The organism is Streptomyces sp. NRRL WC-3605 (assembly GCF_001509795.1).
GTDB classification, from domain to species: domain Bacteria; phylum Actinomycetota; class Actinomycetes; order Streptomycetales; family Streptomycetaceae; genus Streptomyces; species Streptomyces viridochromogenes.
In genome coordinates this window covers 1-56,023 of record NZ_LLZN01000060.1, presented here as the reverse complement: position 1 = coordinate 56,023, position 56,023 = coordinate 1, and the positions used below count along the sequence as shown (strand labels likewise).

Below are 56,023 nucleotides of genomic sequence, written 5' to 3'. Positions count from 1 at the left end.
GCGGTGAGCCCGCACACGACGGCCAGCAGTGCCAGCAGGCGGGCGGCGAGGTGCCGCCAGGGGACGGTACGGGGACGTCCGGGCCTGGTCGGTCGGGACATGTCTGCTCCTCCTGCCGCCGGGGCGGCGCGAGTCGGGGAGTGGGGGAGAGGCGGGGCGGGCCGCACGGTCAGCCGGTGTACTGGGAGAAGACTCGGGTGAACTCCCAGGGCTGCTGGGCCACCCCGGAGCAGCTGTCCGCGCTGCCGCCCGTGCAGGGCCGGTCCCGGTTGACGGACCAGAACGTCAGCCGGGCCAGGTGCCGCTGCTGCGCGTAGGCGAGGATCGTGCGGAAGTCGGCGACGGTCACCGTCTCGGAGTTGTCCGTCACGCCGTTCATGGAGGAGATGCCGGTGTGCCGGTACGCCTGGTCGTCGCTGTAACCGTACGCGTTCTTCACGGCGGTCTTCAGGCCCTCGGCCGCGCGGACGGTGAGCTGGCCCATGTTCTGGCCGGCGCCGCCGAAGTTGAACGGCATGATGGTCCAGCTGTCCACGGTCAGCCCGGACGCGGCGGCCTTGCCGATCAGGCTGCTGTCGGGCCCGTTCTGGCCGGTGCCGAAGGTGACGTACACCTTGATCCCGGGGTTCTTGGCCTTGACGGTCTTCAGCGCGTCCACCGTGCGCTGCTGCACGGTCGGGCTGTCGTACGCGGCGGCCTCGATGTCGATGTCGATGGCCTTCAGCCGGTATGCGTCGATCACCTTCTGGTAGGCGGCGGCGAGTTCACCCGCGCTGCCGCAGGAGCTCTCCAGCTTGTTGCCGCTCCAGCCGCCGAAGGACGGGATGACGTCGCCGCCGGCGCCGCGCACGGCGTCGATCGTCCGCTGGTCGACGCCGCCCGTCAGCGGACGGCCGCCGTCCCACTGGGGGTTGCAGTAGCCGTTGCTGAGGACGAACGCGAGGGTGAACCACTTGACGCCGGTCGCGTTCATCACGGTCGTCGGGCTCGGCGGGTCGCCCCAGCCGTTGTAGAGGTACGGGGCGACCGCCATCGCGCCGGGTCCGGGCGCCGGGGCGTCGGCTCCGGGGGCGGTCCACTTCTGCTGGGCGGCGCCGGTGCAGCTCCAGATCTGCACGGGGGTCCCGTTGGCGGAGTTCGCGCCCTTCACGTCGAGGCACTTGTCGGCCTGCGGATTGACGATGTCGCGCGCGGCGGTCACGGTCCAGCGCTGGGCGGCGCTGCCGTTGCAGTCCCACAGCTGGACGCGGGTGCCGTCGGCGGTGCCGGCGGATGCCACGTCGAGGCACTTGCCGAGGGCGCGGATGGTGCCGTCGGAGCCGACGTTCCACTGCTGGGCGCCGGTGCCGTTGCAGTCGTAGACCTGTACGGCGGTGCCGTTGGCGGTGGCCGCGCCGGCCACGTCGAGACACTTGCCGCCGAGGCCTGTGATCTGCCCGGTGGCCTGGGCGGCGGCGTGGGCGGGGAGGGAGGTGAGCGGGGCGAGGAGGAGGGCGGCGAGGGCTGTGCCGACCGCGCCGCGCAGCGCGGGGACGGGGAGGGAGGGAGAGGTCATGCGGCGTCCTGTTCTGTCGTCGGCGGCCGTGGCCTCATGGCTCGTCCACGACCGCGTCGGGCGGGCAGGCGGGCGCGCTCGCGGGCGCGCGGGCATGCTCATGACAGACAGGAAGTGGGGGGCGGTGAAGGCGTGGACCGCTGATGAAGGGTGGGGGAAAACAGGGGTGCTCCAGTTACTTCACACCGTGAATTTAAGGAGCAGCGGAAAACCCCTGTCAAGGCATCGGACCGGTTTTGGTCCAGTCCAATGCGACAGGGGTGCTCCGAGGCGCTCCGGGCTGGGCGCTCCGGACTGGGCGGGCCGGGGCCGGGCGGGGCCCGGCGGAGGGAGCCCGCAGGGTCCTCCGCGATCATCCGTCCGAACCGGCGGTGGTGACGGGCGTGCCGTCGTCGGCGGTGAACGCCCGCAGGATGCGGGCCAGGTCGCCCGGGGCGGCGGCGAGCCGGACCAGCCTGCCCTCGTCGTCCAGTTCGGCGATGTCCCAGCTGCTCGGCACGGTGTCGCCGTCGCCGCCGCGTGGCCGCCGCACGGTCCTGACGGTGAGCCGCTCCACCGGGATGGGCCGCGCCGCGAACCGGCCCGGACCGGAGTGGGGGAGCACGGCGGGCCCACCGGCGCCGAGGACGATGTGGGTGCCGAAGCCGTGCGGGTTGTACTCGGTGGACTCCAGGAACCGGGCGGACAGGAAGACGTCCTCGTCACCGGCATCCGCCACCGGCACCGGCGTGGCCGCCCCTGGTGTGTGGAGGCGGGTCGCACGCCAGGCCCAGACGAACAGGCCGACCGAGACCGCCGCCCCGAGGCCCGCCCACACCACGCCCCCGGGCGAGCCCGGCACCAGGGTCGGGTGCGTGTAGCAGTACGGCAGCGACCACACGGCCGTACCGGCCAAGGCACCGGCGAACGGGAGCGGCGACGGCAGCAGTTCGTCGGCGGGCCGGCGGCGTGCGCGCCGGCGCTGCGCGATCAGGGCGGCCGGGTAGCCGGCGATGAGCACGCACACCGCCGCGGTCACGGCGACCTCTCCGGCGGCGGGGAAGTGCTCGCGCCACACGTGGTGTCCACCGGCGATCTCCCGCACCCCGTGGCGCCAGACGGTGAGCCGGACGCGGTCACCGGCCCGGAAACCACCGGCCCCCTCCTTCGACACCGAGACGCGGTCCACCGGCCGCCCGCCGTCGAAGTACACCCAGCTCTGCCCCCTGCCCTGAGCCACCTCCGTGCGCGCGACCACGGCCGACAGGGTGGTCAGGCAGTCCTCGTCACGTCCCGCCTCCTGCCCGGCGCACGGGACGGCCGACGTCCACGCCAGCTTCTCCGCCGCCACCACCGGGACGAACCACGCGGCCAGCGCGGCACCCGCGAGGAACACGGCGCACAGGAGGACGGGCAGTCCTGGGCCACGCCCGGCCGTGCCCTTGGAGAGCACGGCCAGATGGTCCGACTCCGGCGTGCCGTACCGCTGGTGCAGCGCCCGCAGTGCCTCCACGGTCGCGTCGAAGTCCGTCCGCTCCTCGGCGGACGAGCTGACCGGCAGGGGGAGCCGCCAGGTGCGCCCGCCCCGCATGACGACATGCACGCGATGGATCTCGCCGTGACGCGCGTACTGCACGCGCACCCGCACATCGGCGACGTCGTCCCAGCGCGCGCTGCGGCGGTGCAGCAGGGTCCGGTACGACAGCCTGCTCGCGTCCGCGTGGACGCGGATGACGAGGCCGTACGCGCCCGCGACACCCAGCGACGCCAGCACGCACCCCGCGAGGACGCACGCGTCGGGGATCCCGCCCGCACCCGCCGCACGGGCCAAGGCCAGGACCAGTCCTACCGCGCCGAGACCGACGAGGAACCACGGGAACCGCCTCGACCGAGGACGGCACGTCACTTCAGGCACGCTGCTCATGCCCGGAGCGTGCCACTTCCCGACCCGGACAGGCTTGTCCGCTCCACGGCAGCGTCAGGGGGTTCGACATTGCCGGATCAGCGCACCTGAGGCACCCGGACCAGCTCCTTCTCGGGCCACCAGCCGGACACGTCACCGAGATCGGTGGACGCCGTCACGAGGTAGCGCCCACCCCGCTTCTCGCTCACGATCTCCCGGACGCGGACCTTGGTCCCGAACACGTCCGCGGCCGCTTCGGTCAACTGTGTGACCCTTTGAGGAAAAGGAGGGGTCGACTCAGGCCAGGCCCAGGGTCATCGTGCGGGTGCCCGGGGTGAAGGTGGCGAAGGACTGGGGCCAGGAGCCGTCCGGCCAGAAGTAGGTCACCTTGCCCTCGGCGGGGTGGTAGTGGGCGGTGTACACCGTGCCCAGGCCCTCGTCGTAGGCGAGTTGGTACAGCGGGGACCTCAGCATCGCCGCCACGTCCGGGCCGGTCGCGCGCACGGCGGCCAGGCGCTCCTGGGTCCGCGAGGAGCGCTCCTGGTCGTCGGGGACCGGCAGGTGCTGGTGGTTGGCCGCGCAGGCGTCCGGCGCCTCGGTCAGGGGGATGTCCGGCCCCACGTACACCGTGCGTGCCTGCTCGGCGTCGACCAGTGTGACGTTCTGCGGGATGGCGATCGGTATCGAGCGCAGTCTGCCGACCGCCTCGTCGACCGTCGTGCATGTCTCCAGCAGGTAGCGCAGGACGATCGGGATCGCGAAGCCCGGGCCGTGGACGAAGCGTCCGCCGAAGGTGAGGGAGACCGCGAGTCCCGCGTCGTTCATGCCGTCCAGCAGGCCCCACGCCGCGTCCTGCATGCCGATCACCGGGCGCAGGAAGTCGGAGGACACGATCGTCCCCTCGCAGTCGTCGGGGTCGAAGTCGTAGTTGCGCAGCAGTGTGCCGCCGGCGCCGATCTGGGTGCAGGCGGAGAAGAACGGCCGTATGGCCGCGAGGGTGAGGAAGGTCCTCGCCTCCGGCCGGTCGAGCTGAGCGGCGAGCCGGTCGAGCACGGGGACCAGTTCCGGCATGTGCTCCTCGAACAGCCTCCGCGCCCGGTCCGCTCCCACGTCCGTGCGGCCCTCCTCGGCCAGCCACTGCTCCGCGAGCGGCCAGAGCGGCTGTGCGTAGGCGGCCCACTGTCCGTCGCTCCCGTCGCCGATCGCGAGGGCGCGGAAGGTCTTCTGGCGTCGGCTCATGGCGGCCGCTCCTTTGCCGAGGTCCGGGGGTGGAGTCGAGTTCTCGGCAACGTATGCAATTTCGGCGGGTGTTGGCCAGGACGGACCATTCCCGACGACGTGAGGGCGGTTCGGGGTCGGCTCCCGGGCTCAGGCCGGCAGCGTGCTGACTTCGCCGCCCTCGGGGCGAACGCAGGCCAGGCCCCCGAGACCGGCGCGTACCTCAGGTCGTCCTCACCGACACCGACACCGACACCGACACCGGAACCGGCACCGGGCGAGCCCCGCCTCGCCGAGGTGCGGCAGAGCCGCGCCGTCGCCGAGGCGCCTCCTGGCCGACCTCGCCGGCGAGGCGCCGAGCAGCTGCGCGGTCTGCTCGTCCGGGTCGCCCAGACCGCCCAGACCGCCCAGCGGGAAGCCGGTGGCGCCGGACGAGACGCAGTGCTGATCCCCGCCGGCCCCGTCGCGTCCCCGCCCGGTCACCCTGGCGCCCCTGAGGGCCGGTCCCCGCCCGATCACCGCGGCGCCCCTGAGGGCCGGTCGGGCCATGCGGGCTCCGGCCGTGCGTGCGACGTTGGATACAGCGACACCGCGCACCACCGCGAGGAAGGGCGACGGCCATGCGAGCGCACGTCGGAGATCAACTCGTCATCGAGAGCCCGTCCACAGGCGCCGCACGGCGCGACGGCGAGATCGTCGGGCTGCACCATGAGGACGGGACGCCCCCGTACGACGTGCGCTGGTCGGACACGGACGAGGTGACCCTCGTCTTCCCCGGCCCCGACGCGCACGTCCACCACCTCGAACACGAGGCGTCCGGCACCCCCGCCGGCCCGGAGCCCGCCGTGAGCGAGCCCGCACCACGGGGGAGGACCCCCAACCCCGGCGACATGGGCCGGCGTCTGGTCGCCGAGCGCCGCCGGCACGGGCTCAGCCGCGAGGAGACCGCCGCACGGGCCCGTATGTCCCCGGACTACCTCGCCTACCTGGAGGAACACCCGGCCGATCCGACCGCGGCCACCCTGACCCGCCTCGCCGACGTCCTCGGTACCACGGCGACCGCGCTGCGCGGCGGAGGCATGGACCTGCCGCCCGGGCAGGGCCACGCCCTGCTCCACCCCGAGGTGCGCGACCTGGACCCGGACGAGTGCCGCACCCTGCTGTCCACGCACGGAGTGGGCCGCGTCGGGGTGACGGAGTCCGACGGCCGCCCCGCGATCGTCCCGGTCAACTACGAGATCGTGGAGGACATGATCGCCTTCCGGACGGAACCCGGCTCCGTCGCGGCGTCCGCCGTCGGCACCGAGGCCGCCTTCGAGGTGGACCACGTGGACGAGACCATGAGCCAGGGCTGGAGCGTGCTGGCGGTCGGCCCCGCGAACGCGGTCACCGACCCGGACGCCGCCCGCCGCCTCACCGAACGCGCCCACTCCACGCCCTGGGTGGGCGGCGAGAGGGAGTTGTGGGTGATGCTCCGCCCGGCACGGCTCACGGGCCGCCGTATCACGCCTGCCGACCGCTGACCGGCGGAGTCGTCCGCCGACGGGCCGTCATGAACCGCCCGCACAGGGCGGGTACGCCACCCCCTGGTCCCAACAGGCCGCATCAATAGGGCCGTTCAGCCCCTCGGATACCCCCTTCGGCACCGCGCCACGCCCTGTCTCCGCCACGACAGTGGAGGACGTCAACGGCGCATCCGTCCCGAGGGGGATGAAGATCATGGCAGTGCACGATCCGACACACCGGCGCCCCGGTTTCCGCTTCCCGGCCGCACGCCGGGCCGCCACCGCCGAGGAGGCCGCACCCACCACGGCCGCGAGCGCGTACGTCCTCGCCGGACTGCGGCTGCTCACGGGCTTCGTCTTCCTGTGGGCGTTCCTCGACAAGACCTTCGGCCTCGGCTACGCCACCCCGTCCGGCAAGGGCTGGATCGACGGGGGTTCGCCGACGCGGGGCTTCCTCGGTTCGGTCGCCGTCGGCCCGCTGGAGTCGGTCTTCCACTCGTGGGCCGGTGACGCCTGGGCGGACTGGCTGTTCATGCTGGGACTCCTCGGCGTCGGCGCGGCCCTCGTCCTGGGCGTCGGAGTGCGGCTCGCCGCCGTCGCGGGCACCGTGATGATGGCCCTGATGTGGGTGGCCGAATGGCCGCCCGCCCGGCACCTGTCCGACGGGTCGCCGAGCATGTCGACCAACCCCTTCGCCGACTACCACGTCGTGTACGCCATCGTCCTGATCGCGCTCGCCGCCGCCGGCTCCGGCGCCGTCTGGGGGCTCGGCGAGGCCTGGGCGCGGCTGCCGTTCGTCGGCCGTCACCCCTGGCTGCGCTGACCGGCGGGGACCGTTGGGCCGGTCGGTCCCGGCCGGGGACCAGCGGCCCCTGCCCCCGCGGCCCCGCACGTCCGACGCTGGAATCAGAGAATCCGATCAGGAGGCAGCATCATGCTCCGCACTGTTGTCGCAGGTCTGGACGGCTCGCCCGAGAGCCGGTCCGCGACCGAGTGGGCGGCCCGCGAGGCGCGGCTGCGCGGACTGCCGTTGAAGATCGTCCATGTCTGGGAGCCCGTCCCCGAGCCCATGGCCCAGGCCCCGCTCCTCGGCGCCGAGACCCAGCAGCACTGGACCGAGCGGGTCCCCCGCGAGGCCGCCGACGCGATCCGGCTGCGCCACCCCGGCATGGAGCTGACGGTCGAGCAACGCACGGGCGACGCCGCCGGCACCCTGCTGGACGCGGCGGAGGACGCCGACCTGCTGGTGCTCGGCTCGCGCGGGCTGAGCGGGCTCGGCGGGTTCATGGTCGGTTCCGTCGGACTCGCGGTGGTCGCCCGCGCGGAACACCCCGTCGTCCTCGTCCGGGCCGATGAGCAGGCCGCCGACGAGCACGAACCGGACGCCGAGCGACTGCCGTCGACGGAGACCGCCTACCGGCCCGTCGTCCTCGGGCTCGACGCGACGAGCCCCGACGCAACGCTGATCCAGTTCGCGTTCGAGGAGGCCGCCCGCCGCGGGAGCCGGCTGCGCGTGCTCCACGGCTGGAACCTCCCGCCCTACTACGTCTACGGCCTGTCCGTCGACATCGAACTGCACGACGAGATCGTCCGGCAGCAGGCCGTCCTGCTCGCCGACGTCCTCAAGCCCTGGCGTCAGAAGTACCCCGACGTCGAGGTGATCGAGGAAGTCCCCGCCGGCAGCCCGGGAGCCCGGCTCGTGGAGGTCTCCCGCGAGGCGTCCCTCGTGGTCGTCGGCCGCCGTATCCGCCGCCGCCCGTTCGGCGCGCACATCGGCCCGGTGACCCACGCCGTGCTCCACCACGCCGTGGCACCCGTCGCCGTGGTCCCGCACCACTGACGGACGGACACGGGCCACCGCCCGCCGGCCGCTCCCGGACAAGGGAGCGGCGCGGCCGAACAGCAGGGGGAGCGATGAACGACCACATGCTCGGCCGGCCCACCACCCACGCCCTCCTGGCGGACGGCACCACCGTGTGCGTCCGCCCGGTGGAGCCGGCCGACCACGACCGGATCCGCGCCCTGTACGACGCCATGTCCCCGGAGAACCTGCGCCTCCGCTTCTTCACCGCCGCCCGCAGCTCCGCCGGGGCCGCCGCCGACCGGGCCTGCGGCACACCCCGCCCCGGACATCTGGCCCTGCTGGCCGAGACCGGGGGACGCGTCGTCGGCCTCGCCGAGTACGACACGCCCGGCGCCCCGGACGCGGACACCGCCGAGGTCTCCCTCGCGGTCGCCGACCACCTGCACCACCGGGGCATCGGCACCCTCCTCGTCGAACACCTCGTCTCCGCGGCCCGCGCCACCGGCATCACCACGTTCACCGCCGAGGCGCTCAGCGAGAACCACGAGGTGCTGCGGCTCTTCGCCGGCCTCGGCCTGCGCACCGCCCGGCACTTCGACGGACCCGAGGTGCGCTGCGCCATAGCCCTCGACCAGAGCGACACCTATCTGACCGCCGTCGAGGAACGCGCCCGCACCGCCGACCTCGTCAGCCTCGACCCGCTGCTGCGCCCCCGGACCGTCGCCGTGGTCGGCGCCGGACGGCGGCCCGGCTCGGTCGGCCGGGCGATCCTGCACCAGCTGCGCTCCGGCGGCTACACAGGCCGCCTGTTCGCCGTGAACCCCGCCGCCCGCTCGATCCTCGGCGTGCCCTGTCACCCCTCCGTCGACGCGCTGCCCGTGACACCCGACCTCGCGGTGCTCGCCGTCCCGGCCGCCGCGGTCCCCGGGGCCGCCGAGGAGTGCGGCAAGGCGGGCGTAGGGGGCCTCGTCGTCGTCACGGGCGGGCTGGACGCCGAGCAGGGCCGCGACCTGCTGGACACCTGCCGGTCCCACGGGATGCGACTGGTCGGCCCCGACTGCCTCGGCCTCGCGAACACCGCACACCGGCTGTACGCCACGTTCGCCGCGCGTCCCCCGAGCGGCGGCACGGCCGGGGTCGCCGTGCAGTCCGGCGGGGTGGGCATCGCCCTGCTCGACGGGCTGTCCCGGCTCGGCATCGGCGTCTCCTCGTTCGCCTCCCTCGGCGCCAAGTACGACGTCAGCGGCAACGACATGCTCCAGTGGTGGGAGAGCGACGGCCGCACCGATCTCGCCGTGCTGCACCTGGAGTCCTTCGGCAGCCCCCGCGCGTTCTCCCGCACCGCCCGGCGCGTGACCCGCCGGATGCCGGTCCTGACCGTCGACGCCGGCCGCACCGAGGCCGGCCGGCGCGCCGCCGCCTCCCACACCGCGGCCGCGGCGACCCGCACCATGACACGCGCCGCCCTGTTCACGCAGGCCGGCGTCACGGCGACCCGCTCCTGCGGGGAACTCCTCGAAACCGCCGCCCTGCTGCACGCCCAGCCCCTGCCCGCCGGCGCCCGCGTCGCGATCGTCACCAACGCGGGCGGCGTCGGTGTCCTCACGGCCGACGCCTGCGTGGAAGCCGGACTCCAGCTCCCCGAACCCACCCCGGACCTGGCGGCCGGCCTGCTCGCCGCCCTGCCCGGCGACGCCGTCGCCGGCAACCCCGTCGACACCGGCGACGCCGTCACCGAGGACCAGCTCGCCGCCTGCGTGGACCGGCTGCTGCGCCACCGTGCCGTGGACGCCGTCGTCGTCGCCCTCGTCCCCACGGCGCTCGCCGCCGCCACCGGGGACGACCTCGTGCGGGCCCTCACCCGGCCCGGACGGCGGCCCAAGCCCGTTGTCGCCGTCCGCCTCGAACAGGCCCTGCCCGTCGAGCTGCTGCCCGCCGCCGACGGCACCACGGTCCCGTCCTACGCCGAACCCCGGGCGGCCGCCCGCGCCCTGGCCCACGCCGCCCGCCGCGCCGCCTGGCTCGCCCGCCCCGTCGGCACGATCCCCGACCTCGACGGCGTCGAGACCGACCGGGCCCGTACCGTCGCCGACACCTTCCTCACCCGCCACCCAGACGGCGGATGGCTGCACCCGCGCGAGTGCGCCGAACTCCTCGGCTGCTACGGCATCCCGCAGGCACCCTGGGCCTGGGCCGAGACCGAGGACGACGCCGTGCTCGCCGCCGGGCGGCTGCGCGGCTTCGACGGACGCGTCGTGATGAAGGGGTACTGGCCCGGTCTCGTGCACAAGAGCGCAGCGCACGCCGTCCACCTCGACCTGCGCGGCGACTCCCAGGTCCGGGCCGCCTTCCGCGACCTGGAGACCCGCTTCGCCGGGCTGCTGGAGGGCGTCCTCGTCCAGCCGCTCGCGGACCGGGGCACCGAACTGTGCGCAGGTGTCGTCCAGGACGAGGTCTTCGGCCCGCTCGTCCTGTTCGGGCTCGGCGGCGCCGCCACCGACGTCCTCGCGGACCACGCGGCCCGGCTCGCCCCGCTCACCGACCACGACGTGCACGACCTGATCACGTCGCCCCGCTGCGCGCCCCTCCTGCTCGGTGCGGACGGCGCCCGGCCCGTCGACCTCCCCGGGCTCGAACAGCTGCTGCTGCGCCTGTCCCGGATGGCGGCCGACCTGCCGCAGCTGGCCGAGGCCGACTTCAACCCCGTACTCGCGGCACCGGGCGGTGTCACCGTGCTCGACGCACGCGTACGCCTGGTGCCCCGCGCACCCCACGACCCGTATCTGCGCCGGCTCCGCTGAGGAGGCCCCCATGAAACACGACAAGGTCGGCTCGGTCATGACGACGGACGTCGTCCGCGCCGAGTACGGCACCCCGTTCAAAGAGGTGGCCCGGCTGCTCGACGGGCACCGCGTCAGCGGGCTCCCGGTGGTCGACGACGACGAGATGGTCCTCGGTGTGATCTCCGAGACCGACCTGCTGGCCCGTCAGGCCACCCCGCCGGACCCGCCCGGCAGCCGGTTCGGCCTCGGCCGGCTCACCCGCGCCGGACGCCGGCGCGCCGCGAAGACCCGGGCCCGCACCGCCGGGCAGCTGATGACCGAACCCCCGGTCACCGTGCACGCCGAGGACACCATCGTCGAGGCGGCCAGGACCATGGCACGGCACCGGGTGGAACGACTGCCCGTCCTGGACGAGGAGGACCGCCTCGTCGGCATCGTCACCCGCCGGGACCTGCTCCAGGTCTTCCTGCGGCCGGACGCCGACATCCGCGCCGAGGTCGTCGACGAGGTGCTGGCGCGCGCCCTCTGGCTGCCGCCGGGCAGCGTCACGGTCATCGTCGTGGAGGGAGTGGTCACACTCGCCGGCCCCATGGAGCGCCGGAGCGAGACGGAGATCGCAGTGTCGATGACCCGTCAGATCGACGGCGTGGTGGGCGTCGTGAACAAGCTGTCCTACCGGCTGGACGACGCGCACACCCGCCCCGAGGAACTGTCATGGCCTCGCCGGCTGTGACCTGGGAGGACGAAGGAGGGCCGCGTGCCATGACCGCCAAGGTGCTCGTCGCCTACGGGACGACGAACGGGTCGACGGCCGAGATCGCCGAGACCGTCGCCGAGGTGCTGCGGACGGAGGGCCTCACCGCCGAGGCGCTGCCCGCCCGCACCGTCAGGAGCGTGTGGAGCTACGACGCCGTCGTGGTCGGCGGCGCCCTGTACACCGGACGCTGGCACAAGGACGCCCGCCGGTTCGTCCGGCGGCACCGCGAGGATCTGGCCGCCCGCCCGGTGTGGCTGTTCAGCAGCGGCCCGCTGGACCCGTCGGCCTCCGAGCGCGACATCCCCCCGGTGCCCGGGGTGGAACGGGCCATGTCCCGGCTGCACGCCCTCGGGCACATCACCTTCGGGGGCTGCCTGCGGGAGGGCGCCCGGGGCCGCGTCGCCCGGATGATCCTGCGCAGCGGGAAGGGAGGCGACTTCCGCGACTTCGCCGGGATCGAGGACTGGGCCCGCGAGGTCGCCGCGGACCTGACGTCCGACGTCCGGGCCGGACGTCGGTGAGCGTCAGGCGGTGTGCGCGTCGTACGTCTCGCGGTGGGACAGCACGTCGTCCATGTGCGCCTCGGCCCACGCCTTGAGGCCGCGCGTCATCTCGTACAGCGACAGCCCGAGGTCCGTCAGCTCGTACGACACCGTCACGGGCACGGTCGGCACCACGGTGCGGGACACCAGTCCGTCACGCTCCAGGGAGCGCAGCGTCTGCGTGAGCATCTTCTGGCTGACCCCGGCCAGCAGGCGCTGCAGCTCCGAGTAGCGCATCGCCCGAGGCTCGCCCCCGCAGGCCCCCGGTCCGGACGCGCCGCCGGTGCCGAGCGCGGCCAGGACCAGCGTGACCCACTTGCCGGAGATCCGGTCGAGCAGTTGGCGGCTGGGGCACACCGCCAGGAAGGCGTCGTACGCCACCTTGGCCTGAACCCGCTGCTGCTCCGCCGTCGTCGTCGCCATCGGCCGTCTTCCTCCCACCGTCGGGTGCCCTACGCACTTCGAAGTGCCTGCTTCCCTCAGGGAAGCTGCCCACCAATAGTGGTGCAAGGCGCCGTCAGGCACCAGCGGATGATCCGACTCGAAAGGCACACCATGAGCACCTCCTCCGTCTCACTCCCCGGCGGCACCTGGCCCCTGGGCGACCTGACCGTCACGCGGTTCGGCTACGGCGCGATGCAGCTGGCCGGCCCCGGGGTCATGGGCCCGCCGGCCGACCGCGAGGGCGCTCTCGCCGTCCTGCGCGAGGCCGTTCGCCTCGGCGTCACCCACATCGACACGGCCGACGCGTACGGCCCGCACGTCACCAACGAGCTGATCCGCGAGGCCCTGCACCCGTACGTCGATCCACTGCACATCGTGACCAAGGTCGGCGCGACCCGGGACGCGGACGGCGGCTGGCCTCCGGCGCGCCGGCCCGAGGACGTGCGCCGCGCCGTCGAGGACAACCTGGAGCGCCTGGGCCTCGACACGCTGGACGTGGTCAACCTGCGGCTCGGCGACGCCCGGGGCCCCGTACCCGGTTCGCTCGCGGAGCCGTTCGCAACACTCGTGGACCTCCGGAGGCAGGGCCTGGTCCGGCATCTCGGCGTGAGCAACGCGACGCCGGAACAGGTCGCCGAGGCCCGCGCGATCGCCCCGGTCGTGTGCGTGCAGAACATGTACAACCTGGCCCACCGTCAGGACGACGAGCTCATCGACGAACTCGCCGAAGCGGGCATCGCCTACGTGCCGTTCTTCCCCCTCGGCGGCTTCACCCCGCTGCAGGCCTCCGCGCTCACGGCCGTGGCCGCCCGGCTGGACGCGACACCGATGTCCGTGGCCCTCGCCTGGCTGCTGCGGCGGTCGCCGAACATCCTGCTGATCCCCGGCACCTCGTCGGTGACGCATCTGCGGGAGAACATCGCCGGAGCGGGCCTGACGCTCTCCGACGACGACCTCGCCGAGCTGGACAAGATCGGGCGCTGACGCCCCGCACCCTCACCCCCGGGCCGCGCTCACCGGGCCTGACGCGAGCGTCAGCGCGCGGAACGAGGCGACCACGGGTCGCAGGTCCACCCGGTGCCAGGCCGCCCACAGCTGAACGGACCGGTCGTGCCAGGGGAGTTCGCGGACCGCGACCGCCTCCGACATGCCGCGCACCATGCTCCGCTGCACCAGGGCGAGCCCCAGCCCGGACGCGACCAGGCCGAGCGCGGTGAGCGGTTCGGCGGCGTCCATGCGGATGTCCGGGGTGAAGCCGGACGCGGCGCACGACGCGACGAACGTGTCCCGCCAGGACGGGTCCTGCGGATTCTCCACGGCGATCCACGGCTGCCCGTCCAGGTCCCCGGGCGTCACCTCGGGCCGCTCCGCCAGCGGATGCCCGGCGGGTACGGCGAGCAGCAGCGGGTCCTCCAGCAGGGGAGCGGCCGTCAGGTCGGGGTCCTCGGCGGGCGGCGGCTCATGGACGAGCGCGATGTCGAGGCTGCGCTGCCGCAGGCCCTCGAACTGCTCGGCGGGGGTCAGGCTGTACAGGGCCACGTGGATGCCGGGGCGCTCGTCGTGCAGGGAGCGCAGCGCCGCGGGCAGCACGCCCGTGTGCATGGCGTCGGCGATGTAGCCGACGCACAGGCCGCCCTCCTCACCGCGGCCCAGCCGGCGCCCCAGGTTCTCCAGCCGGTCGGCGTGCCGCAGCAGCGCACGGGCCTCCGACAGGAAGACCTGGCCGTCGCGGGTGAGCCGGATCCGCTGCTGCCCCCGCTCGAAGAGGGTCAGGCCCAGGCTCTTCTCCAGCTGGGCGATCTGCCGGCTGAGCGGGGACTGCGAGATGTGCAGGCGCTCGGCGGCCTGGCCGACGTGCTCGGTCTCGGCGACCGCCACGAAGTACCGGATCTGGCGCAGGTCCAGCATCGAGACCTCCAGGGACTCAAGTGTGTCCAAGCAAGTCTTGGACAGTCTCAAGTCCCGATCCTACGGTCGAAGAGGTCAGGCCGTCGAAGGCCGGTCCGGCGCTCCGGACCCCCACCGACGGGTTCCCTTTTCCCGCACCACCACGAGGTAGCACCATGTCGATCACGTCCCTCCTGCCCGGCCGCCTGGGCTTCGGCACCGCCCCGCTGGGCAACATGTTCCGGGCCATCCCCGACGACGAGGCCGCCGCCACCGTCGCCGCCGCCTGGGACCAGGGCATCCGCTACTACGACACGGCCCCCTTCTACGGCGCCGGACTGTCCGAGATCCGCCTGGGCGACGCCCTGGCGGGACGCCCCCGCGACGCCTACGTGCTCAGCACCAAGGTCGGGCGCGTCATCCTCGACGAGACCGAGGACCCCGGCGCCCGTGACCTGGGCGAGAAGGGCGGCCTCTTCGAGCACGGCCGCCCGAACAAGATGGTCAACGACTACTCGGCGGACGCCACCCTGCGCTCCATCGAGGACAGCCTCCGTCGCCTCGGGACCGACCGCCTCGACATCGTCTGGGTCCACGACGTCGCCCAGGACTTCTACGGCGACGCCTGGCTCGCCGCCTACGAGTCCGCCCGCACCGGCGCCTTCCGCGTCCTGCAGCGCCTGCGCGAGGAGGGCGTCATCCAGGCGTGGGGCCTGGGCGTCAACCGGGTCGAGCCGCTGGAGCTGACCCTCGACCTGGACGAGCCCAAGCCGGACGCCTTCCTCCTCGCCGGCCGCTACACCCTCCTCGACCACGACCGCGCCCTGCAGCGCCTGCTGCCCGCCGCCGCGGCACAGGACGTCGACATCGTCGTCGGCGGTCCCTACAGCTCCGGCGTCCTCGCCGGCGGACAGCACTTCGAGTACCAGAAGGCGCCCGCGGCGGTCCTCGCCAGGGTCGACCGCATCAAGGCGCTCGCCGCACGGCACGACGTGCCCGTCAAGGCCGCCGCGCTCCAGTTCTCCCTGGCCCACCCCGCCACGGTCGCCGCCGTCCCCGGAGCCACCCGGCCCAGCCGCATCGCGGAGGACGTCAGCGCCCTCGACGCGAAGATCCCGGCCGAATTCTGGACCGCGCTGCGCGAGGAGGGCCTGATCGCGGACAACGCCCCCGTGCCGGGCGCCTGACATCCCCTTCCACCACCGGAGCAGGACCATGACCACGAACACGAACACCAGCACGACCGCGACCATCGACCTCCCCGTGCCGGGCGACACCGTCTGGCAGCTGATCGGCGGCTTCGACGCCCTGCCGGACTGGCTGCCGTACATCCCCGTCAGCGAACTCCGGGAGGGCGGGCGCGTCCGCGTCCTGACGAACGAGGAGGGCGGCGTCATCGTCGAACGGCTGGAGCGGTTCGACGACGCCGCGCGCAGCTACACCTACTCGATCGTGGACGCGCCCTTCCCCGTGACCGGCTACCGCTCCACGCTCACCGTGCACGACGTGGACGGCACCGGCTCACGCGTCGAGTGGTCGGGGACCTTCACCCCGGCCGGGGTGAGCGAGGAGGAGGCGGTCGCCCTGTTCCAGGGCATCTACCGCGACGGCCTCGCCGCTCTGAAGCAGACGCTCGGAGCGACGCCCGGCGCGTGACGGGAACGCCGGAGCCTCAGCCGCGGAAGTCCGGCTGCCGCTCCGGCGAGGCCGCCGCCAGGGCGTCCTCCACCTCCTTGACGCCGCCCCGCAGGCCGTAGACCGGGGTGCCGGGCTGCTGGCGCCAGGAGTCGTCCAGACCGCCCGCGTCGACGGCGTCGAAGCCCAGCTCCTCGATCAGCGCCAGCACCTTGCGCTTCGCCGCCTCGTCGTCGCCCGCCACGGGCAGCGCCATCCGGTCGGGGGCGCCCTCGGGCCGGGCGCGGTCGAGGAGGTCCTGGGCGTAGGTGCCGTTGAACGCCTTGATCACGGGGTGCCCGAGGTGACGCTCGGTCCAGCGGCTCTCCGTGAGGCCGTCGTCCTCGATCCCGGCGATCCGCCCGTCACGCTGCTGCGGGTAGTAGTTGCCGGTGTCGATGACCGCCGCGTCCTCGGCCGCCCCGTCCAGCAGGCCGGAGGGCAGCTCCGGGACCGACCTGAGCGGGACGGTGACGACGACGATGTCGGCGCCCTGAGCCGCCTCCGTCGCCGGCACGGGAGTGGCCCCGGTCTCCTTGGCAAGGTCCTTCAAGGTCTCGGGGCCACGGGAGTTGGCGACCGCGACGTCATGCCCGAGCGCGGTGAGGCGACGCGTGAGGTTGCCGCCGATGTTGCCGGCGCCGATGATGCCGATCTTCATGACATGCCTTCCATCGCACGTTGTTCCCTTACTCACGGCACCAACCCGCCCTCCCGGAGGCCTATTCCGGAGCATCGGGGGCCGGCAGCCGTCGCTCACCTCTGAGCACCGGCGGACGCCCGGTTCCGGCCACGGGCCGAACCGTCACCCGCTCGACGGTGCGCCGTCGAGGGTGAACCCGCACCCCGAAACGCCGCCCGCCCCGGACGCCTCACCCGTCCGGTCGCCCGCGCAACGGCGGGCGGCGACGGCCCGGAGGCGGTCGGGGTGCCGTCGACCGTCCGTGGGCGTACTGTCCGCATATGGGTGACGTGCTGGGCCGCGGTCGGTGCGGTGGGTGGCCCTCCGCAGTGGACGGTCCGCGTACAGGCGGGCGCCGGCGGCCGGTGGGCCGTCGGGCGGTGACCCGTGCCCGGCGGGTGCGGCGCGGCGCGCGGACCGGGTGAGGCCGTGCGGGACGTGACGGACGGCGGTTCCGGTCCCGAGGCCGAACTGCCCGACTCCCTGCTGGCCGACCTGGTCCGGAACACCGGGGCGTCGGTGGGAATGGCGTACGTGCTGACGCCGGGGGACCGGCTGCTGCGCCTGGCCCTGGTCTCCGGGGTGTCGCACCGCATCGCGGCGCCCTGGGCGAGGATCCCGATGGACACGGCGATCCCCGTGGTCGACGCCATCCGCGACCGCCGGCTGATCTGGCTGGGCAGCCAGGAGGAGACCGCCCGCCGCTACCCGCGGCTCGGGATCGTCCTGCCCTACGACTTCATGCTCGCCGCCGCCCCGATCACCGACGGCGGCCCCGTCTGGGGTGGTGTGGTGCTGCTGTGGCCCGTGTGGCACCCGCCGCAGCTCAGTGCCGCCGAGCGCGAGGCGATCACCACCGGATGCGCCCGTGCGGCCGGGTTCCTGCGCCGCGCCGCCGACAGCGGCCATCTCCCCGAGATCCCCGACGAACCACACCTGGTGGTCGCGCCCCACGGGCAGGACGCCGACCCCCGGCACGCGATGGCGGCCCTCGCCTTCGCCGAACGCCTGCCCCTCGGCTGCTGCGCGCTCGACCTCGACGGGCGGCTCACGTACATCAACGCGGCCGGCGCCGACATGGTCGGGGCCGGTGCCGCCGCGCTCCTGGGCAAACGGCCCTGGGAGGTGCTGCTCTGGCTGCACGACCCGCTCTTCGAGGACCGCTACCGGGCGGCGGTGGTCACCCGCCGGTCCACCACGTTCACGGCGACGCGCCCGCCCGACACCCGGCTGGAGTTCAGGCTCCACCCCGACGAGACCGGCATCAGCGTCCACATCGCCCCCGCCGACGAGGCGGCCGACAGCCCCCACGCCACGGTGGCGGCCCCCCATCCCGCCGAGCCCGTCGGTGCCGCGGCGCTCTACCACCTCACCCATGTCGCCGCCGCCCTCGGGGAGGCCGCCGGAGTCAAGGACGTGGTCGAACTGGCCGCCGACCAGATCGTGCCGGCGTTCGGCCCGAGGGCGCTGGCCCTGCAGACCCTGCAGGGGGGCCGACTGCGAATGGCGGGTCACCGGGGGTTCGGACGTGAGCTGATCTCCCGTTTCGAGACGATGTCCCTCACCTCCGACACCCCCGCCGTGCGCGCCGTCAGCACCGGAACGGCCGCTTTCTTCCCGAGCTTCGACGACCTCCGGCGCGCCTATCCGCCGGCGCGGCACCAGGACGACATGGTCTCCTGGGCCTTCCTGCCACTGATCGTCTCGGGCCGCCCCGTCGGCTCCCTCGTCCTGGCCTACGACGCGCCCCGCGCCTTCCCGCCCGCCGAGCGGGCGCTGCTCACCTCGCTCGCCGGGCTGATCGCCCAGGCCCTCGACCGCGCCCGGCTCTACGACGCCAAGCACAGCGTCGCCCACACCCTGCAGAACGCCCTGCTGCCCCGCAGCCTGGGCGACGTCCCCGGGCTCGACGCCGCCGCCCGCTACCGTCCCGCGAGCCACGGCATGGACATCGGCGGCGACTTCTACGACCTGATCCGGCGCACCCCGACGAGCGCCATCGCCGCCATCGGTGACGTCCAGGGGCACAACACGACGGCCGCCGCACTCATGGGCCAGGTCCGCACCGCCGTCCACGCGCACGCCACGTCCGGGGTCTCACCCGGCGACATCCTCGCCCGCACCAACCGGCTCCTGGCCGACCTGAACCCGGGCCTGTTCGTCAGCTGCCTCATCGTCCACCTCGACCTGGCCCGGCACACCGCACAGCTCGCCACCGCCGGACACCCGCCGGCCCTCCTGCGCCACCCGGACGGCCGGGCCGAACCGGTGTCCGCCCCCGCCGGACTGCTGCTGGGCATCACCCCGGAGGCCGACTACGCCACCGTGGACGTCCCCCTTCCGCCCGGTGCCGTCCTCGCCCTCTACACCGACGGACTCGTCGAGCGGCCCGGCGTCGACATCGACGACGCCATCTCCGCCGTCACCGGCCGTCTGGCCGCCTTTGCCCCCGACGACCTCGACGCCCTGGCCGACGCCCTGCTCGAACACGCCGGACAGGCGGCGGCGAACCCGGACGACATCGCGCTGCTCCTGGTACGACCCGACCGCTGACGGCCCCTCAAAGTCCGTGCCGGAGCTTGCTGTTGAGAAGTCCCCCGAACGAGTGACTCTAGGCCGGTGTGCACCGGGTACAGGGAGGCATGGACTGCAGACCAGCGCTCTCCCCCTTCGACGACAGCCACCCCGTCCCCGAGCCCGTGCGCACCCTGATCAGCGGGATCGTCACGGCCGTACGGGCCGGGGACGACGCCGCCATCCGCACCCTGCTGGAACGCCTGGCCCCGGTCGCCGACACCACCGCCCTGCTCCTGCTGCGGTACCGGCTGGGGCTGGAGGAGGAGTCGGACGATCCCGTGACACCCGCGCCCGGCGCGGAGGTTCGCGGGCACACCGAAGGCGGAGTGCCGGCGCCGTCGGCCACGCCGTCCTGTCTGTGACGGACCGGACCGGGCCGGGCCGCGTGAAGCGCCGGGCGGTCACCTCCGCCCGGCGCTTCACATCCCGTCACCGCTCAGCGCGCGGCGAGCAGTTCCAGCGTGTCGATCACGCGGTGGGAGAAGCCCCACTCGTTGTCGTACCAGGCGACCACCTTGATGTGGCGGCCGTCGACGCGGGTCAGGGCCGAGTCGAAGATCGAGGAGGCGGGGTTGCCGGTGATGTCGGAGGACACCAGCGGGTCCTCGGAGTACTCCAGGACGCCGGCGAGCGGCCCCTCGGCCGCGGCGCGGTAGGCGGCGAGCACGTCCTCGCGGGTCACGTCCCGCGCGACCGTCGTGTTCAGCTCGACGATGGAGCCCACCGGTACCGGCACCCGGATCGAGTCGCCGGACAGCTTGCCGTCGAGGTCGGGCAGGACCAGGCCGATCGCCTTGGCCGCGCCGGTCGTCGTCGGGACGATGTTGACACCGGCGGCGCGGGCACGCCGGGCGTCGCGGTGCGGGCCGTCCTGGAGGTTCTGCTCCTGGGTGTAGGCGTGCACGGTCGTCATGAAGCCGTGCTCGATCCCGGCGAGGTCGTGCAGCACCTTGGCCAGCGGCGCGAGCGCGTTCGTGGTGCACGAGGCGTTCGAGACGATGGTGTGCAGGTCCGGGTCGTAGGAGTCGGAGTTGACGCCGTAGGCGAGGGTGACGTCCGCGCCGTCCGACGGCGCGCTCACCAGCACCTTGCGGGCTCCGGCGTCCAGGTGCGCGCGGGCGGCCTTCGCCGAGGTGAACCGGCCGGTGGCCTCCAGCACGATGTCCACGCCCAGCTCGGCCCAGGGCAGCTGCGCCGGCTCACGCTCGGCCAGGACCTTGATGCGCCGCCCGTCGACCACGAGGGTGTCCCCGTCGACCGTCACCGGGCGCCCGAGGCGGCCGGCCGTGCTGTCGAACGCCAGCAGCCGGGCGAGCGTCGCGGGCTCCGTCAGGTCGTTGACGGCGACGATCTCGAGGGCGCTGTCGCGCTCCAGCAGGGCGCGCAGCACGTTGCGTCCGATGCGGCCGAAACCGTTGATGGCGATGCGAGTCATGAGTGGTGTCCCTTCCTGTTGCCACCACCCAGGCTCGCGCGCGCCGCCCCCGGCGGACAGTGGCGCGACCGCCACGGTTCGCAAGGATCCCGCCAGCGGGGCCGGGACGCCTCACTCGCCCTGCGTGAACGTGCGCCGGTAGTCGCTCGGCGTCGTGCCGAGGATGCGCTGGAAGTGCAGCCGCAGATTCGCGCCGGTGCCGAGCCCGACGTCGGCGGCGATCTGCTCGACACTGCGCTGCGACCGTTCCAGCAGCTCACGGGCCAGATCGATCCGGGCCCGCATCACCCACTGCATGGGCGTGTAGCCGGTCTCCTCCACGAACCTCCGGGAGAACGTGCGTGCCGACACCCCCGCCTGCCGCGCCAGGACGTCGAGGGTCAACGGCTCCCCGAGCCGGCGCAGCGCCCACTCCCGGGTGGCGCCGAACCGCTCGCCCAGCGGCTCCGGCACACTGCGCGGGACGTACTGGGCCTGCCCGCCGCTGCGGTACGGGGCCGCCACCAGCCGGCGGGCCGCGTGGTTGGAGGCGGCCACCCCGAGGTCGCCGCGCAGGATGTGCAGGCACAGGTCGATACCAGATGCGGCACCGGCCGAGGTCAGCACGCTGCCCTCGTCGACGAACAGGACGTTCTCGTCGACCTGGATCTGCGGATGCCGGGCGGCGAGGGCCCGGGTGTAGTGCCAGTGCGTCGTGGCGCGCCGCCCGTCGAGCAGGCCGGTGGCGGCGAGCGTGAAGGCACCGGTGGAGATGGCGGCGAGCCGCGCGCCCCGGGCGTGCGCCTCGATCAGCGCGTCGACGACCGGCCGGGGCGGGTCGTCGCGGTCCGGATGCCGGTAGCCCGGCACGAAGACGATGTCCGCCCAGGCGAGCGCGTCCAGGCCGTGGGCGACCGCGTACGACAGCCCGTCCCCGCCGGTCACGAGACCGGGCGTCGCCCCGCACACGCGCACCTCGTACGGCATGCTCGCCCGGGTCGTGAAGACCTGCGCGGGAATGCCGACGTCGAGCGGTTTGGCGCCCTCGCTGACGAGGACGGCGACACGGTGCAGACGGGGGAGTGACACGGGGACGAGGATACGGAGGCCCCGGACCTGGCCGGCGTCCCCGGCGCCTCCGCCGTCCGTCACCCCGCCCGTCACTCCGCGTGACCGCTCTCCGGCCCGCTGCTGTGGGCGAAGCCGAGCCGGGTGTTATTCAATGAGGTGTGCGGCCAGAGATCTCGGGATCCCGTCACCCTGGTTCCGGTACGGCCCCGGCGGTGTGCCGTGGCCGGCGAGCGAGCTGAGAGAACCGCATGGACTCCACGCCTCCTCCGTCGTCTGCGTCGCCGTACGACATGGTCAGCGGCGCACTGGGGGAGTACATCCCGCACGGGGACGACGAGGAGCCCGGTACCGGCACGCCGCGCGGCGAGAACACACCGCGGCAGCGCGACCGGCCGCGGCGAGGCGGGGGACGCCCGGAGCAGATACTGGGCGCCGTCAACCTGGACCGGGACCTGAGGATCACGGACTTCAACCTGGAGGCCCCCGTCTTCGAAGGGATCGAACCCGTCCCCGGGCTCCCCTTCGTCGACCTCCTGCCGCCCGGGGACGTCCCCACGGTGACCCGCAGGCTGCGGCAGGTCCTCGACACCGGTGAACCGCATGTCGCCCGGGTGCAGCGGCTGCGGCGCCGCGACGGCTCGGAGCTGGTCGTCTCCATGAGCATCCTGGCCGCCGCCCCGCCCCAGGAGGGCCTGACGGTCTCCCTGATCGCCATGGCGAGGCGGCTGCACCTGTACGCCGCCGAGACCGCGATCGGCACCTCGCTGGACATCGGCGAGACCGCGCAGTCGCTGGCGGAGTCCCTGCTGGCCTGGGGCGACGTGGCCGCCATCGACCTCGACTTCGCCGTGTGGACCGGCGAGGTGGTCGCCGGCCGCCCGCAGGGGCGCGTCCGGCTGCGCCGCGCCGCCCTCGTACCGGACCGGGCGTGGCCCGACGGCTATGTCACGCCCGGCGACGACCTGCCGGGCGACGCGAGCCGCCTCCTGTCCCACGCGATCCGGCGCGACGATCCCGCGCAGGCCGTCGTCCTGCCCGACCGGGCGGCCATCGAACGGGTGCTCGGCAGCCCGCGTCTCGCCCGGACCCTGATCCCCGGCGACCAGGCGGCCTGTGTGGTGTGCGTGCCCCTGGTGCTGGACGGCGAGCCGCCCGTCGTCCTGGGCGTGGCGGAGGTGTGGCGGCGCGCGGACCGGCCCTTCGAGGACAGCGAGCTGTTCGACCTGCGGGAACTGGTCGCCCGGACCGCCCACCACGTCGACCTCGCCCGTCAGCACCAGCGCGAGCACACCCAGGTCCTGGCCCTGCAGCGCCGCCTGCTGCCCCGGTCCGCGGGCGACACCATCGAGACCGCCAGCGTCTACCAGCCCGCCACCCCGGACAGCGCCGGCGTCGGAGGGGACTGGGTCAACAGCTTCCCGCTGCCCGACGGCCGCACCGCGATGGTCGTCGGGGACGTCGTCGGGCACGGCCTCGGAGCGGCCGCCACCATGGGCCAGCTCAGCATGGAGGCCCGCGCGCTGCTGTCCGCGGGGCTCGCGCCCGGCGAGGTGCTGGAGCACCTGGACGAGACGGTGTCCCTGCTGGACGACGCGGAGTCCGGGCTGGCCGCCGGCTACAGCGCCCTCGGCTCGACCTGCTGCATCGCCGTGTACGACCCGGTCAGCCACCGGGTGGAGCTGGCCAGCGCCGGGCACCTGCCCCCGGTCCTGGTACCCCCGGACGGGACCGCCGGCCCGGTCGCGGTGCGCCCGCACCCCGGGCTGGGCGCCGAGTTCGCGCTGCGCGAGCCGTTCGACGTGTACACGTTCGCCGCGCCCCCCGGTGCGATGCTCGCGCTCTACACCGACGGCCTGGTGGAGGATCCCGCGATGTCGATCGACGAGGGCATCGGCCGGCTGTCCGACGCGGTGTCCGCCGTGGACCCGTGGGACCGGCTGGATCAGGCGGCGCGGCGGGTCGTCGCCTCGCTGGCGCCCCCGCACCGGCGCGACGACGTCACCCTGCTGCTCGCCCGCATGATCGGCTACCGCAAGGAGGACACGGCGACCTGGCGGATGCCGGCCCGCGGCGACGCGCCGGCCCGGGCGCGGGCGCTGGTCACCGGGCTGCTGGAGCGGTGGGGGACCAGGGAGGACACGCGGGACAGCGTGCTGCTGGTGGTCGGCGAGCTGGTCGCCAACGCGGTCCGCTTCGCCCGCGGCCCCCTCACGGTTCGGCTGATCAGGACCGGGCACGGGCAGCTGCTGTGCGAGGTGGGCGACACCGGCAACGGCAGGCCCCGGCTGGCCCGCAAGGAGCTCCTCGCGGACAGCGGCCGCGGTCTGCACGTCGTGCACGGGCTCACCACCCGGTGGGGCGTGCGCTGGACCGACGACGGCAAGGTGGTCTGGGCGTCGGTCGGACGGTGAGAGGCGCGATGACCTAGAGCCACTCGCCTTCCAGGGCGGTCGCCGTGAGGCCGGGCGCCGCCGCGTACAGCACCGCGCGGCTGCCCGCCGGCTGCCCGGCGTCGTGCGCCCGGCGCATGATGTCGAACACGGCCGCGCCTCCGCGGTTGCCGCTCGTGTAGCTGTCCCGGCTGTACTCCAGCAGCCCGGACGGCCACGCCTCGGGCATCGTCTGCTCCATGTACTCCAGCACCCGGGTCCCGCCGGGGTGCGCGAGGAGCACGTCGGGGTGCCAGGCCTCGGGGTGCTCTCCGTAGCGCTCCTGGAGCCACTGCCACATGGCGGTGACCGTCTCCTGCACGGCGCGCGGGCCGCGCCGGTCCATCACGAAGTGGGTGCCGTCCGCGCGGGTGTCCAGGCGGTGCAGGTCCTGGGTGCCGGGCAGGGTGTGGTTCCAGGAGGAGTCCAGCCGCAGGACGGACTCGGGCCGGGGGCGGCCGGTGACGACGGCGGCGACCGCCGTGTCCGCGAACAGCAGCCGGACGATCAGCGACTCCAGGGTGTCGTCGGCGGGCTGGTAGGTGGTGCTCAGCGCCTCGGAGATCACGACGAGGACCACCCGGTCGGGGTCTGCGGCCACGAGGTCGGCGGCCAGGGCCAGCGAGCGGGTCCCGGCGATGCAGGCCCACTGGGTGGCGGGGAGCAGCAGCACGTCCTCGCGCAGCGGGAGCCGGTTGGCGAGGGAGACGTCCAGCCCCGGCAGGGCCGGGGTGGTGGAGTTGCTGGTGATCACGCAGTCGACGTCCGAGGCGTCGAGCCCGGCGCTCTGGAGGGCGCCGCGCGCCGCGCGCTCGCCGTACGCCTGCACGGCCTCCCAGGCGGGCGCGGTGCGCTCCTGGACGGTCTGCGGCGCGGGTATCGCCTCGAGGGCGGCGATCACCCGGTCCGCGTCCTGCTGGGTGAACCCGTCACGGGCCAGTGCGGCACGGGCCGCGCCGGCGCCGGCGGCCGGGAGACCGTTCCCCCGGCCGGGGGCCACGGCGGACTGGAGCGGCAGCATCCAGCCCCTCGCCTCGATTCCCGTACTGGCGGCGATGCCCTCGACGCGCGGGGCCCACGCGGCGTCGGGATGCCGGTCGTGGACCTCGGCCACGATCTCGCTGGTCTTCACGGTGTGTTCGCCGTGGATCACGGCCGGGGGGCACAGGAACGCGGGCATGGTGGCACCTCTCGTGGGGAGCGGGGGCGTACGTCGCTACGGCGGGCGCGGGGGGCGTGCGTCACCGGCGCTGTGGCGTGCGTCACTTAGGTAGGCATATCCAAATCGACGCCGATAAGGCCCAGTTCGGGCCTCTGTGTCCTGGTCGAGCTTGGGCCTATTCGGGCATTTCCGCTGTGATGTGGGCAACTTGGATGGCGGGTGATGTCTGTGACACCGCGCACAGGAGGGGTGAACTGACCGGGCGTCAGCCGGGGTGGTCCGCCCGGAACGCGGACGTGCCCCGAACCCTCCGGGGCTCGGGGCACGTCGAGGTGCGGACGCGGTCAGGGATGCAGGGTCGGACGGTAGGTGAGCTCCTGGATGTGCCCGTCGAGCGTGCGGTGGTCGATCAGCTCGAGATCGAAGTCGGCCGCGCCCTGGAAGATCGGGTCCAGGCCGGTCCTGCCCGTGATCACGGGGAACAGCGTCACCTGGACGCGGTCGACGAGTCCGGCGGCCAGCAGCGCCCGGTTCATCGACAGACTCCCGTGCGAGCGGAGCGGTACCTCCGACTCCTCCTTGATACGGGCGACGACGTCCACGGCGTCCCCGCGGACGACCCGGGCGTCCGGCCAGTCGAGGGGCTCCTGGAGTGTGCTCGACACCACCGTGGCCGGCATGTTGCGCATCCGGGTGACCCAGGGGTCGTGCACCGCCTCCTCCGTCTCCGAGGCGATCAACTGGGCGAAGGCGCGGTAGGTGTGGGCGCCGAACACCATCCGCTGCTGCTCGGTGTACAGCGAGAGGCGGTGCTCGAGGAGCTCGGGGCCCTGCTTGCCCCAGTAGCCCGTCCAGTCACCGCCGGCGGCACCGAATCCGTCGAGGCTGGAGAAGACGTCGAACGTGTAGGTGGCGGTCATGGCGAGGCTCCAGGGGTGCGAGGGCGGTACTGCTCGGCGGTACTGCTCCTATAGACCGCCGCCCGGGGCGATACTCATCGCCCGCCGTTGCGCAACGTCACCGCCTGCCCCAGCTTTCCCTGCATAAACAAGGCATCCTCGGTGTATGGATTGAGGATCGCAGGGCAATCGAGGGTCAGGAGGTTGATAACTATGGTTCCCCTGCTTCTTGTTCTTCTTCTGGCCCTCATCCTGTTCGGTGCGGGCTTCGCCCTCAAGGCCCTGTGGTGGATCGCGGTCGTCGTGCTGGTCGTGTGGCTGCTCGGCTTCGTGATGCGCTCCACCACCGCGGGTGGTGGTCGTGGCCGCTGGTACCGATGGTGACGTAGCGCATCACCGCACAGCGAAGGGCCCGGCTTCGGCCGGGCCCTTCGCTGTGCGCTCGTCCGCGTGTCTCAGACCTGCTCCGCCGGCTCCTGGGTCAGGACCGCGTGGAAGCGGCGGGTGTGGTCCACCCGGCGGGCGGGGCCGGTCAGGGTGACCGTCGCCGTCAGCCGGGTGTCGCTGCTGGACGCGGCCAGGCGGAGTTCCAGCTCGCCGGGCTCCACGACGCGATGCCCGTCGCGCCCGGTGAACGAGGCGACGTCGGCCGGGACGGTGACGTGGACGCGGCGCGCCTCGCCCGGCTCCAGCGGCACGCGGGCGTAGCCGACGAGACGCTGGACGGGCTGGACGACGGACGCGACCGGGTCGTGCAGGTAGAGCTGGACCACCTCGGTCCCGGTACGGTCACCGGTGTTGCGGACCGTCAGGGCCAGCGTGAACTCCCCGTCCGTGGGCGCCTGTCCGGTGCCGACCGCCAGATCGCCCCACGCGAACGTGGTGTACGACAGCCCGTGCCCGAAACCGAAGGCAGGGGTCGGGTCGATGTTGGAGACCTCGCTGGCCTGGGCGAGACGTGCGCCGAGGTAGGTGGAGGGCTGTGCGCCCGCACCGCGCGGCACGCTGACCGGGAGCCGCCCCGACGGGTTCGTACGGCCGCTGAGGACGCCCGCGATCGCACGGGTGCCCTCCTCGCCCGGGAAGAACGACTGCACGATCGCCGCGCTCTCGGCGACGGCCCGGCCGAGGGCGTACGGCCGCCCGGCGAGCAGGACGGTGACGACCGGCGTACCGGAGTCGAGCAGCGCGTCGAGCAGCTGCTGCTGGGCGCCGGGCAGTGCCAGCGACTCGGCGTCGCAGCCCTCCCCGCTCGTCCCGCGCCCGAACAGCCCCGCGCGGTCGCCGAGGACGGCGACGACGACGTCGGCGTCACGGGCCGCGTCGGCCGCCGCGCCGATGCCGGAGAGGTCCCCGTCGTCGACACCGGTGCCGCGGACGGAGACGATCTCCGCGGCCGGGAACTCGGCCGTCAACGTGTCCCGCAGCGTGGGCAGTTCGAGCCCGACGGGGAACTCGGGGTGCTGCACGCCGACGTGCAGCGGGAACGAGTAGCAGCCGAGCACCGCGGTGGCCTCGGTCGCGTTGGGGCCGACCAGGGCGATCCGGCGGGGGCGGGTGAGGGGCAGGGTGCCGTCATTGCTGACCAGGACGACCGCCTGCTCGGCGATCCGCCGGGCCAGTTCCCGGTTCGCGGTGCGGTCCAGGTCGATCCTGCCGCGCAGCGCCTCGGCGTCGCTCAGGTCGGCGCCGTCGAGCGCGGGCGGTACGGGGCTCCAGTCCGGGTCGAGCAGGCCGAGCTGGGCCTTCTGGGTGAGGACACGACGCAGGGCGCGGTCGACGACCTCCTCCGGCACCCGGCCCTCGGTGACGGCCGCGACGAGGGGCGCCCCGAACGTCTTGACCGTGGGCAGCTCGACGTCGACACCGGCCTTCAGGGCGGTGCCCGCGGCGTCGCCGAAGTCACCGGCGATGCCGTGCAGCGTCTTCAGGAAGGCGATGCCGAAGTAGTCCGCGACGACGGTGCCGTCGAAGCCCCAGGTGTCCCGGAGCAGTCCGGTGAGCAGCGCCTCGTCGGCGGCGGAGGGCACGCCGTCGGTGTCGGTGTAGGCGTGCATCACCGAACGGGCTCCGCCCTCGCGGATCGCCATCTCGAACGGCGGGAGCAGCACGTCGGCGCGCTCGCGCGGACCCACGGAGGTGGGCGCGAGGTTGCGCCCCGCGCGGGAGGCGGAGTAGCCGACGAAGTGCTTGAGGGTGGCGACGATGCCGGCCGCCTCCAGGCCGCTCACATAGGCGGTGCCGATCGTCCCGACGAGATACGGGTCCTCGCCGATGGTCTCCTCGACGCGGCCCCAGCGGGCGTCGCGCACCACGTCCAGGACGGGCGCGAGGCCCTGGTGGACGCCGACCGAGCGCATGTCCCGGCCGATGGCCTCGGCCATCGAGCGGACCAGCGCGGGGTCGAAGGTGGCGCCCCAGGACAGCGGGACGGGGTAGGCGGTGGCGCCCCAGGCGGCGAAGCCGGCGAGGCACTCCTCGTGGGCGAGCGCGGGAATGCCGAAGCGGTTCGCGCCGGCGATCCGGGCCTGGGTGCGCATCAGCGACACCGCGCCGAGGGCGGGGTCGACGGGCACCGTGCCGAAGGGGCGGGTGAGCTGGCCCAGACCGGCGGGGAGCAGGGCGTCCAGGTCGACGGCCTCCTCCATGTCGTGCTGGTGCGGGGCCACTTCGCCGCCCTGGTCGGAGGCTCCGACCCACACGCCGTACAGCTGGGCGATCTTCTCCTGCAGGGTCATGGCGCCGATCAGCGCGTCGACGCGGGCGGCGACGGGCTGGGCGGGGTCGTTCCAGAGGGGGGTCTCGGGGGTGGTCTCTACGGCCACGTCGGTGTTCACTTTCCTCCGACACCCATCAGGCCCCGGACGAGGGCGCGACGGGCGAACAGGTAGACGAGCAGGATGGGCACCATGGACAGCACCACGGCTCCCAGCAGGCCGGGGATGTCGATGCCGTGTTCGGTCTGGAAGTTGTAGAGACCCAGCGTGACGACCTTGGTGGAGTCGGACTGGGTCAGGACGAGTGGGAACAGGAAGCCGTTCCACGCCTGGAGCGCCGAGAACACGACGATGGTCGACAGACCGCCCCGGGACAGCGGCAGCACCAGCTGGAAGAACATGCGCAGCGGGCTCGCGCCGTCCATGGCCATCGCCTCGTACAACTCCGGGGAGATGTCCCGCATCGCGCCGCTGAGGATGAGCGCCGACATCGGCAGGCAGAACGCCGCTGTGGGCAGGATGACGCCCAGCAGGTTGTCGTACAGCCCGGCCTCGCTGATGAGGTAGAACATCGGCACGATGACGGCCTGGGCCGGGATGGCGAGTCCGAGCAGGAACAGCCGGAAGATCGCGGACGTGGTCCGGCCCCGGCTGCGGACGATCGCGTACGCGAGCGGCGGCACCAGCAGCAGCACGATGCCGATCACGCAGCCCGTGACGACGAGCGTGTTGAGGAAGTACTGGCCGAAGCCCGAGTCGAAGGCGCCCGCGTAGTTGTCCAGGGTGAAGCTGTCGGGTATCGAGACCGGGCCGTTCTCGGCGTAGTCCTGCCGGGTGCGCAGCGTCGCGGCGAGCATCACGTACAGGGGCAGGCCGACGACGAAGAGCCAGACGAGCGAGCCGGCGCCGGCCAGGTAGTTGGGGCGGCGCCTCATGACACACCCTCCATGGTGCTGCGCATCTTGTCGTAGCCGGACACCCGGACGACGATCAGCGAGATGATCGTGGCCGCGACCACCAGTGCCAGGGCGATCGCGGAGCCCGTGCCGAAGTCGAAGCTCTTGAACGCCTTGTCGTACATGTAGTAGGCGCTGATGGTGGTGTCGGTGCCGGGGCCGCCCTGGGTGAGGATCAGGACCGTCTCGAAGGTGGTCAGTCCGCCGACGATCATCAGGATCATCGAGGTGATCATCGAGTTGCGCAGCTGCGGCAGGGTGATGTGGAAGAACTGCCGGTAGCGGCCGGCTCCGTCGATCTCCGCGGCCTGGTACAGCACCTCGGGGACGGCCCGGGCGGCGCCCTGGTAGATCAGGGTGTGGAACGGGGTGAACTGCCAGGTGGCGACGAAAGCCAGGACCCCGATGGCAGTGGCCTGTTCACCGAACAGGTTGCCGTCGCCGAACAGCCAGGTGGCCTCCGCCGGGATACCGAAGTTCGGGTCGAGCAGTGCCCGCCAGAGCACCGACACGGCGGTGGCGGACAGCAGGAGCGGGATGAAGTAGATGACCGACAGCACCGCGCGGTTGCGCTGGTTGCCGGCGGCCCAGACTCCGAGGACGACGCTCAGCGGGGTCTGGATGACGACGCCGAGCACGGTCAGGAGCAGGGTCAGCCAGATGCTGTCGAGCATCACCGGGTCGTCCACCAGACGCGACCAGTTGTCCATGCCGACGAACTCGGGGGAGCTGATGCCGTCCCAGGTCATGAAGGACAGCACCGCCACCATGACGAGCGGGGCGATCGCGAAGAGGGCGAAGAACACTGCGGCGGGCAGCGCCCAGGCGAAGCTCGGGCGGCCCACCTTCGTGGCGTTCGAGGCGGGCGGCCGCCGCCGGGCCCCCTTGCGGGGGCCGGCGGCGGGCCGGGCGCTCGTGATCTGTGTGGTCATGAGCCGTTCGTCAGTCGGTCGGGAGGGCCTGCATGGCCTTGATGAAGCCGTCCGTGTCGAGCTGTCCGTTGAAGAACTGCTGGATGGCCTTGTGCATGTCCGAGCTGGCCTTCTGCGGGTACGCCTGGTCCCACGACAGCTGGAACGAGGGGGCGTCGGCGACCAGGTCGTACTGGAAGCGGGAGTACTTCGGGTCGGCGGCCTTGTCGAGGAAGTCCTTGGTGTTGGTGGTCGTCGGCAGGTTGCCGATGTCCAGCTGCGCCTTGACGAAGTCGTCGGAGTACATGAGCTTCAGGAACTCGGCGACGGCCTCGGGGTGCTTGGTCTTCTTCATGACCGAGTAGTAGTTGTTGGTGTTGCCGGCCACGTTCTTCGGGTCGCCCTTGCCGCCGGAGATGGTCGGGAAGGCGGTGTAGCCGAGGCTCTTCTCGGCGAAGTCCGGGTGGTCGGTGAGCTGCTGGGAGTAGTACCAGGAGCCCATCAGCTCGAAGCCGGCCTTGCCGGACGCGACGAGCTGGACGGAACCGGCGTTGGTGTACTTGACCGAGTCGTAGTTCTTGCCGAAGGCCCCGGCGTCGACCAGCTCCCTGATCATGTTCAGCGCCTTCTTGCTGTCCGGGCTCTCCCAGGCGCTCTTGTCGCCGCCGATGGCCTTGGCGAACAGCTCCGGGCCGGCCACGCGGTCGTAGAGGTACTGGAACCACATCTGGGTGGGCCAGACGTCGCCGCCGCCGAGCGCGATCGGGGTGACGCCCTTGGCCTTCAGCTCGGTGACGGCGTCGAGCAGTTCGTCCCAGGTCTTGGGCGGCTTCACGCCCGCCTCGTCGAGCACCTTCTTGTTGTGGAAGAGCAGGACGGGCTGGGTGCCGCGCATCGGGACGCCGTACGGCTTGCCGTCCACCACCGCGTTGTTGAACACGGACGGCAGGAACTTGTTCTCCAGATCCGGGTTCTTCTCGATGAAGTCGTCGAGCGGCATCAGGAGGCCGGCCTTGACGAAGGGCTTGATGCTGCCGCCGCCCCAGTTGAAGAAGACGTCCGGGGCCTGCGGGGTGTTGATGATCGTCTGCAGCTTCTTCTGGTAGTCCGCACCAGGGATGGTGTCGAGGACGACCTTGACGTCGGAGGTCTTGTTGAACTTCTCGACGAGCTGCTTCTCCACCTTGTTGGTGGCGTCCCCGTAGACCAGGACATGGATCTTGCCGTCGGACCCCGAGCCCCCGTCGCCGTCCCCACAGGCCGAGAGCGTCAGCGCGAGGGTGAGCGTCGCACCGCAGGCGACCAGTCTGGGCAAGCGCGCACGTGTCTTCATCGTTCGCCTTTCGAAAGTTTCGGCTTCATCGCCGAAAGTCCATGCGGTGGGACAGTAGGTCAGAGCCCCCATCGGGTCAACGGTCCGATCACTACTCGACCGAACCGTTACCGATCGGTGGTGGCCTATCCTGCGTTCATGCACGAAGACGAAGAGGTGGGCGGCCGGGTGACCTTGGCGGCGGTAGCGAAAGAAGCCGGTGTCTCCATGCCGACAGTTTCGAAGGTCCTCAACGGACGCTCGGACGTCTCCCGCACGACCCGCGCCAAGGTGGAGCACCTGCTGGAGGTCCACGGCTACCGCCGGCGGGCCCAGGCGGGGTCCCGTTCCCCGCTCATCGAGCTCGTCTTCCACGAACTGGAGAGTGTCTGGGCGATGGAGCTGATCAGGGGCGTGGAGAACGTCGCACGGGACAACCGGGCGACCGTGGCGCTCACCGAGAGCGGCACCCGGCACACCCCCGGCCCCGACTGGCTGCCCGGCGTGCTGCAACGCCGGCCCATGGGTGTGGTGCTGGTCTTCTCGACCCTGAGCGAGGACGTCAAACGGCGGCTCAGGGCGGCCGCCATCCCCATCGTGATCGTCGACCCTGCGGGCGACCCGGATCCGGACGTGCCCTCGGTCGGCTCCGCGAACTGGTCGGGCGGCCTCGCCGCCACCCGCCACCTCACGGACCTCGGGCACGAGCGCATCGCGATCGTCACCGGGCCCGAGGACATGCTGTGCTCGCTGGCCCGGCTGGACGGCTACCGCTCGGCGATGTCGATGGCGGGCCTGGAGTGCGACCCGCGGCTGACGCGCTTCGGCGACTTCCATGTACAGGGCGGCTACGAACACGCCATGGACCTGCTGGACGGACCCGACCGCCCCACGGCCGTCTTCGCCGGCAGCGACCTCCAGGCGCTCGGCGTCCTGGAGGCGGCCCGCGTCAAGGGGCTGCGCGTCCCCGAGGACCTGTCGGTGGTCGGGTACGACGACGTGCCGCTCGCCCAGTGGTCGAGCCCGCCGCTCACCACCGTCCACCAGCCACTGCGGGCCATGGCCGAGGAGGCAGCGCGCATGCTGCTGCGCCCCGACACCCCCGGCACCGCGGCCCAGCGGATCGAACTGGCGACGAACCTGGTGGTACGCCAGAGCACGGCCCCGCCCCGGAAGGGCTGAGCACGCGAAAACCGGGCGGGCCGCGCTCGCGCACGGCCCGCCCGGAACAGGCCCGCCCCCGTCCCCTCCTGAGAGCGTGTCTCGCCGGTCAGGCCGGGGTCCCGGCGTGACCGGCGAGACACCCCCGAGCGCGGGGGCGGACCCGGTGGGCGGTGCGGGGAGGCACCGCCCCGGATTCCGGTCAGGCGCCCGGCAGTACGCCCGTCCGGGCCACCTCGGCGTACCAGCGCGCGCTGGCCTTCGGGATCCGCTTGCCGGTCGGGTAGTCCACGTAGACCGCGCCGAAACGCTTGCTGTAGCCGTGCGCCCACTCGAAGTTGTCCAGCAGGGACCACAGGAAGTAGCCCCGGACGTCCGAGCCGTCGGCGATGGCCTGGTGGACGGCGGCCAGGTGCTCGCGGACGTACGAGATCCGGGCCGGGTCGTTCACCTGCCCCTCCGGGTCGGCGTAGTCGTCGAACGCAGCGCCGTTCTCGGTGATGACCAGCGGCATGCGCGGGAAGTCGGCCGACAGCCGGCGCAGCAGGTCGTACAGCCCGGTGGCGTCGACGGCCCAGCCCATGGCGGTGGTGGGGCCGGGCGGCTGGTGGAAGGAGACCTTGTCGGCGGCCGGCCACGGGCTGTGCGAACTGTTGCCGTGCCCGTCGGAGTTGTGCGTGCCGCTGCCGTCCGTCTCGGAGACCAGCGTGGGCGTGTAGTAGTTGACGCCGAGGAAGTCCAGCGGCTGGTGGATCCGCTCCAGGTCCCCGTCGGCCACGAACGACCAGTCGGTCAGGCTCGCCGTGTCCTTGAACAGGTCCTCCGGGTAGGCGCCCTCCAGCATCGGGCCGGTGAAGACCCGGTTGGCCAGGGCGTCGATCCGGCGGGCCGCGTCGACGTCGGCCTCCCGCGTGGTCAGCGGACGGACGTGGTGGATGTTGAGCGTCACCGAGCACTGCGTGCCGGACGGCGTCCGGTCGCGCACCGCCTGGACGGCGAGACCGTGGGCAAGGTTGAGGTGGTGCGCGGCGCGCAGCGCGGCCACCGGGTCGGTGCGGCCGGGGGCGTGCACCCCGGAGCCGTAGCCCAGGAAGGCGCTGCACCACGGCTCGTTGAGGGTGGTCCAGGTCTTCACCCGGTCGCCGAGGGCGTCGGCGGCGATGGCCGCGTACTCGGCGAACCGCTCCGCGGTGGCGCGCTCCGGCCAGCCGCCGGCGTCCTCCAGTTCCTGAGGCAGGTCCCAGTGGTAGAGGGTGGCGACGGGCTGGATGCCCTTCTCCAGCAGCTCGTCGGCCAGACGCCGGTAGAAGTCCAGGCCCTTCTGCACGGCGGGGCCGCGCCCCGTGGGCTGGATACGGGGCCAGGCAAGGGAGAACCGGTAGGCGCCCAGGCCGAGTTCGGACATGAGCGCGACGTCCTCGCGCCAACGGTGGTAGTGGTCGGTGGCGATGTCACCGGTGTCGCCGTTGCGGACCCGTCCCGGCGTCCTGGCGTAGGTGTCCCAGATCGACGGCGTGCGCCCGTCCTCGGCGGCCGCGCCCTCGATCTGGTACGAGGCGGTCGCGGAGCCCCAGAGGAAGTTCTTGGGGAAGGTGCGGGTGCCGTCGATGCCGGACTCGCTCTGCTGTGCAGCGGTGACCACGGAAGTCCTTTCAGAAGTGGGGCCGTTCGCGTGGGGCGAAGGGCCGACACGGATGAGCGGGCCCGGCGGGGGTGCGGCCGGGCCGGTGTGCGGGGGTCAGCCCTTGACGGCGCCGGCCATGATGCCGCTGACGATCTGCCGTCCGAAGACGATGAACATCGCCAGCAGCGGGAGCGTGCCGAGCAGAGCGCCGGCCATGATGAGCGACTGGTCGCGGACGTAGCCCGCGCTGAGCTGGGTGAGGGCGACCGGAACCGTCGGGTTGGTCATGTCGAGCACCACGAACGGCCAGAAGAAGTCGTTCCAGGCGTGCACGAACGTGATCATGAACAGGACGGCCATGGCGGGCCGCGCCACGGGGAGCACGATGCTCCAGAAGATGCGCAGCGAGTGCGCCCCGTCGACGCGTCCGGCCTCGACCAGCTCGTCCGGCAGCGCCTCCGACAGGTACTGGCGCATGAAGAACACGCCGACCGCGCTGACCAGCGTCGGGAAGATGACGGCGGGCAGCTGCTGGGACCAGCCCAGTTCGGACATCAGCATGAACAGCGGGACGACACCGAGCTGCGGCGGCACCATCATCGTGCCGATCACCAGCATCAGCAGGATGTTGCGGCCCTTGAACCGCAGCTTGGCGAAGGCGAACCCGGCCAGCGTCGCGAACATCACCGTGGACAGGGCGATCACGCCGGCCACGATGAGGCTGTTGATCATGGCCTTGCCCATGGCCGCCTCGTCCCAGGCGCGGGCGAGGTTGCTGAACAGGTTGGGGCCGGGCAGGAACGGCGGCGGGGTCTGGCTGACCCGGGTGTTGTCCGTCGACGCCGCCACCATCGTCCAGTAGAGCGGGAAGATCGACAGGATCGCCATGACGGCGAGCAGGACGTAGGCGAGCGGTCCCGCGTGGTGCTGGCGGCCGGCACGCATGCGCAGCAGGCGCCGGCGGCCGCCGCGGCCGGTCGTCGGTTCGGGGGTCCGGGCCGGGGTGTCCGTCCGGACCGGGAGGCTTTGAGTGGTCATGTCGGCTCCAGGTCAGGACGATCGGGCCCGCAGGCGCTTGATCAGGCGCTGCACGGCGAAGGCGAGGACGAGCAGCAGGAACATCGCCCAGGCGACGGTCGCCGAGCGGCCCATCTGGTAGTTCTTCCAGCCCTCCTCGTACAGCAGCAGGCCCAGCGTCTGGTACTGGTTGTCCGCGCCGCCGGTGACACCGTTGGGGCCCTGGCCGAAGATCAGCGGCTCACCGAAGAGCTGGGTGGCGCCGATCGTCGACAGCACGATCGTGAAGACGATCGTCGAGCGGATGCCGGGCACGGTGACGTTCGTGAACTGCTTCCAGCGGGAGGCACCGTCGATCGAGGCGGCCTCGTAGCGCTCGGCGGGGATGGCCTGCATCGCGGCCAGGTAGAGCAGCGCGTTGTACCCGGTCCAGCGCCAGATGACGATGGTGGAGATCGCGAACTGCGAGGGCCACTTCTCGGCCTCCCAGTCCAGCGGGTCGATGCCGATCGAGCCGAGCGCCCAGTTGATCATGCCGAAGTCACGCTCGTAGATCATCGTGAACACGAGCGCGGCGGCGGCGACCGACGTGGCGTACGGGACGAGGGACGCGACCCGGAAGAAGAGCGAGGCGCGCATCCGGTAGTTGAGCAGGTGCGCCAGACCGAGCGCCATCAGCAGCTGCGGCACGGTCGAGATGACACCGATGGTGATGGTGTTCGTCAGCGCGTTCCAGAAGCGCTCGTCCTGCCACAGCGCGGTGTAGTTGTCGAGGCCCACCCACTCCCGCACGTCGAGCGTGGCCAGCTCCACATGGTGCAGGGAGATCCACGAGGTGTAGATGAGCGGGTAGAAGCTGAACGCGGCGAAGACCACGAAGAACGGCGCGACGAACGCGTACGGCGCGCCCTTGACGTCCAGCCGGTGCAGCAGCGAGGCGCGCCGCCGGGTGGAGGTGCCGTCGCCCGCGGCGCCGGGCGGGGCCGGCGGCTCCTCGCCGGCCAGGGCCTTGGTGGTGGAGGTGGCCACCGGAGTTCCTTCCTGAGAGGGGGTGGGTCAGCCGGTCCCGGGCCCGCGGCGAGCGCGCGGGCCCGGGAGGCTGCGGGGGCATCGGGTCAGCCGACGGCCTTCTCGATGCGCTCCGTGGTGGTCTCCCACGCCTCGTCACGCTTGGTGCCCTGCTCGATCAGGGCCAGACCCTGCGAGAAGGTGTCCTTGATCGTGCCGTCCTTGCGGCCCAGGACCTGCTTGTCCGGGATCTCCTGGGCGGCGGCGCCGAAGATCTCGCCGATCGGCGCGTTGTTGAAGTACTCCGACTTGGCGTTCTTCACGTCGGGGTTCTCCAGGGCCTCCTTGGAGGAGGGGATGTTGCCTATCTCCTTGAAGATGTGGGCCTGCTGCTCCGGGGCGGTCAGCCACGCCACGAGCTTCTTGGCCTCCTCCTTCACCGGGCTCTGCTCGATCACACCGAGGAAGGAGCCGCCCCAGTTGGCGCCCTTCGGGGCCCGGGCGACGTCCCACTTGCCCTTGTTGGCGTCGCCGGCCTTCTCACTGATGTGGCTGAGCATCCACGCGGGGCACACGGCCGTCGCGAACGTGCCGTTGGCGAGACCCGGGTCCCAACCCGGCTGGAACTGACGGAGCTTGGCCGTCAGCCCGCCCTCACCGGCGTCGGCGGCGAGCTTCCAGGCGTCCTTCACGACCGGGTTGGAGTCGTAGATCAGGTCGCCCTTCTCGTTGTAGTACTGCTCCGGGTAGCCGTAGACCATGGCGTTGAACAGGCCGCTGGAGGAGTCCATGTAGGCGACCTTGCCGCCCTTGAAGTCCTTCTTGAAGGTGCGCCCGACCTCGACGTACTTGCTCCAGTCGCCCTCCCAGAGCTTGCCGACCTCCTCGCGGTCGGTGGGCAGGCCGGCCTTCTCGAAGTAGTCCTTGCGGTAACAGACGGCCATCGGGCCGATGTCGGTGCCCAGGCCCAGCACCTTGCCGTCCTTGGTGCTGATCTGGGACTCCTTCCACGGCAGGAAGTGCTCGGTGCCCGCCACGTCGGAGAAGTCCGCGAACTTGTCGGCCTGGGTCTCGGTGATCTCCTTGGCCCGGCCGATCTCGATGCCCTGGATGTCCTTCAGGCCCTTGCCGCCGGCGAGCCTGGTCTGCAGCGCGGTGTAGTAGGTCTGCTCGTCACCCGCGATCTCGGCCTTGATCGTGACGTTCGGGTTCTCCTTCTCGTACTGCTCCAGCAGGCCGGTCTCCTTCAGGCCCATGACGCCGAACAGGCCCATGGTGATGGTGACCTTGCCGTCCTTCTTTCCGCCGCCTGTGACCGAGTCGTCGCCGCTGCTGCATCCAGCGACGAGGGCCAGCGCGCTGACGGCCGCAGCTGCTGCCGCCAGCCTCTTTCCGCGCAACGATCCGAGACTGCTCATGGTTCTCCTCCCAACGGCCTGCGCAGACGTGTCGGACGGACACGAAAACGACGACCGCAGCGGCTCCGGCGAGTGGTGACGAGTGATGGGAACGTGCCCAATCTCGGGTGGGCACGTTCCCAGCGATGGATGGCAGACTCTCCGGAGCGAGCGCATCTGTCAATGACTTGAACGCAACGATCGGGCTTTGCGCGAGATTTGCGTTCATATTTCGTGCTGGACCGCTCACCTCGCCGACCGCGCGGTCTGCCAGAATTGGCGCTGGTCACCTACGCGACAGGAGGGTGCCGCGGATGCAGGGAGGGGAGCGCATGGCTGGGAACCGCCGTCCGACGATCAAGACGGTCGCCGCCCGCGCCGGTGTGGGCCGGACGACGGTGTCCCGCGTCGTGAACGGCTCGGAACTGGTCAGCGCCGAGGCGCGCTCCCGGGTCCTCGCGGCGATCAAGGAGCTCAACTACGTGCCGAACTCCGTCGCCCGGGGTCTGGTGACCAGCCGGACCGACGCGGTGGCGCTCGTCATCCCCGAGTCCGCGAGCCGGCTCGGCTCGGAGCCCTTCTTCGCCGCCCTGATCAGGGGTGTCAGCCAGGCCCTCGCCGACAGCCGCACCCAGCTCCAGCTGATGCTCGTCCGGGACCAGGCGGAGCGGGAGCAGCTGACCGAGTCCGTGGCGACCCGCCGCGTCGACGGCGTCCTGCTGGTGTCCGTGCACTCCGACGACCCGCTGCCCGCCATGCTGGAGGAGATGGGCCTGCCCACGGTCCTCGCCGGCCGCCGCGACGCCGACGAGGCGCTGAGCTATGTGCACGCGGACAACACCGGGGGAGCGATCCAGGCGGTCCGCCACCTCCTCGGCAGTGGCCGGAAAAGGGTGGCCGCGATCGCCGGTCCGCTGGACATGGACGTCGGCCGCAGCCGCCTCGAGGGATGGCGGACGGCGCACGAGGAGGCCGGCGTGCCGGCACGTCAGGACCTCGTCGAGGTGGGCGACTTCAGCTGGGAGAGCGGGTCCCGGGCGATGCGTTCGCTTCTTGAACGAGCCCCCGATCTCGACGCCGTGTTCGCCGCCTCCGACCTCATGGCCATCGGTGCCCTGGAGGAACTGCGGCGCCAGAAGCGGAAGGTGCCGGACGACGTGGCGGTCGTCGGCTTCGAGGACTCCCCGCACGCCCGCTGGACCAACCCGCCGCTGACCACGGTCCGTCAGCCCGTCGAGGAACTGGGCAGCGCGATGGTCCGCATCCTCTCCGAGATCACCGAGCCGGGCGCCGCGCGACAGCAGTTGATGCTGCCGACGGAGCTGGTCGTACGGGAGTCGTCCGGGGGGTCGTCGGACGACGGGGCGGACGGCGACGAGGGGGACGTGGACCGCGGGCGGTGACGAGACGGACGGCCCCGGCGGGCGGTGACGGCTTCCCGCCGGGGCCGTACGGCTGTCTCCCCCCGGAGGGCTAGGCGTCCTCGGTCCGGGAACGCCGGTCGGCACGTCGGCGCAGGTACAGCGGCAGCACGTACCAGCACAGGCCGAACCACAGCATGACGCCGCCCACGAGTATCTCCGCCAGCACGCCCGGCACGACGAAGCGGAGGATCAGCAGGAGCGTGCAGCCGATGGTCAGCGCCAGCAGGACCATGCCGCACATCATCAGACGCCCCGCGACCTCGACGACGTCGTCCTTCATGCGCTGACCGGACAGGAAGCGGTGGATCGACACGGGCGCTATGAGCGATCCGGTGGCCGACGCGCCGAGCACCACCGTCGTGACGTAGATGCCCCGGTCCAGCGACTCCAGCTCCCGGAACAGCGGGGTGAACGCCACGCTGAGCAGGAAGCCGAAGAGGATCTGCACGCCGGTCTGGGCGACGCGCGTCTCCTGAAGAACCTCGTTCCAGCGCCGGTTGACCCGCTCACGCGCCGTCTCGGGCACCTCGGTGTCCGATGCCGCGCGCGAAGTGCCGTGCTGTTCGCGGCAGGGGGCGTCGGTGGCGTCGTGCTCGGCGGACTGCTCGGTGATCGTCATGCGCATCCTCCCCGGGTCGGAGAGTCCGTTTGCCCCGTCCACGCGTCTTCATGCAGGTGGGAGCCGTTCTCGGTGCGCGCGCCGCGGATTTGAGTCTCTACCCGGGGGAGGGTCCACGGTGGCGTCCATGAACAGCAACGCATTCGACGGACGCACCGCCGTGGTGACGGGCGGCACCCAGGGGACCGGACGGGCGACGGCGCACCGGCTGCGGGAGGCAGGCGCGCGGGTGGTCACGACGGCCCGAACGGCACCCGAGATCCCCGACCCGCTCTTCGTCGCCGCCGATCTGAGCACCGAGGAGGGTGCCGCTTCGGCCGCCGCCCAGGTCATCGACCGCATCGGTGTGCCGGACGTCGTCATCCACGTCGTGGGCGGGTCCAGCTCCCCGGCCGGTGGCTTCACCGCGCTCACCGAGAAGCACTGGGCGGAGGAACTGGCGCTCAACCTGCTCTCCGCGGTGCGCCTGGACCGGGCCCTCGTGCCCGGGATGGCGGCCCGCGGCTCGGGCGCCGTGGTGCACGTGACCTCGATCCAGCGCCGGATGCCCCTGTACGAGTCGACCCTTGCGTACGCATCCGCGAAGGCCGCGCTGGCCGCCTACAGCAAGGGCCTGGCCAACGAGGTCGCCCCGAGCGGCGTACGGGTCAACTCGGTGGCCCCCGGCTTCATCCGCACCGACGCCGCCGAGCGGTTCCTGGCCCGGCACATGCGGGAGAGCGGCCTGAGCCGGGAGGCGGCGCTGGAGGAGCTCATGCGATCGCTCGGCGGCATCCCGCTGGGGCGGCCCGCGGAACCGGAGGAGGTCGCCGAGGTGATCGCCTTCCTGGCCTCGGACCGAGCCGGGGCGGTCGCCGGCGCCGAGTACGCGGTGGACGGCGGCACCGTCCGGGCCCTGTGACGCCCGCCGTGCACACCGGCACGAAGAACACGAAGAACGCGGAGAACACCGACAGCACGGAGGAGAGGAGACACGAGCACATGCCGAACCCCCCGCACGGCGTGCGAAGCACGGTCCAGGAACGGCGGGACTTCGCGGAGGCCTACTTCGCGGCCGCGAAGAGCCCGGACCGCGAGCAGTACCTGTCACTGTTCCACGAGACGGCCGTCGTCCACGACGAGGGCCGCAGCCACGAAGGGCTCGCCGGGGTGCGACGCTGGCGGGACGCGGTCCCGCCGGTCCGCTACCGCCTGCGCGAGGTCACCGGCCCACCGGCGGCCCTCCGGGCCCTCGCCGAGGTCGCCGGCGACTTCCCCGGCAGCCCGGTCACCCTGTGCTTCACTTTCGAACGCGATGAGCAGGGGAGGATCACGCGACTGGACATCACACCCTGACACCGGCACCCGTGCCGGGGGACGACACCGAGGACGAGGAGACCCGTGGGCGGCGACCGGCTGACGATCGGCGAGTTCTCGCGCATCACGCACGTGAGCATCCGCGCCCTGCGCCGCTACCACGAACAGGACCTGCTCGTCCCGGCGCAGGTCGACCCGGTCACCGGCTACCGGTACTACGCGCCCGAGCAGGTGCGGCCCGCGCTGACCATCCGGCGGTTCCGCGACCTCGACCTCCCGCTGGCGGACCTGCGGCGCTTCCTGCACGCCGAGTCCGCCGGCGCGGGCGCGGCCGGGCACGAGGCGGCCCAGCAGGTGGTGGCCGCCCATCTGCGCCGGCTGGAGGACCGGCTCGGCCGGACCCAGCGGGCGGTCGAGGCACTCCGCGAGCTCCTCGACCCGGAGGCCGAACGGACGGTGAGCCGGGACGACCTGCCGCCGCAGCACGTCTTCGCCGTGTCCCTGGACGTCCCGCCGGACGCCGGCCTGAGCTGGTACGACGCGGCCATGCGGGACCTGGACACGGCGGCCGGCCGGCGCCCGGTGCTGCCGCCCGGCGGCCGGTACGCCCACAAGCTCTTCACGGAGGGCCACGGCCACGCCACGGTCTACCTGCCCGCCGAGCTGCCGCTGCCGCCGGACGCGCCGCCTTCCGTCCGCGAACTCAGGCTGCCCCGGCGCAGCGCGGTCGTCGCCACCCACGCCGGGCCCCATGACGACCTCGACCTGACCTACGGCGCCCTCGGCACCTACGCCGCCCGCAACGGACTGCGCTCCCAGAGCCTCGTCGAGGAGGTCTACCTGGTGGGCCCGCGGGACACCGACGAGCCCCGGCGCTGGCGCACCCTGGTCGCCTGGCTGGTCGACCCGGAGTGACCCGGGGCCGGCCTCGAGCGACCTCACCGAACCGGGCGCGAGGTGCCGCTGCGGTCGCTACCCTCGGCCCCCACCATGCCGGTACGACCAGTACCACCCGTAGAAGCCGTGGGCGCCTCGCCTCAGTCGACCTGGACGTCCAGGCGCTCGGCCACCGACGTGAGGGCCGGGCCCAGGGGGAGGGCGATGCGGGCGACGGCGTGCCGGTCACCGCGGGTCGGGTCGCGGTTGATGATCAGGACCGGCTTGCCCGCCTCGGCGGCCTGCCGTACGAACCGCAATCCGGACATCACCGTCAGCGAGGAACCCAGGACCAGCAGGGACGCCGCCTCGTCGACCAGCGTGCGGCAGCGCTCGACGCGCGCCGGCGGGACGTTCTCGCCGAAGAACACCACGTCCGGCTTGAGGATGCCGCCGCAGCGCGTGCAGGGCAGGACCTGGAAGTCCTGGACCTGCTCGTCGGTGAGGTCGGCGTCACCGTCCGGGTTGATCGCGGCGGCCACCGGGTCGAAGCCCGCGTTGGCCTCCTCGAGCCGGCGGGCGAGTTCGGCGCGCGGGCTGTACGTCCCGCAGGACAGGCAGACCACCCGCTGGAGGCCGCCGTGCAGCTCCACGACGTCCGGGCTGCCCGCCGCCTGGTGCAGACCGTCGACGTTCTGGGTGATCACGCCCTTCAGCAGACCGTGCCTCCCGAACGCGGCCACCGCCCGGTGACCGGCGTTGGGGTGGGCCCGCCCGAAGGTGCGCCAGCCGAGGTGGCTGCGCGCCCAGTACCTGCGTCGCGCCGGGGCGCTCGACGTGAACTCCTGGTAGGTCATCGGGGTGTGCCGGCTGAGGCTGCCGCCCTCGCCCCGGTAGTCGGGGATGCCGGACTCGGTGGAGATGCCCGCGCCGCTGAGCACCAGGACCCCGCCCGTGTCCAAGGCGTCGACGACCGGACCGAGGTCCGTGGTGCCGGCCGGCCAGTCCTCGGCCGGCGTCCAGACGAGAGTGGGGCGCATCCGCATGCCGCAAGGGTACGCAGCGGCGCGGACCAACGGTCCGTGCCCCAGTGCCACAGGATCTCCCCGCCCTCCGGGACGACGACCCGGTGAAAGGTCCGCCGCGGCGACCTGGCGGTTCGGGGCACGGTCCTCACGGTGTACGGCGCGGCGGGCGCCGCCGTCGTCACCGTGGCCGCGCGCAAGCGCGCGGCGAGCGGCTGACGGGCCCGGTGCCTACCGCGCGGTGCGGAAGCGGAAGGCGCCCTCCGCGCCGCCGAGCGTGAGCCAGGTGTCCTCCTCGTGCCGGACCAGGCGCAGCGCCACCCGGGAGCAGTGGGCGCACCGCGCGGTCAGGCCGGGGTCCGGCCCGTACACGTGCAGCTCGGCCAGGGGGCCGGTCGAGCCGCAGTCCGGGCAGCGCCACCAGGCCCGGGTCATGTCGGCGGAGAAGATGTCCGACAGCGGCCCTGCCAGGCTGTTGCCGTCGACGTGCGGAGAGACCTCTGTCATCGGTTGCCTCCAGGCGCGGGCGGCCGGGGGAGCGGGGCTCACCCGAACCGTTCGGTACGGATCGTGGCGGGGTCCTGCCCCGCCGACGTCAGCAGACCGGCGGCGGCCTCCACGAAGCCGGTGGGACCGCAGACGTACACGGTCCCGGCGGGCGTCAGCCGTTTCAGCGCGGGCTCCAGGTCGGCCGCCGTGAGCCGCCCGGCGGCGCGGGTGCCGCCGGGCGGAGCCTGCCGTGTGAAGAGGAACCGCACGTCCAGGGCGGGATCGGTGCCGCCGAGCTCCGCGCGGTACCAGAGGTCGGCCTCGCCGCGCACGGAGTGGATCAGCTGGAACGGGCTCGTGGAGGCCGCCTGCCGGTGTGCGCGGACCATGGCCATCAGCGGCACGACCCCGGAGCCGCCGGCCACGAGGAGCACGGGCTCGTCCTGCTCGGGCCGCCACACGAACCAGTTCCCGAGGGGGCCGCGGACCTCCACGGACGCCCCGATCGGCAGGTCGTCCGCGAGATACGGGGACACCTCGCCGCCGGTCACGGGCTGCACGCCCACCTCCAGACGGCCGCCGTCGGCGGGCGCGGCCAGCGAGTAGCTCCGGGCCGCCTGATAGCCGTCGTCGGCGGTGAGCCGCACGTCGACGTGCTGCCCCGCCAGGTGCCCGGGCCAGCCCGGCGCGTCGAGGACCAGGGTGCGGGCGGTCGCCGTCTCGTCATGGCGCCCGACGAGCCGTGCCGTACGCCAGGGAAGGGGCATCGTCAGTCCCCCCAGTGGCGCTGCTCCCGCCAGGGGTCGCCGTAGTTGTGGTAGCCGGCGGTCTCCCAGAACCCCGGCTCGTCGTCGTGCGTGAGACGCAGACCGCGCACCCACTTCGCGGACTTCCAGAGGTACAGGTGCGGTACCAGCAGGCGGGCCGGGCCGCCGTGCTCCGGGGACAGGGGGTAGCCGTCGTAGGTGTGCACGAGCCACGCCTTGCCGTCGAGGAGGTCCTCGAGCGGCATGTTGGTGGTGTAGCCGCCGTAGCTGTGGACCGCGGCGTACTCGGCGGCGGTCTCCACGTCGTCGAGCAGCGTGTCGAGGCTGACGCCGCGCCATCGGGTGTCGAACTTCGACCAGCGGGTCACGCAGTGGATGTCGTGCACGGAGTCCTCCTGCGGGAGGGCCATCATCTCGTCCCACGTCCAGGCGCGTTCCTCGCCGCTCTCCGTGGTGACCGTGAACGTCCACGTCTCCGTGGGCACCCGCGGGGTGGGCCCCGCCGAGAGGACCGGGAACGACTCCGTCGGGTACTGCCCGGGCGGCAGACGGTCGGTGAGGGACGCGGAACGCCTGCGTCCGTGGAATCCGGGGGAAAGAGAACTCACGACTGGTCTCCCTGGAACGGTGGCACGTCAGCCCGCGCGAAGGACCCGTTCCTCACACTATTGGGCAGACGGCCGTCGTCGGCCACTCGCCGGACCGCCCCCGTCCGGGACGGGCGGCGTCAGACTTCCGTCACCTCGGCAAAACCCTTCCTTGGTCGTCCGCGCCCTACTGTCCGTGACAGTCAGCACCGCCGCCCTGCCGAGAGCCGAGGCCCGCCTCCCATGACCGACCGACGTGCCCTTCTGGACCGGTTGCCCGTGTCCCCGCGCTTCTGGCGCAGCCCCCTGCGCGGGACATGGCTGACGTCCGTGCTCGGGGTGGTCCTCCTGGCCGGGGTGCCGCTGCTGCTCGTGACGGGCCTGCTGTCGTACGCCGCCTACAACCCCGACCTGTCGCCGCTGAACGACAAGACGCCGGACAAGGGCCTGCTGGGCTTCTACCTGTTCTCCTGGCCGACCGATCCGCACTGGCTGTACCGGGTCACGCAGGGCGTCCATGTGGCGCTGGGCGTGGCGCTGATCCCGGTGCTGCTGGCCAAGCTGTGGTCGGTGATCCCCCGGTTCTTCGCGCTGCCGCCCGTGCGGTCCGTCGCCCAGGCACTGGACCGCCTGTCCCTGCTGTTCCTGGTGGGCGGCGGCCTGTTCACCTTCCTCACCGGCGTCCTCAACGTCCAGCTCGACTACGTCTTCCCCGGCTCCTTCTACCGCCTGCACTTCTACGGCGCCTGGGTCTTCTTCGCCGCCTTCGCGGCCCACGCCGCACTGAAGATCCCGCAGACCGTGCGCAGCCTCCGGGAGCACGGCGGCCCGATCGCCCACATCCGCTCCACCACCCCGCCGGCCCTCGTCCCGAACGACGATCTGGCCGCACCCGATCCCGCGCCGCCGACGCTCTCGCGGCGCGGACTGACCGCACTCGTCGGAGGCTCCTCGCTGCTGCTGTTCCTCACCACGGCCGGCCAGAGCATCGGCGGGCCGCTGCGCCGCACCGCGCTGTTCGCGCCGCACGGCGGCGGCGACCCCGGAGGCGGACCCAACGGCTTCCAGATCAACAAACCGGCCGCCCTCGCCGGAGTCACCGACGCGCAGACCGGTGAGGCCTGGCAGCTCGTGGTGACCGGCCCGCAAGGCCAAGTACGTCTTTCGCGCCAGGAGTTGCTGGCGATGCCCCAGCACACCGCCGCCCTGCCCATCGCCTGCGTCGAGGGCTGGTCGACGGAGGACCAGCACTGGCGCGGAGTGCGGCTGCGGGACCTGGCCGCCCTGGTCGGGTACGAGGCCGAGGGCGCGCCGGACGTCCTGGTGGAGTCCCTGCAACTGCACGGGTCCTTCCGCCGGGCGGCCCTGCGCCACAACCAGGTGCGCGACCCCCGCTCGCTGCTCGCCCTCCAGGTCAACGGCGCCGACCTGTCGCCCGACCACGGCTACCCGGCCCGCGTCATCGTTCCGGCCGCGCCCGGAGTCCTCAACACGAAGTGGGTCGCCCGGCTGTCCTTCGGGAGGGTGCTGTGACGAACACGCATTCCGCGCAGAACGCGGGCCTGTGGTGGCGCCGTTGGTACGGGGCGGGCCCCGGCCACCTGCTGCTGACCACCGCCTCGCTCGTCCTGGTCTGCTACGCGGGTCTGCGCCTGCTGGACGCCGACGAGTGGATGACGGTGGTGTACTGGGTGGTCGGCGCGGCCCTCGTGCACGACCTGGTCCTCGTGCCGCTGTACGCGGCGATCGACCGGGGCCTGCGCGCCCTGCTCGCCCCGCACCTGGTCAACTACGTGCGCTGGCCCGCCACCGCCTCCGCCCTGCTGCTCCTCGTGTGGTTCCCGCTGATCAGCCGTGCCGTGGACCGATACGAGCGTGCCACCCTGCTGCCCGCCGATGTCTTCCTCGTCCGGTGGCTCCTCATGACGGCGGCGCTGTTCGCCCTCTCCCTGGCCGTGGCGGCGCTGCGGGCCGTGCGGCGCCGCCGAGCCGGTCCCGGGGGCGTGAACGCCGGTCCTACGGAGCCGCGTTGAGCAGGTCCAGCGCGCTCTGCTGCCGTGCCGCGTCCACCGTGTCGACGGGTCCGGACCAGCGCAGCCCGTACTGGTCGAGCGGCGTGCGGTCGCTGCTGTGGGCGCGGTCGGCCTGGCGGCGCAGGTACGCCGTGTAGGGGTGGTCCGGCAGCGCGGCGTCCAGCTTGCGCAGCCCGCGCACGTGCGCGCCCTTGAACGACGGCCCGTCGGCGCCGCAGTCACCGCCCTCGCACGGGTCGCGCAGGATGCCGTCACCGGTGTGCAGCGAGGGGGCCGTCGTCGCGGCGTCCGCCATCCGCCGGGCCTGCGTCAGCAGGGCGGAGTCCCCGGTGGCGCGGTGCAGTTCGGTGAGGGCGCCGAGCAGGACGCCCTGGTTGTAGGACCAGACGGGCTGCCCGTTGTTGCGGCAGGTGGACAGGTCGATGCCGTCGTTCACCAGCTGGGACGCGTTGATCATCCCGGTGCCCTGGAACCATGCCCAGCCGGCCCGGGCGCGGTCCCGGTACGTCGTGTCGCCGGGGATCCGGTTGTGCAGGGCCGCGTTGAGGTGGATGTAGAGGGAGTTGGCGATGGCGTTCTTGTAGCCGCGTGCCGTGCTCCACCACACGCCGCCCCCGCAGGTGCCGTCCCAGTACGCCGCCATGTGCTCGGCGTCCGCGCGGGCCGTGGCCAGGTAGCGGCTGTCCCCGGTCAGGTCGTACGCGGCGATCCAGGCCAGCCCCCACCAGCCGGTGTCGTCGATGTAGTCGTTGCGGAACTGCCCTCCCTGCGCGGTGACGTTGAGGTCGTAGGTGCGGGCGATCGCGTACCGGTAACTCCCCATCCCCGACACGCGGATGTTGTCGATGACCGCGGTCAGCGCGTTCGCCGAGTTCCACCAGCCGGTCGTGGCGAACAGGCCCGTCGTGTACGAGTAGAGCGTCATCAGACCGGTGGCCGCCGCGGTCCGCCGGTCGCCGGCGTTCCACGTGGTGCGCGCCCACGGCGTGCAGGCGATCTCGGTGCGGTCCCCGGCCCTGCCGCAGGCGCGCAGCGCGCCGACGCCGTGACCGTTCCAGTCGTCCACGTTGTACATGAGCGTGCGCCAGTCCCGCCGGCCCGCGGGCACCGTCGTGGAGCCCAGCCTGCTCCCCGTGCTCCAGGAGCGCCCGCCGTCGAAGGACCGGTCGAGCCAGACCTCGTCACCCGGACCGCCGTCGTCGAGAGACGCCCAGCCCATGGCGTCGGCGTCGTCGAAGTGCAGGACGATCGACCGCCCGTACAGGGAGACCGTCACCGGCGTGCGGTCGCCGGGGGAGAGGGCGGGATCGCGGGCGTCGCAGTACTTGTTGCAGACGGCCGCCCGCGGTGCCGCGCCCGCGGCGGAGGCGGCCTGCGGGGCGAGACCGGCGAGGAGCGCCAGAGCGCACAGCGCGGCCCACGGGGACCGGAGGAGCGTTCGTGCGGGAGTCATGGGGCCTCCCTGCCAGGGCGGGCCGCCGCGACGAGGTGGGGGAGGCGGCCCGAGGGGAACCGGACGTCGGACGAGAGAGCGCTCTCGGAACGTAAGGGCAGGAACGGTGGACGTCAATGGGCCGCGTGCGCACCATGGTTGAGCCGCGGTCGTTCAGCCGTGCTCGCGCCACCACCGGACGGCCAGCGTCGCCGCGGTCACCGCGGTGAACGCTCCGAAGCCCAGGTTGACGGCCGTGTCCGCGCCCACGACGGACGCCACGGCGTTGCCCACCACACTGACGACCAGCGCCGGCCACAGAAGGGCGCGGGCGAGGCCGGCGCGAGCGGGCGGTTCGGGATGGGTCATGACTCCTCCGGCGGGACTGGCGGCGACGGTGGGCTGAGGCGCCACCGACGCTAGGCGACGCCGCCCGGCCCGCCGATCCCGCAGACACCCGGCCCGGGGTACAGCAGGCACTACCCGCTGTCGGACCGGACCATGACGGCCCCCGGCCTCTTATAGGGTCGATCGCTGTGCTCGACGGAAGGAGTGGGCATGCCGAACGGCGACGATCACCCGAGCCCAGGCCGCCGGGACTACTTCGCGGGCGTCGCGAGGGACGCGCTGAGCGCGACGAGGCAACTGGTCTCCGGCCTCCGTACGGCCCTCCTCGCGCTGCTCGTCCTCGTCCTGCTGGTCCTCTGCGCCCTCACCGCCCCGCTCGGCGTGGGCCTGCTCGCGGCGCCGGCCGCCCTGCGTGCCCTGCACGGCCTGGCCGGGCTCGAACGCGCCCGGCTGGCTCGCTTCGGACCCGAGGTCGTGGCGCCCGAACCGCCACCGACCGCCGCACGCGCCGCCCTCCGCGACCCCGCCACCCGGCGTGAACTGCGCTGGCTCGGCCGGCACGTCGTCGCGGGCCTGCCGCTGGGACTCCTCGGCTTCTGGCTGCCGATCCTCGCCGTTCGGGACCTTCTGTTCCCGCTGTACTGGCGGTTCGTGCCCGCCGACGCGACGGCCACGTCCATCGGCATCGGCTCCTCCACCTCGTGGCCGGACGCGGTCGCCGTCGCACTACTCGGCGTCGGCTGGGTCGCCATCGTCCTGGGCCTCGGCCCCGCCATGGCCCGCGCCCAGGCCGGCCCCGGGCGGCGCCTGCTGACGGCCGGACCGGAGACCGACCTCTCCCTGCGGATCGCGGAGCTGACCGCCACCCGCGCCGCCGCGCTGGACGCCCACAACGCCGAACTGCGCCGTATCGAACGCGCCCTGCACGACGGCACGCAGAACCGGATCGTGTCCGTGACCGTGCTGCTCGGCGCCGCCCGCCGGATGGTGGCCCGCGACCCGGACGGCGCGCAGGAACTCCTGGAACGCGCCCAGTCCGCGGCTGAGCAGGCGCTGGCCGACCTGCGGGCCGTCTCCCGCAGCATCCTGCCGCCCGTCCTGTCCGACCGCGGCCTCGCCGGGGCGCTCACCGGGCTCGCCGCCGAGTGCGCCGTACCGTGCCACGTCGACGTCGACGTGCCCGGGCGCTGCGCGGCCTCCGTGGAGGCCACCGCCTACTTCGTCGTCGCCGAGGCGCTCACCAACATCGCCAAGCACAGCGGCGCGACCCGCGCCACCGTCACCGCGCGGCTGGCCGGCGGACGACTCCTGTTCACCGTCGACGACGACGGACAGGGCGGCGCCCGGGCCCTCGCCGAAACGCCCGGCGACGGCGGGCCCGGCACCGGCTCCGGTCTCGCCGGCATCCGGCGGCGCGTCGCCGCCCACGACGGTACGTTCCGCCTGACGAGCCCGCCGGGCGGCCCGACAACCCTGGAAGTGGACCTGCCATGCGGATCGTGATCGCCGAGGACGACCCCCTCCTGCGCGAAGGGCTGGCCCTGCTGCTGCGCGCCGAGTCCCTGGACGTGGTCGCCACGGCCGGCACCGCCGATGACGCCCTGGACGCCATCGACCGTCACGAGCCGGACGTGGCCATCCTCGACGTCAGGATGCCGCCCACCCACACCGACGAGGGCATCCGCGCGGCCGTGGAGGCACGGCGCCGCCACCCCGCGCTCGCCGTGCTCGTCCTGTCCGCCTACGTCGAGCAGAGCTTCGCCACCGAACTCCTCACCGGCGGCGTCGGCGGGCTCGGCTATCTGCTGAAGGAACGCGTCGGCCGGGTCGAGGAGTTCCTCGACGCACTGCGCCGCGTCGCCGACGGAGGCACCGCGATCGACCCCGAGGTCGTCGCACAGCTCTTCACCCGGTCCCGCCGGGACACCCGCCTGGAACGCCTCAGCCCCCGCGAGAAGGACGTGCTCGGCCTGATGGCGGAGGGCCTGGGCAACAGCGCCATCGCCGAACGGCTCGTCGTCACGGACGGGGCCGTCCACAAGCACATCCGCAGCATCTTCGCCAAGCTCGACCTCGCCCCGACGGACCAGCTGGACCGGCGGGTCGCGGCCGTCCTGCACTACCTGGAGGACGCCCGCCGACGCTGAGAGGCCGCCCCCCCGGGGGTACGGGGTACAGCCTGCTGTACCCGCACTCGGGGTGTGCGCGGCAATGATCCGCCGGGCCCCCGGTGGTGTGCTGAGGACACGTCATCAGCGACCGCCGAGAGGACCCGCAGTGAGTACCCGGACCCCCGCACGGACCAGCACACCACCGGCCGAGCGCACCGAGCGCACGCTGCGCGGCAGCGTCCGACGCCACCCGCTGACCTGGTTCTTCACCCTGGCCTACGGGCTGAGCTGGGTGGCCTGGCTGCCGTACGTCCTCTCCGGGAACGGCCTGGGCGTCTGGCACGTCACCTTCCCCGGCGGCGCCGGCGCCTCCCAGCTCACCGGCGTCCTGCCCGGCGCCTACCTCGGCCCCATCGGCTCCGCGCTGCTCATCATCGCCCTCACCGAGGGACGCGCCGGACTGCGCACATGGCGGAGCCGCATGACCCGGTTCAAGGTCAGTCGGCGCTGGTACCTGGCCGTCCTGGTGTCGGTGCCGCTCGCGCTCACCCTGGCCTCGGCCGCGCTGTCCGGTGACGGCCCCGCGCAGCCCTCCGCCACGGTCCTGCTCGCGTTCCTGCCGGGCCTGGCCGCACAGATGGTCACCACCGGGCTCGCGGAGGAGCCGGGCTGGCGCGAGTTCGCCATGCCGCGCATGCAGCGCCGCCTCGGGCCCCTCGCCGCCACCCTCGCCGTCGGTGTCCTGTGGGGCTGCTGGCACCTGCCGCTGTTCCTCACCGACTGGGGCGGCGGCCCGGACGTGGCCTGGACGGAGCCGGTGGAGTTCGTCGCGACGGCCACCCTGTTCAGCTTCGTGATGACCTGGGTGTTCAACCGGTCCGGCGAGAGCATGCCGCTGGTCATGCTGCTGCACTGCGGGGTCAACAACTACTTCTCCGTGGCCGGGGAGGACCTGTTCCCCGGGATGTCGCACGCCGACGTGACCCACGCCTTCTTCCTCGCCTCGCTCGCCGGAGCGGTCGTCGCGCTCGCCGCCACCCGCGGCCGCCTGGGCCTGCCGGAACGGCAGCCCACCCGCACCGGGGCAGCAGCCGGCTGAACCGGCCCCCGTCCCGCCAACTCCCCTTCCCGGAAGGCCCGTCCCATGCACCCGTCCTCCCCGGCCACACCCGCCGTCACCCTCCAAGGCGTCACCAGGACCTACGACGGTGAGCAGCCCGTCGCGGCCCTCGCCGGTGTCGACCTCGACTTCCCGGCCGGCACCTTCACCGCCGTGATGGGGCCGTCCGGCTCCGGCAAGAGCACCCTGCTGCACTGCGCCGCCGGACTGGACCGCCCCACCTCCGGCCGCGTACGGATCGGCGGCACCGACCTGTCGTCGCTGTCGGAGAAGCACCTCACCGAACTGCGCCGCGGCCGCGTCGGCTTCGTGTTCCAGGCGTTCAACCTGGTGCCGGCCCTGACCGTGGAGCAGAACATCCTGCTGCCGTCCCGGCTGGCCCGCAGCGCCCCCGACCCGCGCTGGGTCGCGGAGATCGTCGAACGCGTAGGACTGGCCGCCCGGTTGACACACCGTCCCTCCGAACTGTCCGGCGGACAGCAGCAGCGGGTCGCGATCGCCCGCGCGCTGGTGTCACGCCCCGAGGTGATCTTCTGCGACGAGCCGACGGGAGCCCTGGACACCCAGACCGCCGCCGAGGTCCTGGCGCTGCTGCGGGCCGTCGTCGACGACACCGGCCAGACCGTGATCATGGTGACCCACGACCCGGTCGCCGCGTCCTACGCCGACCGCGTCGTCGTCCTCGCCGACGGACGCGTCGTACGGGACATGCCCCGGCCCGGAGCGGCCCGCATCGCCGAGCAGCTCGCCGGGCTCGGCCGCCGTCAGTACGCCGTGCACGGGGAGGGCTGAGCCGTGCTGTCGCTCGCCGCGCAGATGCTGCGCTTCCGAAAGGGCGGCTTCGTCGCCACCTTCCTCGCCCTCGCCGCCGGCGTCACCGTCCTGATGACCTGCGCCCTGCTCGTGGAGTCGGGACTGCGGTACCACGGCACACCCCAGCGCTACGGCCGGACCGTCGCCGTGGTCGCGGACCGGGACATGACGGTCACTCGAACCATGCTGGGGGAGCAGGAGTCCACCACCCTGACTCTGCCGGAACGCGGCAGCGTCCCCGGCTCCCTCGTGCACCGGATCGCCGAAGTACCGGGCGTGACGAAGGCGGTGGGGGACCGGTGGATCCCGGTCATGGCGCCGGCCGCGCCCGACACCGCCGTCACCGGGCACGGCTGGTCCGGCGCCACGCTCGCCCCGTACGAGCTGGTCGCCGGATCGCCACCGCGGGCCGACGCCGATGTCGCCGTCGACTCCCGGCTGGCGGACGCCGCGAAGCTGCGCCCCGGTGACCGTACCGAGATCGTCACGGGCGGCCGCACCCTCAGCCTGCGGGTCAGCGGCGTCGTCGAGGCCCCCGCCGCCGAGGGCAGCGGCAGCGCGCTCTTCTTCACGGACGCCCGGGCATCCCGCCTCGACCCGCGCCCCGGCCGGTTCGACGCGATCGGCGTGCTCGCCGAACCCGGCGCCGACACACCGGCCGTGGTCGCGGCGGTCCGCCGCGCCGCCGACAGCGCCGGAGCCACCACCTACACCGGCGCCGACCGCGGACTGGCCGAGGAACCCGAGGCGGCCGCCGCCCGGAACCTGACCGTCCAGGCCGGCAGCGCCTTCGGCGGGTACGCCGCCGTGATCATCGTGTTCGCGGCCGCCTCCACCGTCGGACTGTCGGTACGTCACCGCCGCCGGGAGCTGGCCCTGCTGCGGGCCGTCGCGGCGACCCCCGGACAGGTCCGGGCGATGATCCTCGCCGAAGTGGGCCTGCTCAGTGCCCTGGCCGCACTCGTCGGCGTCCCGGCCGGCCTGGCCGCCACCGGCCGGCTCCGCGACGAACTCGTCGAACGGCACTTCGTCCCCGGCACGTTCACCATCCAGGGCGGCCTGCTGTCCGGTCTCGCGGTCACCGCCGCCGTCGCCCTCGTCGCCCTCGCCGCCGCGTGGACCGCCGCGCTGCGCACCACGCGGATCAGGCCGACCGAGGCGCTCGGCGAGGCCGCCGTCGACAAGGGCCTCGGCGGCCGGACCCGCCTGGTGTCCGGGCTGGTGTTCCTCGCCGCCGGGGTGTCCTTGATCGGGCTCACCGGGGCCACCGGCGGCGACACGGCACTCGGCGCCGCCCTCGGCATGCTCTACACGTTCGTCCTCGCGATCGCCCTGCTCGCCCCCTGGATCAACCAGGGCGCCGCCCGCCTCCTCACCCCCGTCCTGCGCACGGTGTGGGGGAACAGCGGCTACCTCGCCGCGGCCAACCTGCGGGCGGGCGCCCGCGGCATGGTGGCCGTCCTGACCGCGCTGGTGCTGTCCGTCGGGCTCGGCGGCACCGTCTGGTTCCTCCAGGACAACCTCCAGCGCCAGACCGAGGCCCAGTCCCACGACGGCACCCGCGCCCAGCACGCCCTCGTCGGCACGACCGGCCTGCCCGCGTCCGCCGCCGACCAGGCCCGCCGCATCCCGGGAGTCGAGGCGGCCACTGGAGTACGGCGTACCGCGGTCATCGTCCGGGGCGGCCTGGAACCGGGCACCGCACTCGCGCAGGGCATCGACCCGGAAGGCGCCGACCGGACCATGGACCTCGGCGTGCGGTCCGGGAACCTCGAAGCCCTCGACGGGAAGAACACCGTGGCCGTGTCCGCCTCCCTGGCCGGGGCGGCCGGCTGGGAGGTGGGCGACCGGGCGCGCCTGTGGCTCGGCGACGGCACCCCGGTCACCCTGCGGGTCGTCGCCGTCTACGACCGGGGCTTCGGCTTCGGCGACGTCACTCTCGGCAAGGCGACCCTCGCCGGGCACACCCGCACGAGCCTGGACGACCACGTCCTCGTCCGCACCGCCGACGGCGCCTCCCCGGCCGAGGTGAGCGCGGCCCTCGACCGCGTCGCCCGCCAGTACCCTGCGGCCGCCGTCACCGGAACGGACCGGCTGACCGCCGAACTCGGCGCGGACCTCGCCGTCAGCGCCTGGCTCAACCGGATGCTCATCCTCGTCCTCGTCGGCTACTCCGTCCTCGCCGCCGCCAACACCCTGGTCATGGCCGCGCTGGCCCGCACCAGGGAACTGTCCCTGCTGCGCCTCGTCGGGGTGACCCGCGGCCAGATCAAGCGGATGATCCACGCCGAACAGGCCGGACTGCTGGGCGTCGCGCTCGCCATCGGCGGCATCATCGCCGCCGTCACGCTGTCCTCGGTCGTGAACGCCGTCACCGGCGAACGCGTCCCGTACGTGCCCACGCTCGGCTGGATCACGATCGTCGCCGGCACGGTGACACTGGCCCTGGCCGCCGTACTGCTGCCGATCCGCCGGGTGCTGCGTGTGAGCCCGGTGCGGGGGATCGGGCTCCGGGAGTAGCGGTCCCGGGAAAGGCCGCCGGCCCCCGCTCGCACCGGGCGAGCGGGGGCCGACGGCCGTCAGAGCCCTGGGTCAGGGCAGGGTCCATTTCTGGTTGGGGCCGGTGTGGCAGGTCCACAGGTGGACGGGGGTGCCGTCGTTCCAGGTGCCGCCCGAGGCGTCGAGGCATTTGCCG

The 56,023-nt window shown here is 72.9% G+C and carries 53 protein-coding genes (1 of these 53 cut by a window edge); 25 read left to right on the top strand and 28 right to left on the bottom strand.

Annotated elements, in window-relative coordinates:
* The 5 genes from ADL34_RS19380 to ADL34_RS19365 all read right to left on the bottom strand — a co-directional run.
* A protein-coding gene (locus ADL34_RS19380; RefSeq protein ID WP_062669573.1) for a ThuA domain-containing protein crosses the window boundary here: on the bottom strand, nt 1-101 show its 5' portion. It extends 1,228 nt beyond the left edge of the window; 101 of the gene's 1,329 nt are visible here — the first part of the coding sequence; the start codon lies at nt 99-101; its stop codon lies beyond the left edge, outside the window.
* 68 nt (nt 102-169) lie between these two features.
* Entirely contained in the window at nt 170-1,555 is a 1,386-nt protein-coding gene (locus tag ADL34_RS19375) for a chitinase (RefSeq protein ID WP_062669571.1), read from the bottom strand.
* A gap of 352 nt (nt 1,556-1,907) precedes the next feature.
* The gene (locus tag ADL34_RS19370) at nt 1,908-3,458 is read right to left on the bottom strand and encodes a hypothetical protein (RefSeq protein ID WP_062669569.1); all 1,551 of its coding nucleotides are present in this window, start codon (nt 3,456-3,458) and stop codon (nt 1,908-1,910) included.
* A 77-nt stretch (nt 3,459-3,535) separates the two neighbouring features.
* On the bottom strand, nt 3,536-3,700 hold the full coding sequence (locus tag ADL34_RS36155; RefSeq protein WP_159038953.1) for a hypothetical protein: 165 nt from the start codon (nt 3,698-3,700) through the stop codon (nt 3,536-3,538).
* 34 nt (nt 3,701-3,734) lie between these two features.
* A complete protein-coding gene (locus ADL34_RS19365) occupies nt 3,735-4,676 on the bottom strand; it encodes a C45 family autoproteolytic acyltransferase/hydolase (RefSeq protein WP_062669567.1) in 942 nt (313 codons plus the stop codon).
* Between the two features lie 599 nt (nt 4,677-5,275).
* Between ADL34_RS19365 and ADL34_RS19355 the strand changes: the two genes are divergently transcribed.
* The 6 genes from ADL34_RS19355 to ADL34_RS19330 all read left to right on the top strand — a co-directional run bounded on the left by ADL34_RS19355 (nt 5,276) and on the right by ADL34_RS19330 (nt 12,025).
* Nucleotides 5,276-6,178: a DUF1918 domain-containing protein gene (locus tag ADL34_RS19355; protein WP_062669563.1), complete on the top strand. Its 903-nt coding sequence runs from the start codon at nt 5,276-5,278 to the stop codon at nt 6,176-6,178.
* Nucleotides 6,179-6,374: 196 nt separating this feature from the next.
* Nucleotides 6,375-6,983, top strand: a complete 609-nt coding sequence (locus ADL34_RS19350) for a DoxX family membrane protein (protein ID WP_062669628.1) — start codon at nt 6,375-6,377, stop codon at nt 6,981-6,983.
* A gap of 111 nt (nt 6,984-7,094) precedes the next feature.
* Nucleotides 7,095-8,000 (top strand): universal stress protein, encoded by a 906-nt coding sequence (locus ADL34_RS19345; protein ID WP_062669561.1) that lies wholly within the window; start codon nt 7,095-7,097, stop codon nt 7,998-8,000.
* Nucleotides 8,001-8,074: 74 nt separating this feature from the next.
* Entirely contained in the window at nt 8,075-10,765 is a 2,691-nt protein-coding gene (locus ADL34_RS19340) for a GNAT family N-acetyltransferase (protein ID WP_062669560.1), read from the top strand.
* A 10-nt stretch (nt 10,766-10,775) separates the two neighbouring features.
* Nucleotides 10,776-11,480 (top strand): CBS domain-containing protein, encoded by a 705-nt coding sequence (locus ADL34_RS19335; protein ID WP_062669558.1) that lies wholly within the window; start codon nt 10,776-10,778, stop codon nt 11,478-11,480.
* 29 nt (nt 11,481-11,509) lie between these two features.
* Complete coding sequence (locus tag ADL34_RS19330; protein WP_062669626.1) at nt 11,510-12,025, top strand: flavodoxin domain-containing protein; 516 nt, start codon at nt 11,510-11,512, stop codon at nt 12,023-12,025.
* Between the two features lie 3 nt (nt 12,026-12,028).
* Here ADL34_RS19330 and ADL34_RS19325 read toward each other — a convergent pair whose 3' ends face one another.
* Nucleotides 12,029-12,469: a winged helix-turn-helix transcriptional regulator gene (locus ADL34_RS19325; protein WP_062669556.1), complete on the bottom strand. Its 441-nt coding sequence runs from the start codon at nt 12,467-12,469 to the stop codon at nt 12,029-12,031.
* A gap of 132 nt (nt 12,470-12,601) precedes the next feature.
* Here ADL34_RS19325 and ADL34_RS19320 point away from each other — a divergent pair, with 132 nt between their 5' ends.
* Complete coding sequence (locus ADL34_RS19320) at nt 12,602-13,474, top strand: aldo/keto reductase family oxidoreductase (protein WP_062669554.1); 873 nt, start codon at nt 12,602-12,604, stop codon at nt 13,472-13,474.
* A 12-nt stretch (nt 13,475-13,486) separates the two neighbouring features.
* Here the strand turns inward: ADL34_RS19320 and ADL34_RS19315 are convergent, their stop codons facing one another.
* Nucleotides 13,487-14,398 carry a LysR family transcriptional regulator gene (locus ADL34_RS19315; protein WP_062669552.1) on the bottom strand — a complete coding sequence of 304 codons (912 nt, stop codon included), beginning with the start codon at nt 14,396-14,398 and terminating at the stop codon, nt 13,487-13,489.
* Nucleotides 14,399-14,553: 155 nt separating this feature from the next.
* On the opposite strand from ADL34_RS19315, the gene ADL34_RS19310 reads away from it, so the two are divergent.
* Both ADL34_RS19310 and ADL34_RS19305 read left to right on the top strand, forming a co-directional pair.
* Nucleotides 14,554-15,564 (top strand): aldo/keto reductase, encoded by a 1,011-nt coding sequence (locus tag ADL34_RS19310; protein ID WP_062669550.1) that lies wholly within the window; start codon nt 14,554-14,556, stop codon nt 15,562-15,564.
* Between the two features lie 28 nt (nt 15,565-15,592).
* A complete protein-coding gene (locus tag ADL34_RS19305) occupies nt 15,593-16,033 on the top strand; it encodes an SRPBCC family protein (RefSeq protein WP_062669548.1) in 441 nt (146 codons plus the stop codon).
* A 16-nt stretch (nt 16,034-16,049) separates the two neighbouring features.
* Here ADL34_RS19305 and ADL34_RS19300 read toward each other — a convergent pair whose 3' ends face one another.
* Nucleotides 16,050-16,712 (bottom strand): NADPH-dependent F420 reductase, encoded by a 663-nt coding sequence (locus ADL34_RS19300; RefSeq protein ID WP_062669546.1) that lies wholly within the window; start codon nt 16,710-16,712, stop codon nt 16,050-16,052.
* Between the two features lie 450 nt (nt 16,713-17,162).
* Between ADL34_RS19300 and ADL34_RS19295 the strand changes: the two genes are divergently transcribed.
* The gene (locus tag ADL34_RS19295) at nt 17,163-19,286 is read left to right on the top strand and encodes a SpoIIE family protein phosphatase (RefSeq protein WP_062669544.1); all 2,124 of its coding nucleotides are present in this window, start codon (nt 17,163-17,165) and stop codon (nt 19,284-19,286) included.
* Nucleotides 19,287-19,375: 89 nt separating this feature from the next.
* On the top strand, nt 19,376-19,672 hold the full coding sequence (locus ADL34_RS19290) for a hypothetical protein (RefSeq protein ID WP_062669543.1): 297 nt from the start codon (nt 19,376-19,378) through the stop codon (nt 19,670-19,672).
* 74 nt (nt 19,673-19,746) lie between these two features.
* Here the strand turns inward: ADL34_RS19290 and gap are convergent, their stop codons facing one another.
* Nucleotides 19,747-20,745 (bottom strand): type I glyceraldehyde-3-phosphate dehydrogenase, encoded by a 999-nt coding sequence (gene gap, locus ADL34_RS19285; RefSeq protein WP_062669541.1) that lies wholly within the window; start codon nt 20,743-20,745, stop codon nt 19,747-19,749.
* Nucleotides 20,746-20,856: 111 nt separating this feature from the next.
* A complete protein-coding gene (locus ADL34_RS19280) occupies nt 20,857-21,813 on the bottom strand; it encodes a GlxA family transcriptional regulator (RefSeq protein WP_062669624.1) in 957 nt (318 codons plus the stop codon).
* Between the two features lie 230 nt (nt 21,814-22,043).
* On the opposite strand from ADL34_RS19280, the gene ADL34_RS19275 reads away from it, so the two are divergent.
* Nucleotides 22,044-24,206, top strand: coding sequence for a SpoIIE family protein phosphatase (locus tag ADL34_RS19275; RefSeq protein WP_062669539.1), 2,163 nt, complete (start codon nt 22,044-22,046; stop codon nt 24,204-24,206).
* A 13-nt stretch (nt 24,207-24,219) separates the two neighbouring features.
* Here ADL34_RS19275 and ADL34_RS19270 read toward each other — a convergent pair whose 3' ends face one another.
* Nucleotides 24,220-25,404, bottom strand: coding sequence for a polyketide synthase (locus tag ADL34_RS19270; RefSeq protein WP_062669537.1), 1,185 nt, complete (start codon nt 25,402-25,404; stop codon nt 24,220-24,222).
* Between the two features lie 326 nt (nt 25,405-25,730).
* Nucleotides 25,731-26,306, bottom strand: a complete 576-nt coding sequence (locus tag ADL34_RS19265; protein WP_062669535.1) for a dihydrofolate reductase family protein — start codon at nt 26,304-26,306, stop codon at nt 25,731-25,733.
* A gap of 192 nt (nt 26,307-26,498) precedes the next feature.
* Between ADL34_RS19265 and ADL34_RS19260 the strand changes: the two genes are divergently transcribed.
* Nucleotides 26,499-26,669 carry a hypothetical protein gene (locus tag ADL34_RS19260; RefSeq protein ID WP_055620292.1) on the top strand — a complete coding sequence of 57 codons (171 nt, stop codon included), beginning with the start codon at nt 26,499-26,501 and terminating at the stop codon, nt 26,667-26,669.
* Nucleotides 26,670-26,740: 71 nt separating this feature from the next.
* Here ADL34_RS19260 and ADL34_RS19255 read toward each other — a convergent pair whose 3' ends face one another.
* From ADL34_RS19255 to ADL34_RS19240, 4 genes are read right to left on the bottom strand one after another with little or no spacing between them, the layout of a single operon-like run.
* Nucleotides 26,741-29,122: a beta-glucosidase family protein gene (locus ADL34_RS19255; protein ID WP_107115679.1), complete on the bottom strand. Its 2,382-nt coding sequence runs from the start codon at nt 29,120-29,122 to the stop codon at nt 26,741-26,743.
* Entirely contained in the window at nt 29,119-29,937 is an 819-nt protein-coding gene (locus ADL34_RS19250) for a carbohydrate ABC transporter permease (protein WP_062669533.1), read from the bottom strand. The genes ADL34_RS19255 and ADL34_RS19250 overlap by 4 nt, the downstream gene beginning before the upstream one ends.
* Nucleotides 29,934-30,890, bottom strand: coding sequence for a carbohydrate ABC transporter permease (locus ADL34_RS19245; protein WP_062669531.1), 957 nt, complete (start codon nt 30,888-30,890; stop codon nt 29,934-29,936). Before ADL34_RS19245 ends, ADL34_RS19250 begins: the two co-directional genes overlap by 4 nt.
* Nucleotides 30,891-30,900: 10 nt before the next feature.
* The gene (locus tag ADL34_RS19240; protein ID WP_062669529.1) at nt 30,901-32,202 is read right to left on the bottom strand and encodes an ABC transporter substrate-binding protein; all 1,302 of its coding nucleotides are present in this window, start codon (nt 32,200-32,202) and stop codon (nt 30,901-30,903) included.
* Nucleotides 32,203-32,340: 138 nt separating this feature from the next.
* Here ADL34_RS19240 and ADL34_RS19235 point away from each other — a divergent pair, with 138 nt between their 5' ends.
* Nucleotides 32,341-33,363, top strand: coding sequence for a LacI family DNA-binding transcriptional regulator (locus tag ADL34_RS19235; RefSeq protein ID WP_199835595.1), 1,023 nt, complete (start codon nt 32,341-32,343; stop codon nt 33,361-33,363).
* 181 nt (nt 33,364-33,544) lie between these two features.
* Here the strand turns inward: ADL34_RS19235 and ADL34_RS19230 are convergent, their stop codons facing one another.
* From ADL34_RS19230 to ADL34_RS19215, 4 genes are all read right to left on the bottom strand, one after another.
* Nucleotides 33,545-34,984 (bottom strand): GH1 family beta-glucosidase, encoded by a 1,440-nt coding sequence (locus ADL34_RS19230; RefSeq protein WP_062669526.1) that lies wholly within the window; start codon nt 34,982-34,984, stop codon nt 33,545-33,547.
* A gap of 96 nt (nt 34,985-35,080) precedes the next feature.
* Nucleotides 35,081-36,004, bottom strand: coding sequence for a carbohydrate ABC transporter permease (locus ADL34_RS19225; protein ID WP_062669524.1), 924 nt, complete (start codon nt 36,002-36,004; stop codon nt 35,081-35,083).
* 12 nt (nt 36,005-36,016) lie between these two features.
* On the bottom strand, nt 36,017-37,012 hold the full coding sequence (locus ADL34_RS19220; protein WP_062669522.1) for a carbohydrate ABC transporter permease: 996 nt from the start codon (nt 37,010-37,012) through the stop codon (nt 36,017-36,019).
* Nucleotides 37,013-37,098: 86 nt separating this feature from the next.
* Nucleotides 37,099-38,409, bottom strand: coding sequence for an ABC transporter substrate-binding protein (locus ADL34_RS19215; protein ID WP_062669520.1), 1,311 nt, complete (start codon nt 38,407-38,409; stop codon nt 37,099-37,101).
* A gap of 311 nt (nt 38,410-38,720) precedes the next feature.
* Here ADL34_RS19215 and ADL34_RS19210 point away from each other — a divergent pair, with 311 nt between their 5' ends.
* A complete protein-coding gene (locus tag ADL34_RS19210) occupies nt 38,721-39,791 on the top strand; it encodes a LacI family DNA-binding transcriptional regulator (RefSeq protein ID WP_062669518.1) in 1,071 nt (356 codons plus the stop codon).
* A gap of 70 nt (nt 39,792-39,861) precedes the next feature.
* Here ADL34_RS19210 and ADL34_RS19205 read toward each other — a convergent pair whose 3' ends face one another.
* Entirely contained in the window at nt 39,862-40,431 is a 570-nt protein-coding gene (locus tag ADL34_RS19205) for a DUF6328 family protein (protein ID WP_062669515.1), read from the bottom strand.
* Nucleotides 40,432-40,558: 127 nt separating this feature from the next.
* Here ADL34_RS19205 and ADL34_RS19200 point away from each other — a divergent pair, with 127 nt between their 5' ends.
* From ADL34_RS19200 to ADL34_RS19190, 3 genes are read left to right on the top strand one after another with little or no spacing between them, the layout of a single operon-like run.
* On the top strand, nt 40,559-41,332 hold the full coding sequence (locus ADL34_RS19200) for an SDR family oxidoreductase (RefSeq protein ID WP_062669620.1): 774 nt from the start codon (nt 40,559-40,561) through the stop codon (nt 41,330-41,332).
* Nucleotides 41,329-41,766, top strand: a complete 438-nt coding sequence (locus tag ADL34_RS19195; RefSeq protein WP_234375055.1) for a nuclear transport factor 2 family protein — start codon at nt 41,329-41,331, stop codon at nt 41,764-41,766. The genes ADL34_RS19200 and ADL34_RS19195 overlap by 4 nt, the downstream gene beginning before the upstream one ends.
* Before the next feature lie 45 nt (nt 41,767-41,811).
* Complete coding sequence (locus ADL34_RS19190; protein ID WP_062669513.1) at nt 41,812-42,642, top strand: MerR family transcriptional regulator; 831 nt, start codon at nt 41,812-41,814, stop codon at nt 42,640-42,642.
* Nucleotides 42,643-42,764: 122 nt separating this feature from the next.
* Here ADL34_RS19190 and ADL34_RS19185 read toward each other — a convergent pair whose 3' ends face one another.
* The 4 genes from ADL34_RS19185 to ADL34_RS19170 form a co-directional block, all read right to left on the bottom strand.
* Nucleotides 42,765-43,649: an NAD-dependent protein deacetylase gene (locus ADL34_RS19185; protein WP_062669511.1), complete on the bottom strand. Its 885-nt coding sequence runs from the start codon at nt 43,647-43,649 to the stop codon at nt 42,765-42,767.
* Nucleotides 43,650-43,859: 210 nt separating this feature from the next.
* On the bottom strand, nt 43,860-44,135 hold the full coding sequence (locus ADL34_RS19180; protein WP_062669509.1) for a DUF6510 family protein: 276 nt from the start codon (nt 44,133-44,135) through the stop codon (nt 43,860-43,862).
* A gap of 38 nt (nt 44,136-44,173) precedes the next feature.
* Nucleotides 44,174-44,884 carry a ferredoxin reductase gene (locus ADL34_RS19175; protein WP_062669507.1) on the bottom strand — a complete coding sequence of 237 codons (711 nt, stop codon included), beginning with the start codon at nt 44,882-44,884 and terminating at the stop codon, nt 44,174-44,176.
* Nucleotides 44,885-44,886: 2 nt separating this feature from the next.
* Complete coding sequence (locus tag ADL34_RS19170) at nt 44,887-45,492, bottom strand: molybdopterin-dependent oxidoreductase (RefSeq protein ID WP_062669505.1); 606 nt, start codon at nt 45,490-45,492, stop codon at nt 44,887-44,889.
* Between the two features lie 222 nt (nt 45,493-45,714).
* On the opposite strand from ADL34_RS19170, the gene ADL34_RS19165 reads away from it, so the two are divergent.
* Together ADL34_RS19165 and ADL34_RS19160 are read left to right on the top strand one after the other, a co-directional pair.
* Nucleotides 45,715-47,004 carry a molybdopterin-dependent oxidoreductase gene (locus ADL34_RS19165; RefSeq protein WP_062669503.1) on the top strand — a complete coding sequence of 430 codons (1,290 nt, stop codon included), beginning with the start codon at nt 45,715-45,717 and terminating at the stop codon, nt 47,002-47,004.
* Nucleotides 47,001-47,504, top strand: a complete 504-nt coding sequence (locus ADL34_RS19160) for a hypothetical protein (protein ID WP_234375054.1) — start codon at nt 47,001-47,003, stop codon at nt 47,502-47,504. Before ADL34_RS19165 ends, ADL34_RS19160 begins: the two co-directional genes overlap by 4 nt.
* Here ADL34_RS19160 and ADL34_RS19155 read toward each other — a convergent pair.
* Nucleotides 47,488-48,957: a glycoside hydrolase family 76 protein gene (locus ADL34_RS19155; protein WP_062669501.1), complete on the bottom strand. Its 1,470-nt coding sequence runs from the start codon at nt 48,955-48,957 to the stop codon at nt 47,488-47,490. The genes ADL34_RS19160 and ADL34_RS19155 overlap by 17 nt on opposite strands.
* 153 nt (nt 48,958-49,110) lie before the next feature.
* Nucleotides 49,111-49,305, bottom strand: coding sequence for a hypothetical protein (locus ADL34_RS19150; protein ID WP_062669499.1), 195 nt, complete (start codon nt 49,303-49,305; stop codon nt 49,111-49,113).
* A 189-nt stretch (nt 49,306-49,494) separates the two neighbouring features.
* On the opposite strand from ADL34_RS19150, the gene ADL34_RS19145 reads away from it, so the two are divergent.
* From ADL34_RS19145 to ADL34_RS19125, 5 genes are all read left to right on the top strand, one after another.
* Nucleotides 49,495-50,787: a sensor histidine kinase gene (locus ADL34_RS19145; RefSeq protein ID WP_062669498.1), complete on the top strand. Its 1,293-nt coding sequence runs from the start codon at nt 49,495-49,497 to the stop codon at nt 50,785-50,787.
* The gene (locus tag ADL34_RS19140) at nt 50,775-51,431 is read left to right on the top strand and encodes a response regulator transcription factor (RefSeq protein ID WP_062669496.1); all 657 of its coding nucleotides are present in this window, start codon (nt 50,775-50,777) and stop codon (nt 51,429-51,431) included. Before ADL34_RS19145 ends, ADL34_RS19140 begins: the two co-directional genes overlap by 13 nt.
* 130 nt (nt 51,432-51,561) lie before the next feature.
* On the top strand, nt 51,562-52,494 hold the full coding sequence (locus ADL34_RS19135; RefSeq protein WP_062669494.1) for a CPBP family intramembrane glutamic endopeptidase: 933 nt from the start codon (nt 51,562-51,564) through the stop codon (nt 52,492-52,494).
* Nucleotides 52,495-52,539: 45 nt separating this feature from the next.
* Nucleotides 52,540-53,307 (top strand): ABC transporter ATP-binding protein, encoded by a 768-nt coding sequence (locus ADL34_RS19130; protein WP_062669493.1) that lies wholly within the window; start codon nt 52,540-52,542, stop codon nt 53,305-53,307.
* Nucleotides 53,308-53,310: 3 nt separating this feature from the next.
* On the top strand, nt 53,311-55,848 hold the full coding sequence (locus tag ADL34_RS19125; protein WP_107115678.1) for an ABC transporter permease: 2,538 nt from the start codon (nt 53,311-53,313) through the stop codon (nt 55,846-55,848).
* 72 nt (nt 55,849-55,920) lie between these two features.
* On the opposite strand, the gene ADL34_RS34945 is transcribed toward ADL34_RS19125, so the two are convergent.
* The coding region (locus ADL34_RS34945; RefSeq protein WP_159038952.1) for an RICIN domain-containing protein at nt 55,921-56,023 on the bottom strand (103 nt) is incomplete at its 5' end.

Bases quoted from the DNA above. Each gene is read 5' to 3' on its own strand.
- ADL34_RS19355 (WP_062669563.1), top strand. From the start codon at position 5,276: ATGCGAGCGCACGTCGGAGATCAACTCGTCATCGAGAGCCCGTCCACA.
- ADL34_RS19145 (WP_062669498.1), top strand. From the start codon at position 49,495: ATGCCGAACGGCGACGATCACCCGAGCCCAGGCCGCCGGGACTACTTC.
- ADL34_RS19340 (WP_062669560.1), top strand. From the start codon at position 8,075: ATGAACGACCACATGCTCGGCCGGCCCACCACCCACGCCCTCCTGGCG.
- ADL34_RS19305 (WP_062669548.1), top strand. From the start codon at position 15,593: ATGACCACGAACACGAACACCAGCACGACCGCGACCATCGACCTCCCC.
- ADL34_RS19315 (WP_062669552.1), bottom strand. From the start codon at position 14,398: ATGCTGGACCTGCGCCAGATCCGGTACTTCGTGGCGGTCGCCGAGACC.
- ADL34_RS19260 (WP_055620292.1), top strand. From the start codon at position 26,499: ATGGTTCCCCTGCTTCTTGTTCTTCTTCTGGCCCTCATCCTGTTCGGT.
- ADL34_RS19235 (WP_199835595.1), top strand. From the start codon at position 32,341: ATGCACGAAGACGAAGAGGTGGGCGGCCGGGTGACCTTGGCGGCGGTA.
- ADL34_RS19210 (WP_062669518.1), top strand. From the start codon at position 38,721: ATGGCTGGGAACCGCCGTCCGACGATCAAGACGGTCGCCGCCCGCGCC.
- ADL34_RS19365 (WP_062669567.1), bottom strand. From the start codon at position 4,676: ATGAGCCGACGCCAGAAGACCTTCCGCGCCCTCGCGATCGGCGACGGG.
- gap (WP_062669541.1), bottom strand. From the start codon at position 20,745: ATGACTCGCATCGCCATCAACGGTTTCGGCCGCATCGGACGCAACGTG.
- ADL34_RS19350 (WP_062669628.1), top strand. From the start codon at position 6,375: ATGGCAGTGCACGATCCGACACACCGGCGCCCCGGTTTCCGCTTCCCG.
- ADL34_RS19175 (WP_062669507.1), bottom strand. From the start codon at position 44,884: ATGCCCCTTCCCTGGCGTACGGCACGGCTCGTCGGGCGCCATGACGAG.
- ADL34_RS19185 (WP_062669511.1), bottom strand. From the start codon at position 43,649: ATGCGGATGCGCCCCACTCTCGTCTGGACGCCGGCCGAGGACTGGCCG.
- ADL34_RS19330 (WP_062669626.1), top strand. From the start codon at position 11,510: ATGACCGCCAAGGTGCTCGTCGCCTACGGGACGACGAACGGGTCGACG.
- ADL34_RS19325 (WP_062669556.1), bottom strand. From the start codon at position 12,469: ATGGCGACGACGACGGCGGAGCAGCAGCGGGTTCAGGCCAAGGTGGCG.
- ADL34_RS19155 (WP_062669501.1), bottom strand. From the start codon at position 48,957: ATGACTCCCGCACGAACGCTCCTCCGGTCCCCGTGGGCCGCGCTGTGC.
- ADL34_RS19375 (WP_062669571.1), bottom strand. From the start codon at position 1,555: ATGACCTCTCCCTCCCTCCCCGTCCCCGCGCTGCGCGGCGCGGTCGGC.
- ADL34_RS19270 (WP_062669537.1), bottom strand. From the start codon at position 25,404: ATGCCCGCGTTCCTGTGCCCCCCGGCCGTGATCCACGGCGAACACACC.
- ADL34_RS19140 (WP_062669496.1), top strand. From the start codon at position 50,775: ATGCGGATCGTGATCGCCGAGGACGACCCCCTCCTGCGCGAAGGGCTG.
- ADL34_RS19265 (WP_062669535.1), bottom strand. From the start codon at position 26,306: ATGACCGCCACCTACACGTTCGACGTCTTCTCCAGCCTCGACGGATTC.
- ADL34_RS19245 (WP_062669531.1), bottom strand. From the start codon at position 30,890: ATGACCACACAGATCACGAGCGCCCGGCCCGCCGCCGGCCCCCGCAAG.
- ADL34_RS19180 (WP_062669509.1), bottom strand. From the start codon at position 44,135: ATGACAGAGGTCTCTCCGCACGTCGACGGCAACAGCCTGGCAGGGCCG.
- ADL34_RS19240 (WP_062669529.1), bottom strand. From the start codon at position 32,202: ATGAAGACACGTGCGCGCTTGCCCAGACTGGTCGCCTGCGGTGCGACG.
- ADL34_RS19290 (WP_062669543.1), top strand. From the start codon at position 19,376: ATGGACTGCAGACCAGCGCTCTCCCCCTTCGACGACAGCCACCCCGTC.
- ADL34_RS19345 (WP_062669561.1), top strand. From the start codon at position 7,095: ATGCTCCGCACTGTTGTCGCAGGTCTGGACGGCTCGCCCGAGAGCCGG.
- ADL34_RS19370 (WP_062669569.1), bottom strand. From the start codon at position 3,458: ATGAGCAGCGTGCCTGAAGTGACGTGCCGTCCTCGGTCGAGGCGGTTC.
- ADL34_RS19215 (WP_062669520.1), bottom strand. From the start codon at position 38,409: ATGAGCAGTCTCGGATCGTTGCGCGGAAAGAGGCTGGCGGCAGCAGCT.
- ADL34_RS19200 (WP_062669620.1), top strand. From the start codon at position 40,559: ATGAACAGCAACGCATTCGACGGACGCACCGCCGTGGTGACGGGCGGC.
- ADL34_RS19150 (WP_062669499.1), bottom strand. From the start codon at position 49,305: ATGACCCATCCCGAACCGCCCGCTCGCGCCGGCCTCGCCCGCGCCCTT.
- ADL34_RS19275 (WP_062669539.1), top strand. From the start codon at position 22,044: ATGGACTCCACGCCTCCTCCGTCGTCTGCGTCGCCGTACGACATGGTC.
- ADL34_RS19250 (WP_062669533.1), bottom strand. From the start codon at position 29,937: ATGAGGCGCCGCCCCAACTACCTGGCCGGCGCCGGCTCGCTCGTCTGG.
- ADL34_RS19310 (WP_062669550.1), top strand. From the start codon at position 14,554: ATGTCGATCACGTCCCTCCTGCCCGGCCGCCTGGGCTTCGGCACCGCC.
- ADL34_RS19320 (WP_062669554.1), top strand. From the start codon at position 12,602: ATGAGCACCTCCTCCGTCTCACTCCCCGGCGGCACCTGGCCCCTGGGC.
- ADL34_RS19300 (WP_062669546.1), bottom strand. From the start codon at position 16,712: ATGAAGATCGGCATCATCGGCGCCGGCAACATCGGCGGCAACCTCACG.
- ADL34_RS19165 (WP_062669503.1), top strand. From the start codon at position 45,715: ATGACCGACCGACGTGCCCTTCTGGACCGGTTGCCCGTGTCCCCGCGC.
- ADL34_RS19205 (WP_062669515.1), bottom strand. From the start codon at position 40,431: ATGACGATCACCGAGCAGTCCGCCGAGCACGACGCCACCGACGCCCCC.
- ADL34_RS19130 (WP_062669493.1), top strand. From the start codon at position 52,540: ATGCACCCGTCCTCCCCGGCCACACCCGCCGTCACCCTCCAAGGCGTC.
- ADL34_RS19225 (WP_062669524.1), bottom strand. From the start codon at position 36,004: ATGACCACTCAAAGCCTCCCGGTCCGGACGGACACCCCGGCCCGGACC.
- ADL34_RS19335 (WP_062669558.1), top strand. From the start codon at position 10,776: ATGAAACACGACAAGGTCGGCTCGGTCATGACGACGGACGTCGTCCGC.